This is a genomic window from Hymenobacter fodinae (genome assembly GCF_004745825.1).
In the GTDB taxonomy this organism is placed as follows: domain Bacteria; phylum Bacteroidota; class Bacteroidia; order Cytophagales; family Hymenobacteraceae; genus Hymenobacter; species Hymenobacter fodinae.
In genome coordinates this window covers 1,437,494-1,495,164 of the sequence record NZ_SRLA01000002.1, presented here as the reverse complement: position 1 = coordinate 1,495,164, position 57,671 = coordinate 1,437,494, and the positions used below count along the sequence as shown (strand labels likewise).

The 57,671-nt window shown below is 57.7% G+C and carries 45 protein-coding genes and 1 riboswitch (2 of these 46 running past the window's edge); of the genes, 35 read left to right on the top strand and 10 right to left on the bottom strand.

Translation table 11 applies throughout. The features are described 5' to 3' along the window. The 5 genes from EU556_RS13580 to EU556_RS13560 all read left to right on the top strand — a co-directional run. Positions 1 to 532 carry the 3' end of a sensor histidine kinase gene (locus tag EU556_RS13580; protein ID WP_135434627.1) on the top strand. The gene continues 1,079 nt to the left of window position 1, outside the view, so the window shows 532 of its 1,611 coding nt (coding positions 1,080-1,611); its start codon lies off the left edge, out of view; its stop codon occupies positions 530 to 532. Further along, entirely contained in the window at positions 510 to 1,565 is a 1,056-nt protein-coding gene (locus EU556_RS13575) for a response regulator (protein WP_135434626.1), read from the top strand. Before EU556_RS13580 ends, EU556_RS13575 begins: the two co-directional genes overlap by 23 nt. 181 nt (positions 1,566 to 1,746) lie before the next feature. Continuing rightward, positions 1,747 to 4,035 carry a TonB-dependent receptor gene (locus EU556_RS13570; RefSeq protein ID WP_394346111.1) on the top strand — a complete coding sequence of 763 codons (2,289 nt, stop codon included), beginning with the start codon at positions 1,747 to 1,749 and terminating at the stop codon, positions 4,033 to 4,035. A gap of 286 nt (positions 4,036 to 4,321) precedes the next feature. Then, on the top strand, positions 4,322 to 4,657 hold the full coding sequence (locus tag EU556_RS13565; RefSeq protein WP_135434625.1) for a YbaB/EbfC family nucleoid-associated protein: 336 nt from the start codon (positions 4,322 to 4,324) through the stop codon (positions 4,655 to 4,657). After that, complete coding sequence (locus tag EU556_RS13560) at positions 4,647 to 5,726, top strand: glycosyltransferase family 2 protein (protein ID WP_245327634.1); 1,080 nt, start codon at positions 4,647 to 4,649, stop codon at positions 5,724 to 5,726. The genes EU556_RS13565 and EU556_RS13560 overlap by 11 nt, the downstream gene beginning before the upstream one ends. 86 nt (positions 5,727 to 5,812) lie before the next feature. On the opposite strand, the gene EU556_RS13555 is transcribed toward EU556_RS13560, so the two are convergent. Continuing rightward, positions 5,813 to 6,031, bottom strand: coding sequence for a PspC domain-containing protein (locus tag EU556_RS13555; protein ID WP_135434624.1), 219 nt, complete (start codon positions 6,029 to 6,031; stop codon positions 5,813 to 5,815). 166 nt (positions 6,032 to 6,197) lie between these two features. Between EU556_RS13555 and EU556_RS13550 the strand changes: the two genes are divergently transcribed. The 4 genes from EU556_RS13550 (at position 6,198) to EU556_RS13535 (ending at position 11,303) form a co-directional block, all read left to right on the top strand. Continuing rightward, positions 6,198 to 8,012 carry a tetratricopeptide repeat protein gene (locus EU556_RS13550; protein WP_135434623.1) on the top strand — a complete coding sequence of 605 codons (1,815 nt, stop codon included), beginning with the start codon at positions 6,198 to 6,200 and terminating at the stop codon, positions 8,010 to 8,012. Between the two features lie 375 nt (positions 8,013 to 8,387). Further along, complete coding sequence (locus tag EU556_RS13545) at positions 8,388 to 9,428, top strand: RtcB family protein (protein ID WP_135434622.1); 1,041 nt, start codon at positions 8,388 to 8,390, stop codon at positions 9,426 to 9,428. Positions 9,429 to 9,578: 150 nt separating this feature from the next. After that, a complete protein-coding gene (locus EU556_RS13540) occupies positions 9,579 to 10,562 on the top strand; it encodes a pyruvate dehydrogenase complex E1 component subunit beta (RefSeq protein WP_135434621.1) in 984 nt (327 codons plus the stop codon). A gap of 204 nt (positions 10,563 to 10,766) precedes the next feature. Then, positions 10,767 to 11,303, top strand: a complete 537-nt coding sequence (locus EU556_RS13535; protein WP_135434620.1) for a DinB family protein — start codon at positions 10,767 to 10,769, stop codon at positions 11,301 to 11,303. A gap of 93 nt (positions 11,304 to 11,396) precedes the next feature. Here EU556_RS13535 and EU556_RS13530 read toward each other — a convergent pair whose 3' ends face one another. Then, the gene (locus tag EU556_RS13530; RefSeq protein ID WP_135434619.1) at positions 11,397 to 11,852 is read right to left on the bottom strand and encodes an acyl-CoA thioesterase; all 456 of its coding nucleotides are present in this window, start codon (positions 11,850 to 11,852) and stop codon (positions 11,397 to 11,399) included. Positions 11,853 to 11,968: 116 nt separating this feature from the next. Then, a complete protein-coding gene (locus EU556_RS13525) occupies positions 11,969 to 12,703 on the bottom strand; it encodes a class I SAM-dependent methyltransferase (protein ID WP_135434618.1) in 735 nt (244 codons plus the stop codon). A gap of 110 nt (positions 12,704 to 12,813) precedes the next feature. Between EU556_RS13525 and EU556_RS13520 the strand changes: the two genes are divergently transcribed. Then, complete coding sequence (locus EU556_RS13520; protein ID WP_210116278.1) at positions 12,814 to 12,996, top strand: DUF2256 domain-containing protein; 183 nt, start codon at positions 12,814 to 12,816, stop codon at positions 12,994 to 12,996. Positions 12,997 to 13,112: 116 nt separating this feature from the next. Continuing rightward, positions 13,113 to 13,559, top strand: a complete 447-nt coding sequence (locus EU556_RS13515) for a hypothetical protein (RefSeq protein WP_135434617.1) — start codon at positions 13,113 to 13,115, stop codon at positions 13,557 to 13,559. A gap of 162 nt (positions 13,560 to 13,721) precedes the next feature. Here EU556_RS13515 and EU556_RS13510 read toward each other — a convergent pair whose 3' ends face one another. Next, positions 13,722 to 14,930, bottom strand: a complete 1,209-nt coding sequence (locus EU556_RS13510; RefSeq protein WP_135434616.1) for an acetate/propionate family kinase — start codon at positions 14,928 to 14,930, stop codon at positions 13,722 to 13,724. A gap of 269 nt (positions 14,931 to 15,199) precedes the next feature. Between EU556_RS13510 and EU556_RS13505 the strand changes: the two genes are divergently transcribed. Beyond that, positions 15,200 to 15,547 (top strand): nuclear transport factor 2 family protein, encoded by a 348-nt coding sequence (locus EU556_RS13505; RefSeq protein WP_135434615.1) that lies wholly within the window; start codon positions 15,200 to 15,202, stop codon positions 15,545 to 15,547. A 111-nt stretch (positions 15,548 to 15,658) separates the two neighbouring features. Here EU556_RS13505 and EU556_RS13500 read toward each other — a convergent pair whose 3' ends face one another. From EU556_RS13500 to EU556_RS13490, 3 genes are all read right to left on the bottom strand, one after another. Continuing rightward, positions 15,659 to 16,600, bottom strand: a complete 942-nt coding sequence (locus EU556_RS13500) for a DUF808 domain-containing protein (protein WP_135434614.1) — start codon at positions 16,598 to 16,600, stop codon at positions 15,659 to 15,661. 137 nt (positions 16,601 to 16,737) lie between these two features. After that, positions 16,738 to 18,831 (bottom strand): phosphate acetyltransferase, encoded by a 2,094-nt coding sequence (gene pta / locus EU556_RS13495; protein ID WP_135434613.1) that lies wholly within the window; start codon positions 18,829 to 18,831, stop codon positions 16,738 to 16,740. 144 nt (positions 18,832 to 18,975) lie between these two features. Beyond that, entirely contained in the window at positions 18,976 to 19,176 is a 201-nt protein-coding gene (locus EU556_RS13490; RefSeq protein WP_135434612.1) for a hypothetical protein, read from the bottom strand. Between the two features lie 674 nt (positions 19,177 to 19,850). On the opposite strand from EU556_RS13490, the gene EU556_RS13485 reads away from it, so the two are divergent. From EU556_RS13485 to EU556_RS13475, 3 genes are read left to right on the top strand one after another with little or no spacing between them, the layout of a single operon-like run. Continuing rightward, positions 19,851 to 20,897 (top strand): hypothetical protein, encoded by a 1,047-nt coding sequence (locus EU556_RS13485; RefSeq protein WP_135434611.1) that lies wholly within the window; start codon positions 19,851 to 19,853, stop codon positions 20,895 to 20,897. A gap of 12 nt (positions 20,898 to 20,909) precedes the next feature. Beyond that, the gene (locus tag EU556_RS13480) at positions 20,910 to 21,356 is read left to right on the top strand and encodes a hypothetical protein (protein ID WP_135434610.1); all 447 of its coding nucleotides are present in this window, start codon (positions 20,910 to 20,912) and stop codon (positions 21,354 to 21,356) included. Positions 21,357 to 21,373: 17 nt separating this feature from the next. After that, positions 21,374 to 23,041 carry a sensor histidine kinase gene (locus EU556_RS13475; protein ID WP_135434609.1) on the top strand — a complete coding sequence of 556 codons (1,668 nt, stop codon included), beginning with the start codon at positions 21,374 to 21,376 and terminating at the stop codon, positions 23,039 to 23,041. A gap of 120 nt (positions 23,042 to 23,161) precedes the next feature. On the opposite strand, the gene EU556_RS13470 is transcribed toward EU556_RS13475, so the two are convergent. After that, a complete protein-coding gene (locus tag EU556_RS13470; RefSeq protein ID WP_135434608.1) occupies positions 23,162 to 23,878 on the bottom strand; it encodes a DUF92 domain-containing protein in 717 nt (238 codons plus the stop codon). Between the two features lie 776 nt (positions 23,879 to 24,654). Between EU556_RS13470 and EU556_RS13465 the strand changes: the two genes are divergently transcribed. Continuing rightward, a complete protein-coding gene (locus tag EU556_RS13465) occupies positions 24,655 to 25,131 on the top strand; it encodes a nucleoside deaminase (protein WP_135434607.1) in 477 nt (158 codons plus the stop codon). Between the two features lie 318 nt (positions 25,132 to 25,449). Next, positions 25,450 to 28,281 (top strand): heparinase II/III domain-containing protein, encoded by a 2,832-nt coding sequence (locus tag EU556_RS13460; RefSeq protein WP_135434606.1) that lies wholly within the window; start codon positions 25,450 to 25,452, stop codon positions 28,279 to 28,281. 116 nt (positions 28,282 to 28,397) lie between these two features. Here EU556_RS13460 and ffh read toward each other — a convergent pair whose 3' ends face one another. Further along, positions 28,398 to 29,747: a signal recognition particle protein gene (gene ffh, locus EU556_RS13455; protein ID WP_135434605.1), complete on the bottom strand. Its 1,350-nt coding sequence runs from the start codon at positions 29,745 to 29,747 to the stop codon at positions 28,398 to 28,400. 196 nt (positions 29,748 to 29,943) lie between these two features. On the opposite strand from ffh, the gene EU556_RS13450 reads away from it, so the two are divergent. After that, positions 29,944 to 31,257 carry a glycosyltransferase family 4 protein gene (locus tag EU556_RS13450; protein WP_245327633.1) on the top strand — a complete coding sequence of 438 codons (1,314 nt, stop codon included), beginning with the start codon at positions 29,944 to 29,946 and terminating at the stop codon, positions 31,255 to 31,257. A 111-nt stretch (positions 31,258 to 31,368) separates the two neighbouring features. Here EU556_RS13450 and EU556_RS13445 read toward each other — a convergent pair whose 3' ends face one another. After that, the gene (locus EU556_RS13445) at positions 31,369 to 33,219 is read right to left on the bottom strand and encodes a hypothetical protein (RefSeq protein WP_135434604.1); all 1,851 of its coding nucleotides are present in this window, start codon (positions 33,217 to 33,219) and stop codon (positions 31,369 to 31,371) included. Between the two features lie 268 nt (positions 33,220 to 33,487). Here EU556_RS13445 and pseB point away from each other — a divergent pair, with 268 nt between their 5' ends. The 17 genes from pseB to EU556_RS26755 form a co-directional block, all read left to right on the top strand. Further along, positions 33,488 to 34,507, top strand: a complete 1,020-nt coding sequence (gene pseB, locus EU556_RS13440; RefSeq protein ID WP_135434603.1) for a UDP-N-acetylglucosamine 4,6-dehydratase (inverting) — start codon at positions 33,488 to 33,490, stop codon at positions 34,505 to 34,507. A 78-nt stretch (positions 34,508 to 34,585) separates the two neighbouring features. Beyond that, positions 34,586 to 35,764, top strand: coding sequence for a UDP-4-amino-4,6-dideoxy-N-acetyl-beta-L-altrosamine transaminase (gene pseC / locus EU556_RS13435; RefSeq protein WP_135434602.1), 1,179 nt, complete (start codon positions 34,586 to 34,588; stop codon positions 35,762 to 35,764). Between the two features lie 8 nt (positions 35,765 to 35,772). Beyond that, positions 35,773 to 36,498, top strand: a complete 726-nt coding sequence (locus EU556_RS13430) for a cytidylyltransferase domain-containing protein (RefSeq protein WP_135434601.1) — start codon at positions 35,773 to 35,775, stop codon at positions 36,496 to 36,498. Between the two features lie 42 nt (positions 36,499 to 36,540). Next, positions 36,541 to 38,091 (top strand): UDP-2,4-diacetamido-2,4,6-trideoxy-beta-L-altropyranose hydrolase, encoded by a 1,551-nt coding sequence (pseG, locus tag EU556_RS13425; RefSeq protein WP_135434600.1) that lies wholly within the window; start codon positions 36,541 to 36,543, stop codon positions 38,089 to 38,091. A gap of 269 nt (positions 38,092 to 38,360) precedes the next feature. Continuing rightward, positions 38,361 to 39,401: a pseudaminic acid synthase gene (gene pseI, locus EU556_RS13420; RefSeq protein WP_135434599.1), complete on the top strand. Its 1,041-nt coding sequence runs from the start codon at positions 38,361 to 38,363 to the stop codon at positions 39,399 to 39,401. A 329-nt stretch (positions 39,402 to 39,730) separates the two neighbouring features. Next, positions 39,731 to 41,029: a glycosyltransferase family protein gene (locus EU556_RS13415; RefSeq protein ID WP_245327632.1), complete on the top strand. Its 1,299-nt coding sequence runs from the start codon at positions 39,731 to 39,733 to the stop codon at positions 41,027 to 41,029. Positions 41,030 to 41,099: 70 nt separating this feature from the next. Beyond that, positions 41,100 to 42,506 (top strand): DUF7033 domain-containing protein, encoded by a 1,407-nt coding sequence (locus EU556_RS13410; protein ID WP_135434598.1) that lies wholly within the window; start codon positions 41,100 to 41,102, stop codon positions 42,504 to 42,506. A 145-nt stretch (positions 42,507 to 42,651) separates the two neighbouring features. After that, entirely contained in the window at positions 42,652 to 44,133 is a 1,482-nt protein-coding gene (locus EU556_RS13405; protein ID WP_135434597.1) for a lipopolysaccharide biosynthesis protein, read from the top strand. 344 nt (positions 44,134 to 44,477) lie between these two features. Next, positions 44,478 to 44,569, top strand: a riboswitch (SAM riboswitch). A 328-nt stretch (positions 44,570 to 44,897) separates the two neighbouring features. Then, the gene (locus tag EU556_RS13400) at positions 44,898 to 45,674 is read left to right on the top strand and encodes a phosphoadenylyl-sulfate reductase (protein WP_135434596.1); all 777 of its coding nucleotides are present in this window, start codon (positions 44,898 to 44,900) and stop codon (positions 45,672 to 45,674) included. A 101-nt stretch (positions 45,675 to 45,775) separates the two neighbouring features. Beyond that, positions 45,776 to 46,687, top strand: coding sequence for a sulfate adenylyltransferase subunit CysD (gene cysD / locus EU556_RS13395; protein ID WP_135434595.1), 912 nt, complete (start codon positions 45,776 to 45,778; stop codon positions 46,685 to 46,687). A gap of 122 nt (positions 46,688 to 46,809) precedes the next feature. After that, positions 46,810 to 48,096, top strand: coding sequence for a sulfate adenylyltransferase subunit 1 (locus tag EU556_RS13390; protein WP_135434594.1), 1,287 nt, complete (start codon positions 46,810 to 46,812; stop codon positions 48,094 to 48,096). A 157-nt stretch (positions 48,097 to 48,253) separates the two neighbouring features. Further along, complete coding sequence (gene cobA / locus EU556_RS13385) at positions 48,254 to 49,045, top strand: uroporphyrinogen-III C-methyltransferase (protein WP_317128715.1); 792 nt, start codon at positions 48,254 to 48,256, stop codon at positions 49,043 to 49,045. A 31-nt stretch (positions 49,046 to 49,076) separates the two neighbouring features. Continuing rightward, positions 49,077 to 50,930, top strand: a complete 1,854-nt coding sequence (locus EU556_RS13380) for an assimilatory sulfite reductase (NADPH) flavoprotein subunit (RefSeq protein WP_135434593.1) — start codon at positions 49,077 to 49,079, stop codon at positions 50,928 to 50,930. A gap of 333 nt (positions 50,931 to 51,263) precedes the next feature. Next, positions 51,264 to 54,170, top strand: coding sequence for a TonB-dependent receptor (locus EU556_RS13375; protein WP_135434592.1), 2,907 nt, complete (start codon positions 51,264 to 51,266; stop codon positions 54,168 to 54,170). Between the two features lie 11 nt (positions 54,171 to 54,181). Then, positions 54,182 to 54,949: a DUF2490 domain-containing protein gene (locus tag EU556_RS13370; RefSeq protein ID WP_210116277.1), complete on the top strand. Its 768-nt coding sequence runs from the start codon at positions 54,182 to 54,184 to the stop codon at positions 54,947 to 54,949. 4 nt (positions 54,950 to 54,953) lie between these two features. Further along, positions 54,954 to 56,666 (top strand): NADPH-dependent assimilatory sulfite reductase hemoprotein subunit, encoded by a 1,713-nt coding sequence (locus tag EU556_RS13365; RefSeq protein WP_135434590.1) that lies wholly within the window; start codon positions 54,954 to 54,956, stop codon positions 56,664 to 56,666. A gap of 78 nt (positions 56,667 to 56,744) precedes the next feature. After that, a protein-coding gene (locus tag EU556_RS26755; RefSeq protein WP_135434589.1) for a TSUP family transporter crosses the window boundary here: on the top strand, positions 56,745 to 57,671 show its 5' portion. It continues 585 nt past the right edge of the window; the window shows 927 of its 1,512 coding nt (coding positions 1-927); the start codon lies at positions 56,745 to 56,747; its stop codon lies off the right edge, out of view.

Here is a 57,671-nt window from a genome sequence, read left to right as displayed (position 1 = left end):
CCACCTCAACGACATCCTAGAGGAGTTTCTGTCGGTGGGCCGCATTGAGGAAGGCAAGATTGAAGCCCGCCCCCTGGAGTTTGACGTGGCCGAGCTGCTCAACGAAACTATTTCTGATGTGCAGGGCCTACTCAAAGCCGGCCAGCGCATTGAGCAGCATGTGGCATGTAGCGCCCCGGTGTACCTCGACCCTTCCCTGCTGCGCAAGATCTTGGTTAACCTACTATCGAATGGCATTAAGTACTCCGGCGAAAACTCCGTGGTAGCGGTTTGGGTCACTTGCGAGAATAACCAGCTGCTGCTGCGCGTGCAAGACCAAGGCGTGGGCATTTCTGCCGAAGACCAGGAACACTTATTTGAACGCTTTTTCCGCGCCCGCAACGTCACCAATGTGCCCGGCACTGGCCTAGGCCTCTACATCATCGGCAAATACCTAGAGCTGATGGGCGGCACCATTGCATTACGGAGCGAGCTTAACGTGGGCACGACCGTCACCCTTACCATCCCCTATGAAAACCATTCTGCTGATTGAAGACAACGAGCTGATTCGGGAAAATACTGCCGAGATTCTGGAGCTTTCGGGCTACTCCGTTCTGACGGCTGAAAATGGTAAGGCTGGAGTAGAAAAGGCCCTGCACACCAAGCCCGACTTGGTGGTATGCGACATCATGATGCCGGTGCTGGATGGCTACGGCGTGCTGCAGATCTTCAACCAGAATGAGCAACTGGCGGGCGTACCCTTCATTTTCCTGACGGCCAAAACCGAGCGCACCGACATGCGTCGCGGTATGGAGCTGGGCGCCGACGACTACCTGACCAAGCCGTTTGATGAGGCCGAGTTGCTGAGCGCCATCCGGGGCCGCCTCAACCGGTTCCGCCACCTCAAGCCCGACTACGACCTGCAGCACCCTGGTGGCCTAAGCGAGTTTCTGGAAGACGCCTCCGCCGTGGGCAACCTCACCGACCTCACCCATGACCGGCGGCCCCACTTGTTGCGCAAAAAGCAGGAGGTGTATGTGGAAGGCGACGAGCCCACGCGCCTGTATTTTGTGCAGGCGGGCCGCGTGAAAACGGTGCGCCGCACGGCCGCGGGCAAGGAGCTGATTACGGGCGTATACGGCCCCGGCGAGTTCCTGGGCTACCTGCCCCTGCTTCAGCAAACCACTCACGACGACACAGCCGTGGTACTCGACGATGCCACCGTGCTCTACATCCCGCGCGAGGATTTCACTCAACTCCTGCACCGCAACCCGGCCGTAGGCCAGCAGTTTATCCGGCTGCTGGCGGGCAAGGTCAGCGAACGGGAGCAGCAGCTCTTGGGCATGGCCTACAACTCGTTGCGGCGGCGCGTGGCCGATACGCTCTTGCGCATGCACGAGGAGGCCGGCGCCACCCCCAACACCTGGATTCAGCTCTCCCGCGACGATATGGCCTCCGTAGTGGGTACCGCCCCGGAGTCGCTCATCCGTACGCTCAGCGAGTTTAAGCAGGACGGCCTAGTGGAGCTAACGAGCAAAGGCATCCGAATTTTGCAGCCTGCCAAGCTTCGTCAGCCCAACTGGTAATGCCCCACTGCAGTAGGCCCCCTGCGAGAGGTACGCTAGGCCACTACGCTGCTTCCTCATTCGTTGACGCCTACAGCAAGTAATCAGTCAGGTACTCCGGGTAGGCTAGGCCAGTATCAGCCTCAGGAGACGAAAGTGGTCTGGCCGCCCGATATAGCATTTTCTCATACCCCTGTTGTCAGTGCCTTCTTTATCCTTACCGAACTCGAAAAGTCTACTCTTGTTCTTCTTCTGGCTGCTGACCGCAGCGAAAGTTTACGCCCACAACAGCGGCACCATAAGCGGCACCGTTTCGGATGCCGCCGGCCGGCAAGCCCTGCGCGGAGCGGCGGTGAGGCTGTTGGAAACCGGCTCAACGGCTCTTACCAACGAGCTAGGCCACTACCGCTTCTCTAATTTACCCGCCGGCACGTACCACCTGAGCTTGTCGCACATGGGCTACCAAGCGGTGCAAATAACGGTGGTGCTGGCGGAAGACCAAACCACCTCGGTGCGCACTTTCCTGCTCGCCACGCAGATTGAACTTGGGGAAGTGGCCGTGTCGTCGGAGCGGCCCCAGGAGCAGCAACTCATCACGGCCCTTGATATTCGGCTGCGGCCCATCACCAACTCCCAGGAAATTCTGCGGCTGGTGCCGGGCCTGTTCATCGGTCAGCACGCGGGCGGCGGCAAGGCCGAGCAGCTGTTTCTGCGCGGCTTCGACCTCGACCACGGTACTGATATCCGCCTTTCAGTAGATGGCATGCCGGTGAACATGGTGAGCCACGCCCATGGCCAAGGCTACGCCGATTTGCACTTCGTGATTCCCGAGCTGGTACAGGGTGTGGACTTTGGTAAGGGACCTTACAACCCGGAGCAGGGCAACCTAGCCACCGCCGGCTGGGTCAACTTTCGCACCCGCACGGCTCTGGATTCTTCATTTGCCAAGCTAGAGCTAGGTCAGTACGACACGTACCGGGCCGTGGCGGGCGTTGATGTGCTAGGTGCCAAGGGCCGGGCTCAAGAGCAATCGGCGTACGTAGCTGCTGAGTATTCCTTCTCCAATGGCTACTTCTATAACCCTCAGAACTTCAATCGCCTAAACCTGGTGGGCAAGTATCACGGCCACCTTACACCTGCCTCCCGCCTCACCCTTACTGGCTCTACCTTCTATAGCAAGTGGAACCACTCGGGTCAAATTCCGGACCGGGCCGTGGCGCAGGGCCTGATTGGCTGGTTTGGCTCCGTAGACCCCAGTGAGGGAGGCGAAACCAGCCGCCACAACCTCAACGCCGAGCTAGTGACCATGACGCCGGCCGGCAACGTGCTGCGCAATCAGGTGTTCTGCTCTCGCTACGGTTTCGAGCTGTACTCCAATTTTACCTTCTTCCTTAACGACAGCCTTAACGGCGACCAAATTCGGCAGAAGGAGCGGCGCCACCTGTTCGGGTACAACGGCAGCTACAGCCACGCCCATCAGCTCGGTTCCCTGCCGCTGACCTCCACCTTAGGCCTGCAATACCGCCAGGATATCACTGACGACACGGAACTCTCGCACACCCTTGACCGCCGCCAAACGCTTGAACAACGCCAGCTAGGCGACATCAATGAGCTGAACGCGGGCGTATACCTCGATGAGCAGCTACAACTCAGCTCCCGCCTGAACCTGACCACTGGTGTGCGGTTCGATGTGTTTCGGGACCAATACCGCAATTTACTGCTCACGCCCAGGCGCAGGCAGCAAGCTACGGCTAGCATCGTGTCGCCCAAGCTGAACCTTTACTACACGGCTTCGCCCGCCCTGCAGCTTTATCTAAAGTCGGGCAAGGGTTTTCATTCCAACGACACCCGCGTGGTAGTACCCCAAAACGGCCGCGACATTCTGCCCGCCGCTTACGGCACCGACCTGGGAATTGTGGTGAAGCCCGCCCCTCGCCTGCTCGTGCAAGCGGCAGCCTGGTACCTGTGGCTGGCGCAGGAGTTTGTGTACGTGGGCGATGAAGGCGTGGTAGAGCCCAGCGGCAAAAGCCGGCGGCAGGGCCTCGACCTGTCAGCCCGCTACCAGCTTGGACGCTTCCTTTACCTCGACGCCGACTTCACGGCTGCCAAGCCCCGGGCTATTGGCGCCGAGGCCGGGGAGGCCTACTTGCCCCTTGCCCCAACCTTCACCTCGGCTGGTGGGTTGAGCGTGCAGGGTTGGCACCGTTTCAGCGGCTCGCTGCGCTACCGTTACCTGGCCAACCGCCCCGCCAACGAGTACAACTCCATTGTGGCCCGGGGCTACTTCGTGACCGATGCGCAGGTGAACTACACCCACGCCCGTTATCAGCTAGGCCTATCGGTGCAGAATCTGCTGAACACACGCTGGAAGGAAACCCAGTTTGCCACCGAAAGCCGCCTGCGAGGCGAAGCACTGCCCATTGAGGAAATTCACTTTACCCCGGGCACGCCCTTCTTCACCCGCCTCAGTGGTACCGTGTTCTTCCGCTAGCCTGCTCTACTGACGCACTTCAGCCTGGGTGCAGAATAGTAACCGACACCAGATCTTTACTTGATGCTGTTGGTTGCTTCGATGCGAGGTAGATGGGTGGGCAGCCCCTTGGGCAGGTTTACCGTAAATTGCACCGTCGTGGCTACTCTTCTATGTTTAGGCATGAAGACAAGAGGCCCTGGGCCATTCTTGCTGAAACGGTGCAACAACTCTGTTTCAATAGCAAAGCCACCTTTTTCACACTTTTTCAACTTCTCCAGTTCACTGGAATCAACTAGCAGAGCATATGTTTGATGTAATGGGCATGATGGGCAAAATGAAAGAACTTCAGGACAAGATGAAGCAAGCCCAAGACGAATTGCAATACGTTACCGCCACGGCCGAGTCGGGGGGTGGCCTAGTGAAGGCAACGGCCAATGGGCAGCGCCGCCTGCTGAAGCTCGAAATCGACGAAACGCTACTTCAGCCTCAAGACCGCGACATGCTGGCCGACCTGGTGGTAGCGGCCGTAAATAAGGTGATGGAAGAAGCTGGCGAGAAAGCCAAGCAGGAAATGAAGAACAAGACGGCGGGCCTTATCCCCAACATCCCTGGCCTCGACCTCGGCGGCTTTGGCCTCTAAGAGTGGCCTAGCTTCTGGCCCTTGCGCCGATGTAGCGGTGGTGATACTGAACTGGAACGGCCAGGATTTCCTGCGCCGCTTCCTGCCTTCGGTATTGTACCACTCTGATGGCGCCGCCGTGTTTGTCATTGATAATGCCTCTACCGACAACTCTGTAGGCCTATTGCAGCAGGAATTTCCGGCGGTGCAGCTCATTCAGCATCCTCAGAACCTAGGCTTTTGCGAGGGCTACAATGCCGGCTTGCGGCAACTCAGCGCCGAGTTTCGATACTACGTACTGCTGAACTCCGATGTAGAGGTTACGCCTGGCTGGCTGCTACCTCAACGCGAGCTACTGGAGCAGCACCCGCAAATCGCAGCCTGCCAACCCAAAATCCGGCAATACAGCGAAGACGCCACCCAACGCCAGCTCTTGGAGTATGCTGGGGCGGGCGGGGGCTACCTTGACCGGCTCGGCTACCCTTTCTGCCGCGGCCGCCTCTTCGATACGCTGGAAACCGACCATGACCAGTACAACGACCCTAGGCCAGTAGCCTGGGCCACCGGCGCCTGCATGCTCGTGCGGGCCACTGCCTGGCATCAGTTGGGTGGCCTAGAGCCGCGTTTTTTCGCGCACATGGAGGAAATTGACCTCTGCTGGCGCCTGCAAAATGCCGGCTATGAAGTGTGGTACCACGGCGGCAGCGTAGTCTACCACGTGGGCGGGGGCACACTGCACAAATCAAACCCGCGGAAAACCTACCTCAACTTTCACAATGGGCTGGCGCTGGTGTACATGAATACCCACGGCAGTGAGCTGGCTGGCACTTTAACCTTGCGCCTGTTGCTAGACTGGGTGGCCGCCCTTCGCCTGCTCAGCCAAGGCAACACCGCCGACTTCCGGGCCGTACTTCGGGCCCACTGGCAGTTCTGGCGGCAACTGGCCTACTGGCGCCAGCGCCGGCAGAAGTTTCCGCCGGTACGCACTACCGGCGAGCGGGCAGGTCTGTACCGTGGCAGCTTGGTGTGGGCTTATTTCGGCAAAGGCATAAAGCGGTTTTCAGAACTAGAGCCTGAACTGCTTTCCTAGGCCACTCCGCGTCGTCCATAAAAAAGCCCGCGTTGCCAGGTGCAGCGCGGGCTTTTCAAAAAGTTCGTAACTCGAAGCCGAAACGACTACAGGTCCCAGACGGTGCTGCGCTGCTGGCGCATAGCCCGCCGGACGTTCATCCAGAAAGCTAAGGCAAAGTACAGCACAATGGGCGAGCCGAAGGTGAAGAAGGAGGCATACACGAAGGACAGCCGCACGCTGCTGGAAGAGAAGCCCAACCGGTTGCCCACGGCATTGCAGACGCCGAAGCTCTGCTTTTCGATAAAGTCGGTTAGTCGTTTCATATCTGCTGAAGTAGAAGCTGCCTCCGGTGGCTAACCTATGACCAAAATATACTAATTCGTAGCGTGTGTCAAGCACTTACGGTAAAATGGCCTGGCAAGATACGTCTGTGACGAAGAGTTTTACGTTTGTTGTCTGAATTTCCGCCCCACCCCGCTCCTGTTGCTTATGCAAAATGCGTTGCCCCGTCTGTTTTCGTTGGTTGTTGTAGCTGGCTCAGCGAGCTTGTTACCGGCTTGTTCTCCGCTCTCGAAGGTGATGAAATCGGCTCAGGCTGGCCAGCAGCTAGCCGTAGAGCCGGCCGTACTGGAAAGCAACGGCGAAAATGTGCTGTTTGAGGTAACGGCCCGCGTACCAGCCAAGCACTTGAAGAAAGGAGTGGCCTACAACCTGGGCCTCAGCTACCGCTATGAAAACGGCCTGCGCGAAGACACGGTGGGCCGCATCACGTTTATGTCGGGCGAGTACGTGTACGATGAGCAGCAGAAGGACAAGCTCTACATCCGGAAGCAGTTTGCTTTCCCCTACTCCTCCCGCAAAAGCCCTGGTGAGCTAGTGGCACTGCCCGACGTGCACGAGTTGAAGACCAATGGCAAGCGCCTGAAGGGCAAAGAAATCAAATTGGCCCGCGGCATTGTGACCACCAGCCGCTTGGTAGTGCGCCAGGATACGGCCCTGAACCTGCTGCCCGAATCGGTGAGCAACAACATGAGCGGTACTCGGGTGTTGCCATTCTTTTTCGACGCCGGCAAAGCTGAAATCCGCAACTATTTGGGTACCAATGTGGCGGCGCTGGAAGATTTCATTGAGGCCAACCAGCGCACCGAGAAGGTGATGATTGTGGCCGGCCACTCCCCCGACTCGCTCGACCGCCACGACCCTCGCCTAGCCGACAAGCGGGTGCAGGTGCTGCTCAAGTATTACAAGAAGCAGGTAGACACCGACTCTTACCTCAACAAAGTCAGCCAGATCGACTTCGAAACCGAGGCCTACCACCGCCGCTGGGACTTGTTCCTGAATAAAGTGCAGGAGTCGGCCCTGCGGCCAGCCCAGGTTGATTCGGTGCTGTTGCTCATCAACGACACGCCCGGCAGCTACGCCACCAAGGAAAAGAGCCTGCACGCACTGTCATTCTATGACTACCTGGAGCAGTACATCTACCCCGTCATGCGCTTTGGCACCGTGGCCGTGCGCTACACCGCACCCAAGCGCTACGATTCGGAGATTTATGTTCTCTCGAAAAAGATTGTAGAGAAGCAGACCGAAGCCGACGCCCTCACGCCTGAAGAGCTGCGCTACTCCGCCACGCTCACGCCCCTGCTGGCAGAAAAGCAGCGCATCTACGAAACCTCGGTGGCTACTACTGGCCTCTGGCAGGCCTACCATAATCTGGCCGTGGTGCTCTTGCAGCGCTCCGAGAAGGAAGTAAACCCAAAGGTGCAGAAAGCGTACCTGCGCCGGGCAGCCGTCAACTTTACCCTGGCGGCCCACCGCAACCCCACCGCCGAGTCGTTCTACCACGTGGCCACCGCCTACCACCGCGCCGGCGACAAGCTGGAGGCCCTGCAGAACTACGATTACGCCATTAAGCTGGGCGGTTCTAGGCCTATGCTGAACAAGATTTTCTCGGATAAAGCCGCCCTGGAAATTGAAATTGGTCAGCTCGATGATGCGCTGCGCAGCCTTAGCTACAGCGGCAAGAGCTACCAGAACATCATGAACCGCGCCCTGATTTATGTGCTGAAAGGCAATTACCAGGGTGCCGCCAACATCTACCAGGAGGCCATTGCCCTCCGCCCCGATGACCCCTTACTAGCCTATTGCTTGGCCGTAGTAGCCGCCCGCCAGCAAAACGAGCCCGCTATGGCCATGCACCTGCGCCGCGCCGTATCCCTGGACCGCACCTACGCCAACCGCGCCGTAGAGGACCTCGAGTTCCGCGACTTCGCAAAGGGCAAAGCATTTCTAGAGGCGTTACGGTAGCCGTAATAGATAAGCTCAAGCACCGTATATGCTCACTCTCCTATTAAATGAAACCGCCTCTCTTGATTATATGATGAGAGGCATAGGCCTATGCGCTTTCCTAATTGCGGGGATTAGCATCTGGCCTGCGTTTACTACTCCTAAAGACGCTAACCCTCCGCGTAGTATTGGGAAGTTTAGAATGGTCTATGCTCTTCTTTTCTTTCTTTTTGGGCTGTTTTGCTTTAATACTTAGAGCATTGTTTAAGGTAGCCCTCGGGCTTTCATGCATAAACTTTTATATTTGCGCCACCTCTTGCTGAGGTTATAACAATGCGCGCACTTTTGCGGCTGCTCCCCGGCGCGCCCTAGTATTTATCTCGTAAAAAAGACGAAGTGAAGACAGTCTATTTTACGGATCGTAGCGGCGTGGAGCAGAGCGCGCTACAGTCCCTCCTCGCATTCGAGGAAAAAGAGAATATCAGTCGGATTGCTGTATTCCCCGATATTCATTACTGCTCCGAGCGTTCCATTCCGGTTGGAGTTGCCTTTCACACAACCAGTGTCTTTTATCCGTTAGTCACTGGCAAGGACATGGGCTGTGGAGTGGCCTACTTGCGAATTCCTCGACAAGATCTGCTGCTACCCTTCGATAAAGCCAAGCACTACCGCGCTTTTGAGCGGGAAGTTCATGGTATGACCAACGAAGGGCTTGGTGGAGGAAATCATTTTCTTTCGCTAGAGATGTCGCCCGATTACCTATACGTCATCGTGCACACTGGGAGCCGCAACCTGGGTATCTATATGTACCAGGAAAATTGTCGCCTGTTATCGGAACATAACCCAGGTAATGATTGGCTACCTATAGAACTGGCAACGCCTAATTACATTCATGAGTACCAACGGGTACTAGATTATGCAGCTAGCCGTCGAAAGGAATTTGTTTACAAGACCTACGACTTCCTACAACGGAATCGGTATGTGGCGGCAGGCACTCCCGTTTTCGCTGACAGTTGCCATAATCTATTAGAGTTCAAGGCTAATGGTGTAATCCATCGTAAAGGCAGCACACAGCTTTTACCGGACCGCGAGGTGGTCATCCCGCTCTCTATGAGTCGTGGTTCCCTCATTGTCAAGCCTAACCGATGGGATACTCAAATCGAGCAGGCTCTCTGGAGCTGCGCGCACGGTGCTGGTCGTAAGTACAGCCGTACCGATACACTTAAGTTCTGGCATTCCCTCAAGAAAGCAGATAAGGATGCTTATCGGAACCGCTTCTCAGAGTTGCTTAACCGCCAAGGTGACTTTGACAGTAGTATTCTGCAAGAGTTTGACTTCGCTTACAAAGATACTGCGGCGTTACTGGCCACTCATCCCTATCTGATTCACTGCGACGAGACCCAGCCAATTGTTACGGTGAAGTTTACAGGCATCTAATCAGAGGTTGGCAGTTAGTCAACTCGCTAGGCCTATGGCTGCGGTGCTGCAATTCCTATTTGCCCTTCCCGGCTAGTCGTTGTAGCTTTACGCGCCGGACTCGTGCCGGCTTTTTGATTCTGAACAGTTCTTTCGTCTTTCCTTACGATTATGCGGACCATCCAATTCCGGGAAGCCCTGCGTGAAGCCATGTCTGAAGAAATGCGCCGCGACCCGCGCGTGTTTCTGATGGGTGAAGAAGTAGCCGAGTATAACGGCGCCTACAAAGTGAGCCAGGGTATGCTCGACGAATTCGGCCCGGAGCGTGTGATTGACACGCCGATTGCCGAGTTGGGTTTCGCTGGCATCGGGGTGGGCGCGGCGGCCAACGGCCTGCTCCCCATCATCGAGTTCATGACCTTCAACTTCTCGTTGGTGGCCATCGACCAGGTGATTAACTCTGCTGCCAAAATCTATTCTATGTCGGGTGGGCAGTACTCCTGCCCCATCGTGTTCCGCGGCCCCACCGGCAACGCCGGTATGCTATCGTCGCAGCACTCCCAGAACTTCGAGAACTGGTACGCTAACACGCCCGGCCTGAAAGTAGTAGTTCCTTCTACTCCTTACGACGCCAAAGGCCTGCTGAAAAGCGCCATTCGTGATGCTGACCCAGTTATCTTCATGGAGTCGGAGCTGATGTATGGCGACAAGGGCGAAGTGCCCGAGGAGGAGTACCTCATTCCGATTGGCAAAGCCAACGTAGTGCGTCAGGGTGAGAACGTGACCATCGTGAGCTTCGGCAAAATGATGAAAGTGGCCCTAGGTGCTGCCGACGAGCTGGCCAAAGAAGGCATCAGCGCCGAGGTTATTGACCTGCGCTCGGTTCGCCCCATCGACTACGACACCCTCATCGAGTCGGTGAAGAAAACCAACCGCATGGTGGTGGTAGAAGAGGCTTGGCCGCTGGCCAGCATCAGCTCAGAACTGTCGTACATGGTGCAGCGTCGCGCCTTCGACTACCTCGATGCTCCCGTGCTGCGCATCACCAACATGGACGTGCCGCTGCCCTACGCCCCTACCCTCATTGATGCCGCTCTGCCGAACGTAGAGCGCACCGTGAAGGCCGTGAAAGAAGTACTGTACGTAAACAAGTAAGCTGCTCTATTCGGCAACTGCTTGCTGCTCAACGCACACTACCGACCAGTTACCTCCGGGTGGCTGGTCGGTTTGTTTTTGGCCTAGTTATAGCTGCAACTTCAGTGGCCTAGCTCAGCGCCGGAACTACCTCTCTAAGCTCCACAGCAGCCTGACTTTTACGTACCTTTTAACCAGCGCCCTTTTCACTTCCTGCTTCTCCCCATGAACCACCGGCTCCACCTTCGTTTTGAGCAGCTTGAACAGGCTACTACCCGTTTGTTGAACTCTGTAGCGGAGTTAGGCGAAAAAGCGTATCAGTCGCCGGGGGAAAAGCAGTGGTCGGCGGCGCAAGTGGTGCAGCATCTAGTGATTTCAGAAACGGGCATTGGGCAGTATCTGGAGAAAAAGCTACTGCAGGAAGAAGGGCACCAGAAGGCCGGTGTGGGCGCATTCCTGAAGTCGCGGTTGCTGCGGGTAATGCTGCGGCTGCCCTTCACCCGCTTCAAAGCCCCGGCCTTTCTGGCCAAGATGATGCCCGAAACTACCCCGCCTTTGCCCGAGCTGCGCGCCGAGTGGGAAGCCGTTCGCCGACGCATGGAGCGGCTACTCAATGAGTTTCCGGGTAAGCTAGTGGGTCACGCCATCTTCAAACACCCGCGCTCCGGTATGCTCACCATCAACCAAACGCTGGACTTCATGCTCGACCACATCCTGCACCACCAGCAGCAGATTGAGCGCATCAAGAAAGCAGTGCGCTAGGCCACTTAAACATACCCAGGAGCCCATATCAAATAAAAAGGGCGGTCATGCCGACCGCCCTTTTTATTTGTTGGTAGTTATACTGGCCTAGCGCTACTGTTTGGGCCCCCGCACAATGTCGGCGTAGCTCTCGTGGCGGGGCAGGTTGCGCATAATCTCCGTGATTTCAGCGGGCGGTACCATGAGCTTACGGGCGCGTAAATCAAGCCAAGCACCATCAACGGTTACGGTAGCAGAGGGGCGGCCGTCGGCCTTGAACAGGGTGTGCACAATACGCCAGCGGGAGCCATCTTCACTCAGGCCAGCCAGCTCGCCGTTCACGCGCAGCTGCTCGCTAATGTGCATTTCCTTCAGGAAGCGGGTGTCTTCGCGAAACAGAATTGGGCCGATTCCCAACTGCGCAAAGCGCTGCAATGTGAAGCCTTGCGCTGCCAGATACTCAATGCGGAGTTGAGCGGCGTAGTCGGTGTAGGCGGAGTGGCGCATGTGCCCATTAGGGTCCATATCAGCCCACCGAACGGTGTAGGTTTTTTCGTAGGGAGTGGTCATGCGAAAAAAATAAGATCAGGATGAGGGGAACTGCGAACGAGCTAGCGGCCACTGTGCATAGGCCAGTGCCGGCCCGCGCAATTATGTACGCAGCATGGTTACTGGCCTGGAGGCTATTACCCTTTGAGGGTGAGCCGCACGAGGTACTGCTGCTGGTCGTCCTCATCAAGGAACTCAACCTGATAGCCGGCCGCCTCGGCGCAGTCCTGGAGCAGGCTGGGGTCAGCGAAGATCCAGTGAAAGGTAGCGCCGGCCTCTTCTTCGTATTGCATGGTGTACTCTACTTCGCCGTAGTAGGGCCCATTGAGGTCAAACACTAGGGCGCCGTCCTCGTCTTCATACAGGTAGCTGATGTCGGAGGAGGTTGCCAGAATCTGGCCGCCGGGCGCCAGCAGTTGGTGGGCATGCTGCAGGAAACGCTCCAGCCCTTCCAGCGTGCCGGCCAGCCCGATGCCGTTCATCAGCATCAGCACGGTATCGTATTTCTCCTTAGTCAGGGCAGGGTCATAGATGTCGTGGCAGGCTACTTGGCCTACGCCGCGCTCCTGCATGACCTGCACAGCACCCGGCGAAATATCCACTGCTTTTACCTCGAAGCCCCGGCTTTGCAGCTCAAGGGAGTGGCAGCCCGCGCCTGCTCCTAAATCAAGCACCCGGCCCCGGCACTCGGTGAGGGCCGTGCGCTCCAGCTCAGGCATTTCCCAGAGCGAGCGGAAGAAGTACGCCGCCGGCAGCGGTTCCTCCTCGGCCACATTGCTGTGCACCGTAATGGTAGCGTTTTGCTTTCCGCGCTGGTAGGCCAGTAGGGCGTGGCCGAGCGGATCTTGAGAAGTAGGAGAAGATGACGACATGAGGCAAAGATACGGCCACCAGCTTTGCGAGGATGCCCAAAACCCCAGTTGGCCGTATACGGTTCAGTTCACGTACGCTCTAGGCCACCCCTGCATCTGTAGTTTCCGCTATGACTTCCTCCGCCTCCAAGCTGCCGGCTCGCCTCACCAAGGGCAACCTGCCTACCAAGGTATGCCTAACCTGCGGCCGCCCCTTTGAGTACCGCAAAAAGTGGCGCAACTGCTGGGATGAGGTGAAGTATTGCGGCGAGAAGTGCCAGCGTAACAAGCCCAAAGCCCTGACAACCACTTGAGCCCGCCCTCAGCTAACCTAGGCCAGTGCTAGCCCTTAGGGCGTGTTTGCATCCTTCTACGCTTGGGTTTCGTTCTGTGAAGACGTACTTCCTTATTTCTCCCAACCGACCCTAGCATGGCCAGCAACCTCAACTACCTCGACCCCTCCCTCAAGCCCCTCGAAGAGAAAATTCAGGCCTACCTCGATGCGGAGAAAGAATTGCAACGGGCCGTAGCCGAGCAGGCCTCCCTGTCGCACCCAGCCCCGCAGCACGATGCAACTACCGGCCCGGCTGCTGCTGCCGCGGCCCATTCTGGCACCGCTCCCAGCTCCGATGGCATTTTTGAGCAGCGCCCCCCCACCGGCAGCTACGACCAAGCAAGCGAAGAAAATCAGCAACAGCTCCAGAATCTCCACGACGATATTCAACTGTTGCGCCAGGAAATCATCAATATGCTGCCCGTGCGTGACGAATGGATCAAAGTAAACCTGGGCTACGGTCCTAGCCGCGTCGGAGCTTTTCAGGAAACCACCGCGGAGGCAGGCGCCGAGCCTAGCTACCAGCTGCGCGTGGTGTTCTAGGCTCCTTTACTGCCACGGACTGTCTTTTATCACACATCATCCTGAACTGAGGCGAAGATTCTCCTTACGTCACAACGACTGGCCTAGCGCCTCGTGCTGACGTGAGAAGAATCTTCGCTTCAGTTCAGGATGACGTGTTAAGAGGTAAGTTGAACGCGGAAATTAGTCTTTAGTACTAAGTAGCTCCTCGCACTGCCGGGCAATTTCCAGCTCCTCATTCGTTGGGATTACCAGAACTTTCACACGCGACTCTTTCTGATTGATTTCCCGAATGCCAGGGCTTCGCGTGGCATTTTTCGCTTCATCTAGCTCAATGCCCAAGAAGTCTAACTCTTGGCAGACCAGGCGCCGTACCAAGGCATCATTCTCGCCTACTCCTGCTGTAAATACTACCGCATCCAGGCCATTTAGCACGGCGGCATAAGCCCCAATGTATTTCTTGATGCGGTAAGCGTACAGCTCGTAGGCCAGCGTAGCCCGTTCGTCGCCGGCTTCCAGGGCACGGCTGATATCGCGCATATCACTGTTGCCGGCTAGGCCTAGCATACCGCTGCGTTTGTTCAACAAGTTGCTGACCTGCTCTGCATCGTAGCCCAGTTGCCCGATCAGGTGGAAGATAACGGAAGGGTCGATGTCGCCGGAACGGGTACCCATTACCAGCCCTGCCAGCGGCCCAAAGCCCATGCTGGTGTCCACAGACACGCCTCCGCGCACGGCGGCCATGCTGCAGCCGTTGCCCAGGTGCACAGTAATCAGGCGGGCTTGGGGGTTGCTCAGGTAAGCGGCAGCTTGGGCGGCCACGTACTTGTGGCTGGTGCCATGGAAGCCGTACACCCGAATGCCCTGCTCGCGGTACAGCTCCTCGGGCAAGGCGTAACGATAGGCATACTCAGGCAAGGTCTGGTGGAAGGCCGTATCAAACACCGCTACCTGCTGGGCCTGCGGAAAAATCTGCTCGGCTACTTCAATACCCACGTAGTTGGCGGGGTTGTGCAGGGGAGCCAGCGGAAACAGGCGCTTGATTTCACGCTTTACTTCGGGGGTGATAATGGTGGTTGCGGCAAAGCTCTCGCCGCCGTGCACCACTCGGTGCCCCACTGCTTCCACTTCGTTCGGATCCTGTAGAATCCCGATTTCAGCATCCGTCAGGAGTTGCAGCACCTCCCGTAGCCCAGCGCGGTGGTCGGGCAAGTCGAGGGTGCGGCGCACTACCTGTTCCTCCCCAACCGCCGGAAACACTTTGTGAGTAATAACGGAATTATCGAGCCCGATACGCTCGACTAGGCCACTACACAGGGGCTGCTCAGCGGGCAGACGGAAGAGTTGGTATTTCAGCGAGCTACTGCCAGAGTTGATGACGAAAATGTTCATAGGCGGCCTTACCCCCCAGCTTCCTCTCTAACTTAGGAGAGCAGCCACGGTAGGGCGAAAGTTGGGTTTGCAGGATGCTGTACGGAAGATGCGTCGGTAAAGTACAAGGCAATTTCTCGCAAGCGTCTTAGTACTCATAAAAGCACTCGGGCTTTCATAGGTTCGTATATACTGCAACATCTACCACGCTAGCTACGCCACCTAATGCGCTAAGGCTTTTTGCACTGATTCTGTTTAGGTTACCCTACAGTATTTATCAAACAACACAGATGGGAAATAACAACAAGGAAATTTTGGAACAGGCCAACGCCGCCATTTCAGGCGGCGACTACGAAGGCTTTCTAGCTCATTGCACCGAGGATACTGAATGGGTATTTGTGGGTGACATAACCCTGCAAGGCAAGGAAGCCGTGCGACAGTGGATGGCCACGGCCTACCTTGAGCCACCAAAATTCATGGTGGAAAACCTGATTGCCGAAGGCGACTATGTAACGGTCCTTGGCAAAATCACGCTTAAAGATGCACATGGAGAAGCGGCCCTCCACTCCTACTGCGACGTGTGGCGGTTCCGGGAAGGTAAAATGGCTGGACTGCAGGCCTTCGTTATTAAGGAGTAACCAGCCTCGCATCAGGAATAGATAAACGACAGACTAAATGTCGGCAGGTCACAAAGCGGCCCAGCACAGTCAGAAGATGGACTGGGCTGGGCCGCTTTGTGTTGTCGTGGGCTATGCCGGTTGAGTTTGCTTTTTACCAGGCCACACCTTCTTTACCAAGCCTACAATCTTATCGATAAAGAAGCCCAGGATTAATCCGCCAATTCCGCAGGCAAGCGCCTTGGCCAGCCAGGCCACTGCGGGTACATTGGCCAAAGACTCCTCTAACTCGTGCAGCAAGTGGGCAAAGAACGGAATGCCGTGGGCAATGATTTCGGCGCCCACCCACAGCATGGCGGCAGTGCCTACGTAACTCAGAATGAGCAGGAAATGCGGCATAAATTTCACGATGCCACGGCCGAAGCGTTGGACAGCGGGACTATAGTCGCCCTTGGCAAAGTGTACGCCTATATCATCCATCTTCACAATCAGCCCCACAAAGCCATACACGCCCACGGTAATAAATACGGCCACGGCCAGCATCACCAATATCTGGTTTATGATGGGCTGCCCGGTTACCTGGCTGTAAGCAATGGCCATGATTTCGGCCGACAGAATAATATCCGTACGAACGGCGCTGGCTACCCGCTGTTGCTCTAACTGTTCGGGGGTTATTGTCTCTACATTCTCATCCTCGGCGTGCACCTCATGGTGATGTTTGCTGAACATGGAGTGCACTTTCTCATACCCTTCAAAGCACAAATAGGCCCCGCCCATCATCAGAATGGGCGTGATGGCCCAGGGCGCAAAGTAGCCCAGCACCAAAGCCGCCGGGCTCAGAATCAACAACTTGTTGAGTAACGACTTTTTGGCAATCTGGAAGATGATGGACAGCTCCCGGGAGGGGTCGAGGCCTACGACATACTTAGGCGTCACTGCCGTATCGTCGATAACGATGCCCGATACTTTGCTTGTTGTTTTGGCTACCTGGGCGGGCACATCGTCAAGGCTGGCAGCGCTGACTTTCACCAGCGCTGAAATATCGTCTAACAGAGCAAAAAATCCTGAAGGCATAGTAGGGAGGTGGCGGGTCTGCTTCCGGTGCGGGAAGGGAAACCTGTTGTGGTGTGAATATGGGGTTGCAAGCTAGTGAAGGAATTTACACGGGCCACAGCCCACTGGCTACGTCCTTCCGGCCTAGGCCTGCTCTGTTACCCTTGCTGACTTTGGATGGCCGTGATGACCACTGTGTTGAATACGTCGTCTACGGTGCATCCCCGGCTGAGGTCATTCACGGGTTTGTTGAGGCCCTGCAGCACCGGCCCGATGGCTAGGGCGCCGGTTTCGCGCTGCACGGCTTTGTAGGTGTTATTTCCCGTGTTCAGGTCGGGGAAAATCAGCACGCTGGCCTGACCCGCTACTTCTGATTCGGGCAGCTTCTGGCGGCCCACAATGGGGTCGACGGCAGCATCGTACTGGATGGGGCCTTCCACCTTCAGGTCTGGGCGCTTCTGGCGTACAAACTCGGTGGCCTGGCGCACTTTCTCGACATCGGCCCCCGCCCCCGAGGTGCCTGAGGAGTACGAGAGCATAGCAATGCGCGGCTCGATGCCAAATGCCTGGCTGCTCTCAGCCGAAGAAATAGCAATTTCGGCTAGTTGCTCGGCCGTAGGGTTAGGGTTTACGGCGCAGTCACCGAACACAGCCACCCGATCCGGCAGGCACATAAAGAACACCGACGACACCACCGACACGCCCGGCTTGGTTTTGATGAACTGCAGGGCCGGCCGAATGGTGTGCTGAGTGGTATGCACCGCCCCCGACACCATGCCATCGGCGTGGCCCTGGTGCACCATCATGCTCCCGAAGTACGACACATCGCGCATCAGGTCGCGGGCCATGTCCTCGTTCACGCCCTTGGTTTTGCGCAGCTCATAGAAGGTCTGCACGTACGCCGGGTAGTATTCCGACTGCACAGGGTCGATGACGCGCAGATGATCAGGCGGCAGTTGAATGCCCAACCGCTTAGCCGAGGCCGCCACTTCCTGGGGGTTGCCCAGAATGGTGAGGTCCACCACGTTTTGCTGCAGCAAGAGCGCCGCGGCGCGCAGAATGCGGTCGTCGTTGCCTTCGGGCAACACAATGTGCTGGCGCTTCCGCTTAGCCCACTGCAGCAGGCGGTATTGGAACATGTGGGGTGTAATGCCCTCCGACTGGTAGCTTACCAGCTTCTCCTCCAGGGCCCGCACATCTACGTAGCGCTCAAACGTGCTGATGGCCAGCTGAATTTTCTTGGGGTTATCGGGGCCAATGCGCGACTTAATAGCACCCACTCGCGTGCTGGTTTCAAAGGTGCCCGTGGTTACGGCCAGAATAGGAACCACCGTTGGCAGGCCCTCAATCAGGCGCACGATGGGCGCCTCGGGCTCCGAGCCGGCCGTGAGCACAATACCGGCCACCCGCGGGTAGCTGGCCGAGGAGTTGGCCTGCAAGGCGCAAATAATGATGTCGCCCCGGTCGCCGGGCGTTACAATCAGAACGTTTTCCTTCAGGTAGTTCAGGAAGTTGGGTACCTGCATGGCCCCAATCACGTAGTTGTCGACCTGATTGGCCAACTGCTGCTCCCCAAACAACAGCTTCCCGCCCAGCGCCGCCTGAATCTCACGCATGGTGGGGTGCAGCAGGTTCGTGTCTTCAGGGATGACGGCCAGAATCACACCCGATGGCAACTGGCCTAGGAGCAACTCGCGCACATCATCTACCTGCTCGGGCTTGATCTTATTAGCCACCACCAATAGTACCGATACTTCCCGCGCCTCAAAGCTGCGCAAAGTGGTCAGGACGGTACTGATAATCTGGGCGGTGGTTTTGCCCTCACCCGATGTCACTAGGATAACCGGCACACCTAGGTTTTTGGCAATGGAAACGTTGGCGTCAAACTCAAACGCAGTGCCGGGCCCCACGTAGTCGCTACCCTCTACTACCGTGAAGTCGTAGTTCTCCTCAAACTGCTTGTACTTATGAATGATGGTGTCAATGAGCTCCCCTTGAGCGTCGGCCTCCATCAGGCGCAGAGCCTCGGGCCGGGTGTAGGCGTAGGTATCTTCGTAGGCTACGGGCAGCTTAAAATAGCTGACGATGGTTTCAATGTGGGCGTCCTGCTTTTCGCGGGGGTCAGTGTCGATGATGGGCTTGAAGTAGCCAATCTTGCGGGCCTGGCCTAGCAGCATATTCACGAGCCCCAGCGCAACAACTGATTTGCCGGTGTAAGGCTCGGCGGAAGCAATAAAGACGGTTTTGGTCATGGTGAGAGCAGCCGGTTGCGGAGGCCAGCGCCAAATGCGCTTCGGCAACAACTGCCGCCTGGCCCCAGGTAGGTACGCTATGCTTACGCACCAACTCCCGGACTGTTCTGAACTTCGGGCCCCACACCCGTCTGCCGAGGTGTCCTAGGGCCGCGCCGAAGACTCGCGCAGGCGGCATACATCCTCCCAGCTTAACTCGCCTGCTACGTAGCGCCGATACAGCTGGGCCACGTAAGCCGTTGCCTTTTTGTACAGACTGGGGTGTGCTTTTTGCATCTGGGCCAGCACATATGCCCGCTGCTCAGGCGTTTGCGCTGCCGGGCCATAGTTCGGGTTGTTTTCCATGAGCAAGACGGTCTAGATCAGCAAGGTGCACGGCTTTGCGCTAAGTAGCGAGGAAGAATGTGCTGCATTTGTGACATGGGTTTCCACCTCCCCTGAAGTACCAGGGCTGAGGTGCTAGGCCTGTCAGTGGCTACTAAGCGCCCTTTGTGAAGGCCGCTACTTCACCCGCATTTGTGACAATCGGCGCATCGGCATTTCCGCCCCTAGGCCACACCCGAGTAAACTAAGCAAAGCTCAACTGTTTCCTCTTACTCATGCCTCAGTTCCTGCCACTTCCCGGCTGGTGCCCTTCCCTATTTCTGACTGACTACGGTTTTTGCCAGTAGCAGTAAAAACAGTTCAGCCTACTGCTTTAATAGGAGTAATTAAAGTATATTTGGAAGCATTACAAGATTATTCTTACCCATTCAGTTCTCGTCCGCTGTCTTCCATCTTTTTTCAGAGGTGGTATACTTCCCATTATTTCGTCGGCTGCAGAGCCGATGACTTCCACTGCTTACTGTCCTAAGTGGCCTACCGACCTGCCCGGAGTGGTACGCCAATGGTAGCTCTACACCTGCCTACTCGGCGGCTACACCCACTGCTGGAGCTACTGAATTCCTTGTGTTGATTCCCTGCCCCGGCGCTCCAGTGGGTGGTTGTTTTTTCCGCTTCTATTACCGGCTTGTGAATGAATGAAAGCTACTAAATATGCCCTACCGCTTCTGTGCCTTGTGGGGCTGCTGTGGGGGTCGATGCAGCGGGCGGAGGCCCAACGCACTCAAATCAGGGGGTTCGTAGATGCCTACAGCTCCTATCAGAAGGGCAAACTCAATTTTGGGCTGGGCGAGCAAGATCTGTTCATCACCTCCGAGATAACCGAACGGCTGTCGTTTTTGGGCGAGACGGTGTTTAAGTATTCGTTTGACTCGCCCACTGACTTTGACATCAGCATTGAGCGCGTTATTCTGAAGTATAACTACGCCGGCAACCACAGCGTGCTGCTGGGCAAGCACCACACCCCGCTCAACTACTGGAACGACACCTACCACCACGGACGGGTGTTCTTCCCCACCGTGGAGCGGCCCTTGGTATTTTCTGAGGGCTTTATTCCGCTCCATACCACGGGCGTCAGTCTGCAAGGCCAGAACCTGGGGCGGCTGCGGTTTGGCTACGATCTAATGCTGGGCAATGGCCTAGGCTCCGGCGACATCGCCGACAACAACCCCTTCAAGTCGGTAACTGCGGCCGTGCACATCAAGCCCAAAGACGGGGTACGCTTCGGGGCCTCTCTTTACCACGATGTCATCTCGAAGGGTAGCCTGGTGCACAATCATTCTACGGGCGCCAGCACCCTGGCCCGGGCCCGCATCCGGCAGAGCATCATGACGGCTTCCGTGGCCTACTCCGACTCCGTTTTCTCCAAGAAATATGAGCTACTGGCCGAAAGCAGCATGGCCATGAACAAAGCCGACAGCCTGGGCACTCAGAATGCCGTAGCCACTTACGCCTACGCCGGCCTCCGCCTCACCGATAAAATCATTCCCTACGTTCGATTCGACGACATCCGGTACCACAAACAGGAAGTGTATTTCCACGACCACCGGGTGCAGTCCTTCGTGGGAGGAGTGCGCTATGAGCTAAGCTACCTGGCTGTTTTCAAGCTGGAGTACCAGCACACCAACCATCATCGGATGACCGATGCCGACCGTGTGGTTTTTCAGGTAGCCGTTGGCTTCTAACGTATTATGGGAATGACTTGGGTTTACCGGTTACTGTTTAACGCGCTCCTCCTAGGCCTATGGTGTCATTCGCCGGCCCGGGCTCAGGAGACAAGCCTGGTGGTGATTGGCAACGGCAAGGGCGTGCCCACCGAGATGAATATGGCCCAGCTGAAGGCCACGCTGCGCGGCGAAAAATTGCGCTGGCCCGATGGCAGCAAAGTGACCATTGCCCTGCTCAAGAGCAACACGCCCATCGGCACGACCACCAGCCGTAAGATTTATAACATGAGCGCCAACGAGCTGAATAAGTATTGGCTAGCCTTGGTATTTCAGGGCAAAGCCGATGCCCCGAACTTCTTTACGTCGGAGGCGGAACTGGAAGAATTTGTGGCCCAAACCAATGGGGCAATTGGGGTTGTCAGCCGCCCGCCCACCAGCGGCCGGACCATCCTGATTGATGGCAAGAAAACCCTCTAACTTCCAGAGTTCTGCCCATGTCTTCTTCCACTAGCTTCAACCCAACTCGGTCGTCGTCGCTGCTCCGCCGTTTGCGGCGGGTGCGCCTCACGGTCAAGACCAAGATCTGGATGGCCGTAACCAGCATCGTGCTGCTGTTCTCCTTCTTCGTGCTGTTCTATCTACCTGCTATTCAGGAGCGTTACTTGCTTAGCAACTTCAACAAGGAAGTACAGAACCACGCTAATACCGTAGCGCTGGGTGTAAAGATTGCCATGACGGAGCAGAATTTTCAGGGAGTGCAAACGGCTATGGACTTCGTGAAGAAAGACCCTCTGCTGGAATTCGTGAGCCTGCTGCAGACCGATACCGTGTGGAATGCTTCGCACACAAGCTACCAAGTTACGCGTACCGTGTTCAAGACGTACCCAGAGCGGCGTAAAATAGATATTAATGCCGTTTCCAACGACTCAACGGTGGTAAAGCGCTCGGCGTTTAGTACGCCCACCATGACGGGCGAAATCTTGCTGGCCTCCTCCACCCGCGAAATTGTGCAGGGCAAACGGCAGATTCGCATTACCTCTCTGTTTTTCAGCTTTGTGGTGTTCAGCATTGGCATTGTTATCGGCTTTGGGCTGGCCCGCAGCATATCCGTGCCCGTGCTCAAGCTGCGGGATGCGGCCACCAAAGTTGGCCGGGGCGACCTTACCCAGCGCGTAGTCAGTGAATCTCGGGACGAAATTGGAGAGTTGGGGCTGGCCTTCAACAAAATGGTTACCGACCTTTCCACGGCCCGGCAGCAGCTCGAAGACCGAACGAATGAGTTGATTCTGGAAAAGAAGAAGTCGGATGATCTGCTGGATGGCCTCAAGAAAACGCTGTTTGATCTGAAGGAAACCCAGGAGCAGCTGATCCGACAAGAGAAACTGGCTTCCATTGGGCAGCTAACCAAGGGGTTGGTAGACCGTCTACTCAACCCCTTGAGCTACGTCAGCAACTTTGCAGCCGTATCTAATGAGCTACTGGAGGAAAGCAAAGAACTGCTAGCGGCGGAGCCGTACACGGCCGATGCCCACGTGCAAACTGAGTTGCTCCCGCTGCTCACGATGATCGAAAACAACACGGAGAAGATCAAAGAGCACAGCTTCAGCCTGACCCGCATTGTTCGCAGCATGGACAAGCTGCTGCAGGTGAAGTCGGATCAGTTTGTGGAAACGGATATCAACGTCTTTATTGAGAATCAGCTCTTGCTCTATAAGAATGAGATTGACCCCAGTTATGGCTACGTGCCGGTAGAGTTGATTAAAGGAGACGCGCAGCGCACCCCATCCGTAAAACTGCTCCCGACGGAAATGAGCACGGTGCTGTTCAGCCTGCTCAATAACGCTTTGTACTCCTTACACGAGCGAGCTTTGGCTGATAGTGACCTCAAGCCCCACCTCCTGGTCGAGACTTCCTTTTGTCAGGAGTTTGTGGAAATCAAAATTCAAGACAACGGTAAGGGAATGTCGGAGGTAGAAAGGCAGCAGCTGTTTTCGCCGTTCTTCACCACCAAACCTACCTCCAAAGGCACGGGGCTAGGCCTGTTCATCAGTCAGGATATCGTCAGAACCCACAAAGGTTCTATCTCCGTTGAAACCCAGCAAAACGCTCTTACCACCTTTACTATTAGGCTTCCTTTGACTGGCGAATTGGTAGCCGGCTAAACAGGGCTAACCACTCGGGTGTAACGGCGCGCACTTGCTGCTTATTCTACCTGGCCTAGCGTTGTTGCAAGGGCAAGGCTAGGCTAGGTAGCACGGTGTTGCTCGGCTTAACCTGGGCATTTACTGGCCTAGGCCACATGCCAATGCTGTTAGGGCACCGGCCAAGGTGTTCAAAAGGTTCACCCGGTTATTAGATAGTACGCCCCGGCGCTCTAGCGTAGCGCCCAGCACTGAGTCAATAAGGTTACCTACCGTGCCAGCTAGCACCAGTTGCCACCCCCAAGGCCCCCAACCCTGGCTTACGCAATACGCAACGGCAATTACCGCACTGCCCGCCGTGCCTAGTAAAGTACCCTCTAGGCTTACCACCCCGTTTTCCCCGCGTTTGTCGGGGCGCCACGTCAGAATATTCACGTAGCGTCGCCCGTAAACGTTTCCTAGTTCTGAGGAAAGTGTGTCGGCAGTAGCCGTGGCAAAGCTGCCTGCTAACATGGACTGGCCTAGGGGTGCCCAAGCAGGTACCAGCCAGCTTACCAATCCCAGTACTCCCGCAACGCCTGCATTGGCTACCACTTGCCCGGCCGTGCGCTGGCCCTTGTTTTCCTCAGCTAGGCCTAGTTTCCGCTTCTCAGCCACCCGCCACGAAGACGCCCCCGTTCCCAGCAGAAAAAATAGTGCTAGCAAGCTCAGGCCTAAGTAGCCAGTTCCGAGGTAAATGCACACCCCCACTATTCCACCCGTCCAGGCCGCAGAGGTGGTGAGTTTGCGAGCCCGCACGCTATAAACCATACCCGCCCCCAGCAACAACATGGGCAAGAGCTGGAAAAATATTTTCATGGGCACAAGATACCAGCTTGTTCTCCTGCAAGCGCTAGCAAGTAATGGCTAAGCTACCTGGGTCAATAGGCCAGTTAATGTACTGATAGGTACTAGCGAGAATAAGAATTAAGCATTTACGACCGTTGTCGGTATACCTTCAATCTATATATCAAAGCGTCTTCAAAAGATACTGGCATACAACAATTTACTATGAATACTATGCTTAAAAGCCACCATAACGCATAAAAAAAGGCGGCCCTTTGGACCGCCCCTTTTCCACAACCAAAACACCTAAAAAACTATTCTTTCGTTTTGTCTTCATCAACTATCAGGCCAATTATGGTAACTGATCCTCAGAAAACTAACTACTTGAACAGTTTCAAGTGTCTACATGAATAAGAGGCGCTTTTGGTGGTGAAGGTTGCATACGGCCGAAAAGATTTTTCGCGCATGCCCCGTCGCCAAGAGCATCTTTTACTCGATCAATTATACATAGAAATGCCGCTATAGTTTTCGAGCCAGCTCGTTATTTCTACCAACACGGATAGATTCTGGGTGAATGGTCAGCATTTCGCCGTGTATTATTTCCGCTGCTTAAGAAGTACATCACACAGCCTTTGAGGACTAGTTCATTTGCTGCGTTTGACCAGAACTAGCTGTCTTGCGCCTTCTACTTGCAGTTCAGCCTGGTTGCTAGTAGTAGAACTTGTCTCCTTCACCAGACAACCGCGTAAGGTTGTATTTTGCGCAGTTTTTTGCCTAAACGGCCGTACTATTCACGCAAACCCACTCATATGGAAACTCCCAACCCAGAATTTATGCGCGAAGCAATTCGCCTTTCAATAGAAAAGATGCAAGCCGGCTTTGGCGGTCCATTTGGCGCGGTAATCGTGAAGAATGGGGAAATCATTGCTCGTGGCTTCAACCAGGTTACCAGCACTAACGACCCTACCTGCCACGCCGAGGTAGATGCTATTCGGAAAGCCTGTGCCACACTCGGGACGTTTCAACTCGACGACTGCGACCTGTACACTTCCTGTGAGCCGTGCCCCATGTGCCTGGGAGCTATTTACTGGGCCCGGCCCCGGCGAGTATTCTACGGCAACAATAAGCAAGACGCTGCCGCTATTGGCTTCGATGACCAGTTTATCTACGAAGAATTAGAAAAGCCCCTCTCCGACCGGCGCATTCCCATGACGGAACTACTGCGCGACGAAGCGGCTGCAGGTTTCCTGGCCTGGGAGCAGCACGAAAGCAAGACTGAATATTAGATTTTACCGTAAACGCTACCTGTAAGTAAAGCTGCACATATACGAGGCTGTTCTATTCTAAGAATAGGACAGCCTCGTCTCATTATTGCCCCTTATTAATTCAAAACTTTATTTCCTCGAATAGAACTCTTTTGCTAAGCAGAATATTAACAGGTCCTACAAAGTGATTTCCTCCCTTCGTATAATAGGACTATTTAAATTTTTGCTTTGCACCGAACATCTTTACTGCTGCTACTAGTACTGCTTAGTCGTTTCACTTTTGCTCAAACGGGAAGTTGGGCTCCGTTGGGAGCGAATCAAATTTACCCCCGGACGCTGTTGACTGCAGCCGCCGTTCCTAGCGTGAGGCAGTCGTTGGCGGAGCCCCTGCGCTACGCCATATATAGTGGCCTATACGGTAGTACAGCCGGTGAAGCACCCCTGGATAATTCGTCGGCCGATGGTCGGCGCGCCCGGGCCACTTATGCGAAGAATGCGGCCTTCGTGGTATTGCTAAACGCCCGTATTACCGCCGGACAACTCACCGAACTCTCTTCAACTGAGCGCACGGCGCTGGTGCTTCGGGTTCGGACCGTTTTGGAAGCGTGCAACCCCGCAGTAGAGCCGTTTGCTAGCTTTTCCGGCACTAGTTACACGGAGTGGCAATGGCGCTCTAAAGAACTCATTGACTACTTAGTGGCCTACGACCTGCTGCGGGGTGCCGGCGAATCATCGGCCTCGCTGCAAGCGGCTCACGCAAAGCTCCAACAGTTCGCTGGCAACCTGTATCTGCAGTCGAACAAGCCCTTTCTAGGCCTCTCCTTTTATCGGCAGGTAAAGAACAACCACACCCTCATGACGGCGGCGGCGTTGGGAATGGCCGCCGTGGTACTAAATGACGCCAGTAGTGCCGACTCGAATCAGCAGCCCGCCAACTGGATAAACGTGGCTATGCACACCATTGACAATGTGCTATGGCAAGACGCAGAACGGCAGTCGGACCCAAAAACGGTGGCGGGTTATGCCGAAGGCCCTTATTATTTCAAGTACGCCTTTCTCAACTGCTTACCCTTCTTCCGGGCCATGGGCCACTTTCTGCCCGACGGCGAACTGGCATACTCGTTCGGGGGTACCACCCGCGCCATTCGCAACCCCTACTTCGACCCGCGCTACGACCGGCTTTATGACTGGGTAACAGCTATTCTCATGCCCGATGGTCGCTTTCCGGCGCTGGAGGATTCCTATGTTGACATGGGCATGCCGGAATTGGCCCTGACTGGTAAGGCTCGCTACGTGCGCCCGCTCTCCCTCAGCAAGCTTGATACCCGCCAGATGAACTCGCTCGGCGCCCAACTGCGCGACATTCCGGTGGATATGCGGGCCGCTTACCTTGCGGCGCAACTTTCGCCTGCCGTCAGTGAGCAGCCCACGATGGTAGCCCTGCCCCAGAGTGGCAACCTGGTGTTCCGCTCAGGCTCCGACTCGGTGGCCAGCTATCTGCACCTGTACGGTAAAAACGGCCTGGCGCAAACTAACTCGGGCGGCCATAGCCACGCCGATGCGGGCAGCTTTGTATTGCATGCCAATGGCCAGTTGCTAGCCCTCGACCCTGGTTATCTTAGCTACAACCGGCGAGCCGAGGTTGGCAATGCTACCAACCACAACATGCTGCTGGTTGATGGCGCCGGCCCCGCCATTGGTACGGCCGGTGCCGCCAACGACGCTGCCGCTACCATTCAGCACACTTTTTCTACACCGCAACTGGGCTACGGAGAGGTTGAAACCGCGTATAAAGGTGCCACGATTACCCGGAAGGCGCTCTTCATTCGGAACTCGTACTACCTGCTGGCCGATGTGGTGCAGGCCACCGCTGCGCACACTTACACCTGGCAGCTGCACGGGTATGGCCTAGAAGGTGGCACGTCCATTACCGGTACTTTCCTAGACAATCTGGAAAATCAGGAGGGTATCTGGCAGAAGAATGGGGCGAGTTTGCTCGCGCACGTAACTGCGGCGGGTGGGGCTACTTACGCCAAAGCCACCAATGTGCATGAGGTCACCTACAATACCCCCGAAAACCACACTACCCTGCTGGCGCGCCGCACGGGCACTCAAGCGCAGTTTCTGGCGGCCCTATATCCTTACACGACCACCAAACCCACCATTGCTACCACCAGTACCACTTCCACGGCTGGCCTGACGCACACGGATGCCCAATTCACGGACGTCGTCTTTACCCAGTCTGATACTACTCTGGCCGCCCGAAGTGGCCTAGCCCCCGCCCCTATTTCCTCCGACGCGTTGCTCACGTTTTACTCACGAGATGCCAAGGGAGGCTTTGCACAAGCCTTTTTGGAGGAGGGCAAACTATTGCAAGATGGGGCTACTACTGTCTTGTCCTCCTCCAAGCGGGCTACTATTAGCTGGCAGAAAATAGCCCCTGGGCAGTACGCCGGCTATGTGAGCCGCCCCACGACGCTCACCATAGGCCTAGCCGACGCCCCGCTGACCCTTACCGGCGCGGAAGGCAGTCAGTTTACGTACGATGCGGCCACTCATCAGCTGCAGGTTCAGCTCACCGCTGCCACCAATTTTCAGGTACAGCTGCAGCCCAATCGGCCCTTGCCAGTGGAGTTGGTTCGTTTTACCGGCACGCGCCAAGCCGCTGGGGTGCAGTTGGCGTGGCAAACAGCCACAGAACTCCAGAACCGCGGTTTTGCCGTGGAGCGTCGCACGGCCACTGAGTCTACTTTTCAGCCGATTGGGTTTGTAGTGGGCCAGGGCACTACCACTTCGGCTACTGCCTATAGCTTCCGTGACCTCGGGGCGCCAGCCACAACCACCTACTATCGGCTGCGTCAGATCAATCAGGATGGCACAGCCACTTACTCGGCAGTAGTAGTACTGGCTCCGGCAGAGCAGCCTGTGGGGCTTACCGCCGTGCCGGTGCCGGCCCGCACTTTTCTAACTGTTAGCTTTCCGGACGCAGACCAAATTGTGCACCTGAAACTGCTGGACCAACAAGGCCGCACCGTTTCTCAACAACAGTTTCAGGGCCAGACGCAAGTACCCGTAGGCCACCTGCCCGCCGGTGCCTATTACCTCCAAGCCCTCGATGCGGTAACCGGCCAACCGCTGGCTAAGCCCAAGCGGGTGTTGGTTGCGCCCTAGGCCTGTCTACTGCTTAGTACTGCTAAAAATAAACCCGGCCCGAATGCTTGTCGCATTCGGGCCGGGTTTGTCTAGGCCACTTCAAGACTCGGGAAGCAGCTGTTGTATACAGAATATTAGCGAAGCGGGCCTTTCATACCCATCATGCGAGCCATTTGCTGCATGCCGCCTTTCGTCTGGCTCATTTTGTTCATGGTGCGCATCACTTTGCGCATATCCTCAAACTGCTTCATGAGGTTGTTTACCTGCTGAATATCCGTGCCAGAGCCTTTGGCTAGGCGGCGGCGGCGTGAGCCATTCAATAACTCGGGCTGAGCACGCTCTTTGGGCGTCATGCTCTTGATGATGGCTTCGATTGGCTTGAAGGCGTCATCATCAATTTCGATATCCTTCATGGCTTTGCCCATGCCGGGAATCATGCCCACTAGATCCTTCAGGTTGCCCATCTTCTTGATCTGCTCCAGCTGAGAAAGGAAGTCGTCGAAGTTGAACTGGTTTTTACGGATCTTCTGGTTGATGCGCTTAGCTTCCTCCTCGTCGAACTGCTGCTGCGCGCGTTCTACCAGCGAGATAACGTCGCCCATGCCCAGAATCCGCTGGGCCATGCGGTCCGGATAGAACATATCCAGCGCCTCCATCTTTTCACCCGTCGAGATGAACTTGATGGGTTTCTCCACCACCGCCCGGATCGAGAGGGCCGCACCACCGCGCGAGTCACCGTCGAGTTTGGTGAGCACCACGCCGTCGAAGTTGAGGCGGTCGTTGAAGGTTTTGGCGGTGTTTACGGCGTCCTGACCCGTCATGGAGTCTACCACGAACAGGGTTTCCGAGGGGTTGATGGCGCGCTTTACGGCCTCAATCTCGCTCATCATCTGCTCGTCCACGGCCAAACGGCCAGCGGTGTCAATGATGACTACGCGCTTGCTGTTTTTGCGGGCGTACTCAATGGCGTTCTGCGAAATCTGAACCGGATTCTTGTTCTCCGGCTCCGAGTACACTTCCACACCTACTTGCTCGCCCAGCACCTTCAACTGGTCGATAGCGGCGGGGCGGTACACGTCGCAAGCCACTAGCAGCACCGAGCGGTTCTGCTTTTTGAGGTAGTTGGCCAGCTTGCCAGCAAAGGTGGTTTTACCCGAACCCTGCAGACCCGACAGCAACACCACAGCTGGCTCACCTTTGATAACGATGTCCTGCTTTTCGCCGCCCATGAGCTCGGTGAGCTCATCGTACACGATTTTCGTCATGAGCTGGCCCGGCGACACGCTAATGAGCACGTCGCGGCCCATGGCCTCGTCTTTGATCTTATCGGTTACCTCCTTGGCTACCTTGTAGTTTACGTCGGCATCGACCAGCGCCCGGCGAATTTCCTTTACGGTAGAGGCAACGTTGATTTCGGTGATGCTGCCTTGGCCTTTGAGGGTTTTAAAGGCCCGGTCAAGTTTGGTACTGAGGTTATCGAACATGGAGTCGCAGATTTGCGCTGATTTTTCTCTTACTATCTCTTGTCTCTTACTTACGCGAAAAGCTAATCAGTAGCTGCGCAGTACGAGATGCTAGGGCAGTTGCCAAGGCAACCACTCGGTTTAGCCTCCAAAAGTAACCAGAAAACCCCGGAATGGCTATAGCTGCGTACCTTCGCCGCCCATACCTCTCGCCCTAGTGTCCGTGCCCGACCGTCCGCTTCGCCTTCTTGTTATTACCTATTACTGGCCGCCCTCTGGTGGGGCAGGCGTGCAGCGCAGTCTCAAGTTTGTAAAACACCTGCCGCAGTGCGGCGTGGAACCCACCGTAATTACCGTGGACCCCGAGCAGGGAGCTTACCCCGTGCTCGACCACTCCTTGGCCGCCGACATTCCGGCCGGCGTGCGCGTCATCCGGACCCGGACATTTGAGCCCTTCGACAGTTATAAGAAGCTGACGGGCAAGCAAGTTCCCTTCGGTGGCTTCGTAGGCGAGAGCAAAACTAGCCTGGTACAGCGCCTATTCAAATTCGTGCGCGGCAACGTGTTTATTCCCGATGCGCGGCGGGGCTGGAACGCCTATGCCCTGCGAGCCGTGGCCGATTTGCTGACCCAGGGCGAGCAGTTTGATGCCGTGCTGACCAGCTCTCCGCCCCACTCCTCGCAGTTGATAGGCCTAGAACTGAAGCGCCGCTACGGCCTGCGCTGGCTGGCCGACATGCGCGACCCGTGGACTGATATTTATTATTACAAAGAACTCAACCACACTCCACCGGCGCGTTGGCTCGATGCGCGCTACGAACGCCAGGTGCTGGAGCAGGCCGATGCGGTATTGGTCACGAGCCCCAACACCAAGCGGCTGTTTCTGGGGAAGTCGCCCAACATTACGGCCGAGAAGATTCAGGTGATTCCCAACGGCTACGACGAGGCCGACTTTCAGGTGCCCAGCCAGCCACCAAACGATGCGCTGCTGATTACTCACACCGGCACCATTTCGGAAACGTACCACATTGAGCAGTTGCTGGCCGCCTGCGCCGAGTGCGGCCGCCGTCACCCCGACGTGCCCATCCGGCTGCGGTTTGTGGGGAAGGTTTCGGGTGGCCTACAGCAGCAGATTGAGCAAGCGGGCCTGCAGAGCCAGACGGAGTTTGTGCCCTTCGTGCCCCACGATGAGTCGGTGCGCTACCTATTACGCTCTACGGTACTGCTGATGGCTATTCCGGATGTAGCCAACAACTTCGGCATCCTGCCCGGCAAGGTATTCGAGTATCTGGCAGCCAACAAACCCATTCTGTGCGTGGGCCCCATCGGCTCCGACGCCGACACACTGCTGAATGAATGCGGGGCCGGCCGCGCCCTCCCCTACGACGGCTACGTCACCATGCTAGAGCGACTAGAGAACCTCGTAGGCCAGTGGCGCCTTAATCCGAACCTCGACTTGCCCACCAACCGCGCCACCGCCTACTCCCGCCGCGCTCTTACGGCCCGGTTAGCGGAGCTGGTGAAAAAGTGAAGAGGTGATGGGGTAATGAGGTTAAAAGTGATGAGGTGAGGAGGTGCCCTAGCCTGTTAGCCCCTTTTACTTCGTCACCAAGTCACTTCCTCACCTCATTACTCTATCACTTTACTTAAACAACCCACGCAGCTTGCTGGGCACCAGGCTGGCGGCGCGGGCTTTCAGATCAACCCAACCGGAGCGCTCTAGCTGACGGCCGTGCCATTGGCCAATTGCCTCAGCCAAGCGCTGGGCCAGGGTGCGGTAGTGCTGGCGATGATAGTGGCGCAGATTGTTCGTGACGTCGGCGGGAGTGTTGACAAAGCTGCGGACATCGATGATGAAGCAATTTTTGGACTCTGCCACAAATTCCTCCAGTGCCTTGTTCATCAGAGCATGCCGGGCGCGGGCGCCAGTTTCGCCGGAACTGGGCACTTCTACTTCCGCGCCATTGAGCAAGAAAATAGGCACCTGAGCAGGCACCTGAGCGCGGAGCCACTGCAGGTTTTCTTTAAACGCAGTGGGAGAAATCTGGCCGAGGAATTCAAACTCCTGCTGAAAGCGGCGCAGAAAGTCTACGTCCATCCCTTGAAACCGGCGTTGCGCGTACTTCGCGGCCTGCACGGCGGGGTCAACCCTCGTTAGGTCTTGGTAGGCACCGAAGGGTACGGCTAGGCCAGTAGCCTTTTCGCGGTAAAGCTCCTGGGTGTAGTCCATAAGAGGACTATACACTAGCACGTCGTACTGCGCATTCCAAAGCTTTGTGGCAAAAGCCTCCTGGCCCAGAAACGGTAAGGCCGTAGCCAGGCGCTGCTGCTCGGCGCTAGGCCACTCGCGGCTTGCCCGCAGCAGGGCCGTGTGCTCTAGGTGGACGGGAATCTGATGTTCGTTGTTGAAGTTGAACTCCTCCTCCACTTCCAGCTGAAACGCTTGCAGAAACGGCGTGAGTTGGCCTAGGTCGCACCCGCCTTTCAGCAACACCCGCAACGTGGCGCCAGCCGGGCTGCTGGCCGGAGCTGTAGGCCTGTTCGTCGGCTCCGTAGCGGTTTCAACTGTAATCCAATCGGGCTGCTCGGTGGTGTTGAGGGTAGTGGCTACGTCGCCCTGCACCTCCAGAGTCGGAAAACCCAAATGTGCGTACGTGAACTGCTCGATGCCCAAGTGCAGAATGCGACAGGAAAAGACGAGCTGCTCCAAGCGGCTTTCAGGCAGGTTCAGGCAGTAAATTCCCACCAAGCCATAGTCGCCGAACCGGTCACGGACGCGCACGGTACCCCAACGTCGAATTGGGTCTGCGAAGCTAGCGGCCAGCTCGTCTTTCGTAACGCGGCGCTTGGTGAAATTGAGCTGATTGGAGCGATTAATCAGTTCCTCCACACGGGCCAGATCGGGTACTACGGCGGCGCCTTCCCGAAACTCGATCCGTACCTGGGCGTCGCGCAGGAAAGCCAGGTTGTCGTCGTAAGTGGCGCGGGCCTGCTGTTGGCGCTCCAGCAGTTTGTACTGCTCCAGGCGGGAAAACTCGGGGTCGGGCTTACCGCTGGCGCGCAGCAGTGGCGCCAGCTCGGGGAGGTCGGCGGGGTCGGCTACTTGCAGCTGGGGGTTATAGAACTGCGCCTCAGCCCGGTTGATGGGGTTATCATCCAGAAACAGCGCATTGGGCGCCCGCAGTTGCATCTGCTCCAGCAGCTGTTTGATAATCGGGCCTTTGGGCTGCCAGCTGATCTGAGGGAAAACAAACAGGTCGCGAATGCCTAGCTCCACCAGTTTGGCTTCGGCGGGCGCGAAGTCGTTTTTGCTGACGATGGTATGCACAATGCCCCGGGCAGCCGTGTCGCGCACCAGTTGCAGGTTGTCTTCTAGCGCCTCCACGGCCCCTTCTGAAAGCGTGCCGCGCCAGAACGTGTCGTCCAAGTCCCAGATAATAACTTTGATGGGGTTATCAGTTGCCCGTTGCGAGTTGCCGGTTGCCAGTGTCATGTGCAGTACATTGCTGATTGCGCGGAGCCCGCTGGGTTGTCTAACCCAGAAGCATTAGGCTCAATTCCGCTGCAATCAATACTCAAAGCTACGGAGGAAGAACTAACTGCTTAACCCAACTGGTTTCTGGAGTGCGGCAACAGCTTCGCTCAACCAACGGCCGGCAACTGGTAACTGATTACAGAATCCCTACTTTTGCTGCCCTTACCCTTGGAGGTCCGATTATGGTGACGTTTCACCCCTTTTCCTCCTCTGCTCATTACTCCTCATGGCTCTCGACCTCAATCATAAATCTATTCTGGTAACCGGTGGCACCGGTTCATTCGGCAAGCAGTTCGTGCAGACTGTTTTCGAGAAATTCCCGCAGGTGAAGCGCCTGGTGGTATACTCCCGCGACGAGCTTAAGCAGTACGAAATGTCGCAGGTGTTTCCCCACGAGAAATACCCCGCCATCCGCTACTTCATCGGCGACGTGCGCGACGCCGAGCGTATGAAGCGCGCCTGCGAAGGAATTGACATCATTGTGCACGCCGCAGCCCTCAAGCAGGTGCCCGCCGCCGAGTACAACCCGATGGAGTGCATCAAGACCAACATATTCGGAGCTGAAAATGTGATTAACGCGGCCCTCGACTGCGGCGTGACCGACGTAGTGGCCCTGAGCACCGACAAAGCCGCCGCGCCCATCAACCTATACGGCGCCACCAAGCTCTGCTCCGATAAGCTGTTTGTGGCCGCTAACAACATGAAAGGTGCCCGCGACCTACGCTTCTCGGTGGTGCGCTACGGCAACGTAATTGGCTCGCGCGGCTCAGTGGTGCCGTTCTTCTTGAACCGCCGTTCCTCCGGCGTGCTGCCCATCACCCACCCCGACATGACGCGCTTCAACATCTCTTTGGAGGAAGGCGTGGACCTGGTGTTGTATGCGCTGGAGCACAGCTGGGGCGGCGAAATTTTCGTGCCTAAAATTCCGAGCTACAAAATCACGGAAGTTGCCAAAGCCATTGGTCCCGACTGCCGCCAGGAAATTGTGGGCATCCGGCCCGGCGAGAAGCTGCACGAGGCCATGATTACCGAAACCGACGCGCTGAGCACTGTAGAGCTAGCCAAATACTACGTGATTCTGCCCTTCACCCCGCGCTGGGACGTGGATGCGTTTATCAAGCACTTCAACGGGCGCCGTGTAGAGTTAGGCTTCCAATACGACTCCTCCAACAACACCGAGTGGCTGGATGCCGAGCAGATCCGCGAGGAAATCCGCCTGCACGTCGACCCGAACTTCGCGGTGTAGCCACTTGTCTATATTGTGCCTTATGAACAGAAGCCGCTTTCTTCCGGGAAGCGGCTTCTGCGTTACCTTTGATCTGTTATGACCCAGCCTGCTTTCTACCCCTCGCATCCCATTGCCTATGGCCGCCAGCACATTACGCCCGAAGATGTGCAAGCCGTAACCGATACACTCTACTCTGATTACCTGACCCAAGGCCCCAAAGTGGCCGAGTTTGAGCAGAAGTTTACCGAGTACCTTGGCGCCAAATACGCCGTAGCCGTAGCCAACGGTACCGCGGCCCTACACCTGTGCGCAATGGCGCTGGGCGTGCAGCCGGGCCAGCGAGTTATTACCACACCCATAACATTCTCGGCATCAGCCAACTGCGTGCGGTACTGCGGCGGCGAGGTGCACTTCGTGGATATTGATCCTGCTACCGCCCTCATCGACCTAAAGGCCGTACGCCGGCTATTGGAAAGCCACCCAGTAGGCCACTTTCAGGGATTGATTTCGGTGGATTTTGCGGGACTGGCGGTGAATTTGGAGGAAGCACGCAAGTTGGCCGATGAGTTTGGCCTCTGGATTATTGAGGATTCCTGCCACGCCCCCGGTGGGTTCTTTACCGACTCGCTAGGCCAGGAGCAGCGTTGCGGCAACGGGCAGTTTGCCGACCTGGCCATCTTCAGCTTCCACCCCGTGAAGCATATTGCCACCGGCGAGGGCGGCATGATTACCACCAACAACCCAGCCCTTTACGAGCACCTGCTGCGCCTACGTACTCACGGCATCACCAAAGACCCCGCCCAGTTGGAGCGCCCCTCCGACGGCGGCTGGTACATGGAAATGCAAGAGCTGGGCTACAACTACCGCATGCCCGACATGCTCTGCGCCCTCGGTATCAGCCAGCTGCGCCGCGCCGAGAGTGGCCTAGCGCGCCGCCGCGAGCTGGCCGCCCGCTATGATGCGGCCTTTGCCCAGATACCTAATGTGCGGCCCCTGGCCGGAGCTCCGGGCCACGCCTACCACTTGTATGTTATTCAGGTAGAAGACCGCAGAGGGCTGTATGATTTCCTGCGGGAGCGGCAGGTTTTTGCCCAGGTGCACTACATTCCGGTGCACACCATGCCATACTACCAGCGGCTCGGCTGGCAGCCCGGCGACTTCCCCCTGGCCGAAGCTTACTACGCCCACTGCCTCAGCATTCCGTTGTTCCCGAGCCTCACCGATGAGGAGCAGCAGTACGTCATTGACTGCATTCGGGAGTTCGTGCAAGCTTAACCTCAGCTGTGAAAAAAGTTGGTATCATCTCCCAGGCCCGCATGACCAGCACCCGCCTGCCGGGCAAAGTACTCATGCCTATAGCGGGCCAGCCGCTGCTGCACTATCACGTAGAGCGCCTGCAGACCAGTGGTTTTTCGCTGTATCTGGCTATTACCTTTAACGACACCGACGACCCACTGGCAGCCTTTGCGGAGGCTCACCAACTGGCCTACGTGCGCGGTGATGAGCACGATTTATTGTCGAGGTACACGCTGTGCGCCCGGGAGCATGAGCTGGATGTAATCGTGCGGGTGACTTCCGACTGCCCCCTGCTGGACGGGGAGTTGCTAGGCCAGGCGGTGCAAGAGTATGTGCGGGCGGATGACGCGCGCCTCTACCTGTCCAACGTATTAGAGCGCACGTTTCCGCGGGGTTTCGACTTCGAGATTTTCTCCCGGGAACTATTAGAGGAGGCAGCCGAGCACGCCACCCTGGCGAGCGACCGGGAGCACGTGACGCCCTACATCCACCAAAACCGTTCGGGCCGCGTGCGGTTCCGGCACGTGCGGCGCCCCCACGACGCTAGTGCCTACCGCCTGACCGTAGACACGGCCGAGGATTTTGAGCTGATTCGGCAGCTCATTGAGGAGCACGGCGCGGCCACTTTATCCGCTGATCAACTCATTGCTCTTCTCGACCAACACCCGGAATTGGTGGCCTTGAACGCCCACGTGGAGCAGAAGAAAATCTAGGCCACTACCGGCGGTTACGGGCGGGCTCCCTACTTTCGGGGCATGGAAACTTCTGTTTCGACCGCTGAGGCGGCTTCGGCGGTCCGGATACCCCGCCTTGTATTTCGGGCCGATGGTAACTCCCGCATAGGCCTAGGCCACGTGATGCGCCTGCTGGCCCTGGCGGAGATGCTGGCTCCGCTGGCCGCTGAACGGCTTTTTCTGATTCGGCAACCCGATCCGGAGCTAGTGCAGCAGCTCACTGCCGGGGGCCTTGAAGTGCAGCAACTGCCGCTCCGGCCGCTGCCCGAAGAAGCCGCCGAGCTGGTACGGCAGGTGCTACGTCCTACTGATGTGCTAGTACTCGATGGGTATGACTTCCGCTACGAGTACCAAAACACGGTGCGCGGGGCAATATCCCGCCTGGTGTACCTTGACGACCTGCACAGCTACCCCCTGGCCGCCGACCTCATCCTGAACCCGGCCGGGGGCATCACCCTGAAACAATATGAGTTGCGCCAGCCCGGCGCGCGTTTGCTCAGTGGGCCAGCGTATGCCCCGCTGCGAGCAGCTTTCCGCCAGCCCCGGGAAACCACCGAGGCTCCCGACCCGAACCAGATTCTGGTGTGCCTAGGCGGCGCCGACCCCACCTACCAAACCCAACGTGTAGCGGCAGCTTTGCTAGACTTGCCCTCGGCCCCGCAGGTACATGCCGTAGTGGGCAGCGCCTACGCCAACTGGGATAGTTTGCAATCCTGGGCCCAGGATCAGCCCCGGCTGCTGTTGCACCGCAACCTTACCGGAGAGCAATTGGCTGAACTGATGCACCAGTGCGGGGCGGCCGTGTGCTCAGCCAGCACGGTGAGCTACGAGTATTGCGCGGCTGGCGGGGGCCTTTTGTTCATTTTACCGGTTGCCGACAACCAATACGATATAGCCCAGTATCTGCGGCAGGCAGGCCTAGCCCTACCCTACACCTCGGCTTCCAACGTGCTAACCTCGCCCGAAGCAGCTCGCATTGCCAGCCAACTCCAAGAGGCGCAGCGTAACGTGTTCGACGGGCTGACGGCCGAGCGGCTTCATCAGGAGTTTACCTCGTTGCTCCTGCCGCCCCCACCCTTCTACCTGCGCCCCGTTACGGCCGCCGACTCCGACCAGCTTCTGGCCTGGACCAACGAGCCGGCGGTACGACAGCACTCGTTCAACCCCAACCCCGTGGCACCCGCCGACCACCGGCAGTGGCTGGCTGCCCGCCTCGCCGACCCTCAAGCCCTGCTTTTGCTGGCCCAAGACGCTGCCACCGGCCTACCCGCCGGCCTGATCCGGTTTGCCGTGGAGGGCGAGGAAGCCACGCTAAGCTATTTGCTGGATGCCCGATTTAGGGGCCGGGGCCTGGCCGCTTTGTTGCTGCTGGCCGGCACTCGGCAGGTTACGGCGCAGTTTCCGCAAGTACGGCGGGTGCTAGGCCACGTGCAGCCAGCCAACGTGGCTTCTATTAGAGCATTTGAGCGGGCAGGTTATCAAAGGTTAGTGTCCACTTCATCGAAAGATAACCGGGTTGTTTTTGGCTGGCAGGCTGCGGTGGTAGATCAGCAGCCACGCATAATGGGCTGAGTGCGAAGGATCAGCTAGGCCAGAATGCTGTGGAGACGCACATATGCGTTTCTTCGTTGCCGAAGTTATAATCGTAACCATTCTAGGCTAATCGCCCTGGACCAACTGTTCTGTTATTAATCATTCTGCCACTGAAATATGAATACGCGTCTCTACAGCACATATCAGCGGCGCCTACTTTGCGCCTAGTAACACTCGCGTCCCACTGAACCCGACGCCTACTTTTAACCGATAGTCCCGCCTCCCGCGGGGCTTCGTATTTTTGCAGCATGCAGATTTCCATCGGCCCCCGCCCCATCGGCCCCGACCAGCCACCTTTCATCATTGCCGAGCTCAGCGGCAACCATAACCAGGACCTCAACCGGGGCCTAGCGATTGTAGATGCTATGGCGGCGGCCGGTGCCCACGCCATCAAACTCCAGACCTACACCGCCGATACCATGACGCTGCCCGGCGCCTACCGCATCGACGACCCCAGCTCCCTTTGGTACGGCCGCGAGCTGCACGAGCTTTACCAGGAAGCCCATACGCCTTGGGAGTGGCACAAGCCCTTGTTCGATCGGGCGCGGGAGCACGGTATGCTAGCTTTCAGCTCGCCTTTCGATGAAACCGCCGTGGATTTTCTAGAAACCCTCGACGTACCGGCCTACAAAATTGCCTCCTTCGAAAACACCGATTGGCCTTTGCTCCGCCGGGTTGCCGCTACGGGTAAGCCCGTTATCATGAGCACCGGAGCCAGTCAGCTTTCTGAGGTGGCAGAGGCCGTGCAGGTGCTACGCGCCGCGGGCTGTAAGGAGCTGATTTTGCTAAAGTGCACCAGCACATACCCCGCTACGCCGCAAAACACTAACCTGCGTACGCTACCCCACTTCCAACAGCTCTTCCCCGACTGCCTCGTAGGCCTCTCCGACCACACCATGGGCGTGGGCGCCGCCGTGGCTGCCGTGGCCCTGGGTGCCTGCGTAGTAGAAAAGCACGTGACCCTGCGCCGCGCCGACGGAGGCGTAGACTCGGCCTTCTCTCTGGAGCCCGAGGAAGTAGCCCAACTGGTAACGGAAACCGAGCGGGCCTGGCAAGCGCTAGGCCAGGTGCAGTACGGTGTGCAGCGAGCCGAAGAAAAAAGCCGCCTCTACAAACGCTCGTTGTACGTGGCCCAGGACATCAAAGCTGGTGAGGTATTTACCAAAGACAACCTGCGCGTAGTGCGCCCCGGCGACGGTTTGCCCCCCCGCTACTACGACCAGCTCCTGGGTAAGCCCGCCCGCCAACACTTGCAAGCCGGCACCCCCCTTACTTGGGACGCTCTGTAAGCTGTACCGGATTAATAAAGCTTCTTTCATAAGCACTGCCATGTCGAGCGGAGTCGAGACATCTCGCGGCCTGATGTTGCCATGCTAACTCAACACACTCGCACGTCATCCTGACACAGGAAAGATCTTGTCACGCTGGAACGACTGGCCTAGCGCCTCGTGCTGATGTGCAAGACTCTTCGTTCCACTCAGGATGACGTGCTGGTATAATGGCACCATTAGCACGCGAGATGTCTCGACTTCGCTCGACATGACGGTCATTCAGTGTTGTTCTAGGCCAGCTAGTCGCCTCTTCTACAACTTTACCTGCTCGACTTGCCGCTTACTTAATGCCCGACGTTCCTGCCACTCCCACCGCCCGCCTGCGCGACATTCTGCAACTGCGCTTTACTGACCTGTTTGCGGCCCTGCCGGCGCACATGCTGGAACCTATTTCGCCAGCTAGGCCACTGAAGCGGCTACTGAAGGTGGCGGGCTACGCGGCCGTGCGGCTGGTGGGCAACGTGTTTCGGCCGGTGCGCAACCCAGAGCAGTTGCGGGGCAAGGTGTGGCTCTACGTGGTGAGTCAGAACAACTACGACTCGTTACACTTTGTACGCGAAGCCCGGATGGATAGCGTGCTGGTAGCGGGGCAGAGCAAGCAGATAGGGCGCTACAACCGGCAAGTAAACCGATTGTCATTGCGGCGTAAGTTGCTGTATTACCGGCAATTGCCGAAGGTATTGTTAGGCCTCTGGCGCACGGAAGGCCGCAAGGCGTGGCGTTTTTTTGATCTGATTTTCAACGCCATTGGCTACTATGAGGTGTACTGTCGGGCCTTGCGGCACTACCGACCAAAGGCTATCGTCTTCGCCAACGACCATAATGATGATGCCCGCGCCCTGCTGCTGGCCGCCCGCGCCTGCGGCGTGCCCACGGCCTACGTGCAGCACGCCAGCGTGAGCACCAACTTTCCGCCGTTGGGGTTCGATCTGAGTTTGCTCGAAGGTCAGGACGCACTGGACAAATACCGCCAGTGCGGCCCCGTGCACGGTCATACGGAGTTGGTGGGCATGCCCAAAGCGGATGCCTTTCTAGCCTCGAAAAACCAAAACCCCACGGTACAGCGCGTAGGCCTGGCCTGCAACGCCCTCGATGACACCCAGGCCATTGCTGAGTCGCTAGGCCACTTGCTGCGAGAGTTTCCAACTCTCACCTTCACCTTCCGTCCCCACCCCGGCGATACGCGCGACTTCTCCTTCTTGCGCCAGCAGCACCCGCAGCTACAGTTCTCGGATGCCCGCCAGCACAACGTCTTCGAGTTTCTGCAGCAGCAAGACGCCCTCATTGCCGCCGATACCAGCACCCATCTGGAGGCGACGCTGCTAAATCTGGCTAGTATCTACTACCGCTTCGGCACCCACGGCATCACCGACGATTACTACGGCTACGTGGCCCACGGCTTGGTAGAACGCGCCAACACCCTGCCCGAATTATCGACACTGCTCCGCCGCTACCAGCAGCACAAACCCGCTGACCTCTACCGCCGCGCCGCCTACTACAATGCCACCCTCGGTACGCCCGATGAAGGCCGCAGCCAGCAACGCGCATTGCGTTTATTAGACGATTGGCTTACAAAGCAGGCCTAGAACAGCTCAGCGTCCTCTGCGAAAACCTCCGCGGGAACCGTCATCTGCAAAACTTGCTATACTTGCCGCCATGCCCGCTCCCGCCTTTGCAACACCCCCCCAGCCGGTTTCCACCGAAACCCGACTGGCCTACGTGCTCCGCCATTTCCGACTGGCCTACGAGAACGTGCCCGATATCTCCATCGGCTATGTGGATACTCAACCCCAACTGCAAGTAGCGGACGGCGCCGGCGGGTTTTTCAGCCAGACGAACCCATACCCCGCGGCGCCTAATATGCGGGAGTGGCTAGGCCAGTCGGTACCCTTTTTCTTCGACGCGGAGCCGCAGAGGCCGCTGCTGGAACTGCTTCCAAGTGGGCATCCTATCATCAATGCCGATATTATTTCGGGGGCGTTTTACCTGCTCAGCGGCTGGCAGGAATATTACTCCGAGGAGCGTGACCAGCACGGCCGGTTTCCGTACGCGGCCAGTGTGCAGCGGCAGTACGGTTTCGTGACGATGCCAGTAGTTAACTACTACTTCGATGTGCTCAAAACAGCAATACAGCATATGGTAGGCCACTCCCTGCAACCCCGTACGTGGCTGAACGGTGCGCAATGGGCGGCCTTCGTCACCCACGATATCGACAACCTCTACAGCGCCTGGAAGGCCCCCACCAAAGCGGCTATTCAGCGCCGCGACTGGCCTAGCCTGGCCCGGCACCTCTGGCAGCACTTCACCCAGAAAGATGCCTGGGATAATCTGGAAGAGGTGCAGCAAACGGTAGCCAGCTACGAAGCTAAGAGTACGTTCTTCTTCCTACCCGAGCACCGCAAAGCCGCCAATGGCACACCGAATGCGGATTATAAAGTGCAGCAGGCACTGCTTGTGACACAGATCCGTCACTTACACAGAAATACAGCTGAAGTAGCAGTTCATGGTAGCATAAATGCCGATAGCGTCAAGTTGGCGCTAGAAACTGCTGCTATGAGAGAAATAGTGGATTTACCATTTGATTCGGGCATCTACTTGGGCAACCGATTTCACTATTTGAAATGGGAACCTACTATTACCCCACTAATAGTTGAATCTATTCCTGCTTGCTACGACTCGACTTTAGGCTTTGCTGAACACTTCGGCTTCCGAAATTCCTACTGCTTGCCGTTTTTTCCATTCAATTTCCAATTAAGGCAAGAGTGTACTTTCCTCGAAATACCGCTCAACGTGATGGATGCCACCTTGCACCATCCACGTTACCTGCAGTTGGCACCCGAGGAGATACTGCCAGCCATAACGCCGATGCTGCAGGAAATAGAGCGGTTTGGTGGTGTCTGCACGCTGCTCTGGCACAACGAGAATTTTGACCCGGCCAACAAGAATACGGGTCCGCGTCAGTTCGCCGAAATCATGGAGTACCTTCGCAGCCGTGCTGTGGCCTTCGTCAACGGCCAGGATATCGTTGGTGAAATGAACAAGCCTACCAGCACGTCATCTTGAGGCCAAGAGAAGGACCTTACCACGTCAGCACGGACTGTTTTAGTCCAGTCGTTCTTACCTGAAAAGCTCCTTTGCTTAGATTCAGGATGACGTGCTCTTGGTCTCTTCGTCACTGCACAAATTAACCACTTCACCATTTCACCACTTGGGCATAGTTCTGCGGCAGGGGCTGCGCAATACGATTATCTCTTACATCGGGCTAGGGCTAGGGTTTATCAGCACAGCCCTAGTGCTACCGAATTTTCTCGCGCCCCAGCAGCTCGGCGTTACAGCTACGCTGTCCTCGGTGGCCACGCTGTATGCGCAGATTGCGGCCTTCGGGTTTGCCAGCGTGGGCATCCGGTTCTTTCCTTACTTCCGCCATCCGGAGTCGGGGCACCGGGGTTTTTTGCCCTTGCTGCTGGGCGTGCCGTTGCTGGGGTTTGCGGTGGTAACGGCGCTGTATTTCCTGGGTAGGCCAGTGCTGCTGCAATGGTACGGCACCGACGCGCCTTTGCTGGCGCCCTACTACGTCTGGGGCGCCATGCTGGCGTTGTTTACCATGCTGTACTCAGTGCAGGATGCCTACCTGAAGGCGCTGTACCACACGGCCTTTTCCTCTTTTGTGCAGGATGTGCTGCTGCGGGTTCTGGTTATTGGGGGCGCCTTACTGTTTGGGTTCGGGTTCCTGTCTTTTCCGGATTATGTGCTGTGGTTTGTGGGCGTAAACGGCGCCATCACCTTGCTGCTAACCGGTTACGTAGCCTTTATCGGGGAGCTGCATTGGCGGCCTACGCGGCAGGTATTCACGGTGCGCCCCCTGCGCGAGCTGCTGGGCATGGGCTCTTTTACTCTGCTGGGGAGCCTGTCGGGCAGCATTATCATGTTTATTGACACCCTTATGGTGGGCGCGCAGGTGAGTGTGGCGGCGGCCGGCATCTATGCAGTGGCCGGCTACATCAGTACGGCCCTGGCTATTCCGGCCCGCTCCCTCAACAAAATAGCCTTCCCCCTCCTCGCCGACTACTGGAAACAGCAGGACCTGCCCCGCATGGCCGACTTCTACCGTCGCGCCACTCGCCTCAACACGCTGCTGGGCTGCTATTTGGCTCTGGGCATCGGGCTGAACCTGGATTTTATCTACTCCCTGATGCGCAATGCCAGCTACGCCGAAGGCACGGTAGTCGTCCTGCTCTTGCTCGGCAGTAAGCTTTTCGATGGCATCACCGGCGTCAATGGCCTGATTGTCATTACCTCCCCCCGCTACCGTTACGATCTGGTTTTTAACGTGTCGTTGGCCCTGCTGACGGTGGTGCTGAACTGGCTCCTGATACCGCGCCTGGGCATGGTGGGAGCGGCAGTGGCCGCCTGCGTAGCCCAGGTGAGCATCAACCTGGCGCGCACCTGGTTTGTATGGTACAGCTACCGCATGCAGCCCTTTACCTGGCGCATTCCCCTCATCCTCGGCATTGCTGCCGTGGCGGGCGGAGTGGCCTGGCTGGTTCCGGCATTACCCTCCTTCTTCCTGACGATGGTGCTTCGCTCTGCGGTACTGACTGTTCTGTACGCCGGACTGATTCTACTAACTAATTCAGCCCCTGAAGCCACTGAGTTTCTACTGAAATTCGGCCGCCGATTTATTAGATAAGCACGGCGGGAGTACCAATTCCTTTACTATTTTCTTGCCTTTTCAAGTAACAGTATTGCTGTTACTGCCTGCGCTATTCATATAATTTCAGATACTCAAATTAAGTATAACACAATAATAATCAGTTAATTAAACCCAATTCAACCTATTAATTACACGTTTGTAAAAACATGTAGCACCCGATATAGTTAATACGCCCGAATGGCTGGTTCTCCCACCTTTGCATTTCCATTTTTTGCGTTCAGCAGCAGCGGTAAATCCACCTGCTGAAAAAATAAAATTTGGAAGTGTAAAATTTCGACCAGTACATTTGTAGTACCAATTCTTTACCCACAAAAGGATTGTTTTTATACAGAGGCGTGGAGAGACAGGCTCTACGAAGCGCCGGCAACCATCCGTAAGTGCGGAACGGTGCCAAGTCCTGACCATATAAAAACAACAACGCCGTGAACCGCTTCATCAACTCCGCCGCTTCTGCCACCTCCGCTGCTGTACAGCATGGGTGTTGTGGTATGGCTAGCCTCGTCTGTATGACTGGGGCGTGTTGTTGTTGCTAAGGGCCACACTCCTCCTTTTTCTTGGTTTGTAGGCTGATTGAGCTCCTCTGACGTGCGTAAGTTCGCGTCCGGCTGAATCGCCTGCACCCGCCTATTTCGCCCGGCGAAAATGTGTATTTGTCGCGCCGCGACAATGCCAACCTGCCCGGGCCATTTTCGGCCGGATTGCTGCCTTTACGGCAGCCTCCCCTCCTTCCCCTTCTTGTTATGTCTGCAGCATCAGCTGCGCCGGCCGTCTTGCCCGAGCTCGACGACCTGCGCCTTCGGCTCACTTCTGCCACTACCTTAGAGCGCCTGCGCCTAGTGGCAGAACGCTTCCCTGGCAAAGCCGTCTTCTCCACCTCCTTCGGACTGGAAGATCAGATTATTAGTCACTTAATCTTCACCAATGAGCTCCCTATCAAGGTATTTACACTGGATACGGGGCGCAATTTTCAGGAGACGTACTCCACCTGGAACAAGACCTTGCTGAAGTATGAGCAGCCCATTGAGGTGTACTTTCCGCGCCAAGAAAGCGTGCAGGAGCTGCTGCTCACAAAAGGACCAAACAGCTTCTACGAGAGCGTGGAAAACCGCAAGGAGTGCTGCTATATCCGCAAAGTAGAGCCCCTGAATCGGGCGCTGGCGGGGCAGCAAGCTTGGGTAACCGGCATCCGGGCTGAGCAGTCGCAGAACCGGCAAACTATGGACCCCGTGGAGTGGGATGCCGCTCATGGGCTGACCAAAGTTCACCCTCTCTTCGACTGGACCTGGGAGCAAGCGGTGGCCTACGCCCAGGAAAACGGCATTCCGGTGAACCCGCTGCACCAACAGGGCTTCGTAAGCATTGGGTGCGCCCCCTGCACCCGGGCCATTAAGCCGGGCGAGGACTTCCGGGCCGGCCGCTGGTGGTGGGAAGACCTCTCGGCCAAGGAATGTGGCCTACACGCCACCGCCCACCACAACGGCCCCGACCCCGTGGTAGAGCCAGTGCCCGCGGGTTAAGACCACAGGCCTACAACAGTCCTACACAACATCAGCACGCGGCAGACGCAAATACGCGTCTCTACCGCCGCCCACTGCAAAACGGTCATCTCGACAATACCATGAGTACCCCCCATTTCGATTACCTCGACCGGCTGGAAGCCGAAGCCATTCATATCCTGCGGGAAGTAGCGGGCCAGTTTGAGCGCCCCGCCCTGCTATTTTCGGGTGGTAAAGACTCTATCGTGCTCACGCGACTGGCCGAGAAAGCCTTCCGCCCCGGCCGCTTCCCCTTCCCGCTGGTGCACGTAGATACTGGCCATAACTTCCCCGAGGTACTGGCCTACCGCGATGAACTGGCCGCTCGCCTGGGCGAAAAGCTGATTGTGCGCAAAGTAGAAGACACCATCAAGCGCCAGCGCCTGCGGGAACCGGGCGGCAAGTATCCGAGCCGTAACCCCCTGCAAACCTACACGCTGCTGGAGGTAATCGAAGAGTTTGAGTTCGACGCCTGCATTGGCGGCGCCCGCCGCGACGAGGAGAAGGCCCGCGCCAAGGAGCGCATTTTCTCCGTGCGCGACGAGTTTGGCCAGTGGGACCCCAAGCGCCAGCGCCCCGAGCTCTGGAACGTGTACAACGGCCGCATCCAGAAAGGCGAAAACGTGCGCGTGTTCCCCATTTCCAACTGGACGGAGCTGGATGTATGGCGCTACATCCAGCGCGAAAACATTCAACTGCCCGACATCTACTTCGGCCACGAGCGTACCTGTGTGGTGCTGCCTACGGGCCAGCTTCTAGGCCTGTCGGAGCACCTACGCCTCGATGAGGACGACGAAATCGTGACGCGCCAGGTGCGCTTCCGCACCGTCGGCGACTCTACCTGCACCGCCGCCGTGGAAAGCGACGCCAGCACCGTGGAGGACATCATCCAGGACCTGCTGCTGGCCAAAGTAAGCGAGCGGGGCGCCACCCGCCTCGACGACAATATCTCCGAAGCCGGCATGGAAGACCGCAAGCGCAACGGCTATTTCTGATTGAGGTGATGAGGTGATGGAGCAATGAGGTGAAAAGAACCGGACCAAGATGGTCTCCTACCTCACCTACTCCATCCCTCAACAACATTATTCACCCCATCACTTTTCACCTCATCACCAAAATGGATTTACTTCGATTTATCACGTGCGGCAGCGTTGACGACGGCAAAAGCACCTTGATTGGCCGCTTGCTCTACGATTCCGAATCGGTATCGCTGGACGTGCTGGCGGCCCTGGAAAAGCGGCAGGCTTCTAACGGCACTGTGGATCTGGCTTTGCTGACGGATGGCCTACGGGCTGAGCGCGAGCAGGGTATTACTATCGACGTGGCCTACAAGTACTTCACCACGCCCCGCCGCAAATTCATCATTACCGACGCGCCCGGTCACGTGCAGTACACCCGCAACATGGTAACCGGTGCCAGCAACGCCGACCTCGCCATTGTGCTGGTAGATGCCCGCCAGGGCGTGATTGAGCAGACGCGCCGTCATACCCTGATTGCGGCGCTGCTAGGCATCCGCCACTTCGTGCTGGCCGTGAACAAAATGGACTTGGTTGGCTACGACGAAGCGGTTTTCGCTAAAATCGCCACCGATTACGCCGAACTCACCAACCACTTCAACCTGCCAGCGGCCGTAGCCATTCCGCTCAGCGCCTTGCAGGGCGACAACGTGGTTACGCGCTCCACGCACCTGCCCTGGTACACCGGCCCCAGCCTGCTGGAGCACCTGGAAAGTGTGCCCGGCACCCAGGAGCGCGCCGACGAGCCGCGCTTCCAGGTGCAGTATGTTATCCGGCCCCAAACTGCCGAGCTACCCGACTACCGGGGCTACGCTGGCCAAATCCAAAGCGGCGAATACCGCCGCGGCGACCGGGTGCTGGTGCTGCCTTCTGGCCTAGAATCAGAGATTGAAGCCTTAGAGGTAAGTCAGCAGGAAGTTGAATCTGCCGCCGCACCCCAGGCCGTGGTAATCCGGCTGCGTGATGACGTGGACGTGAGCCGCGGCGACTCTATCGTGCCCCTAGGCCAGCAGCCCACTATTACCCGGGAATTGGAGGCTACTCTGTGCTGGATGAGCGAGCAGCCCCTTTGGCCGGGCCGCAAGCTGTTGGTGCAGCATCATTCTACGCTAGTGAAAGCCGCCATTCCAGCCATCCTCTACAAGGTGAATGTGCAAACCTTCGCCAAAGGCGCGGCTGAATCGGCTCAGCTAAACGACATCGTGCGGGTGCGCATCAAAACCGCCCTCCCGCTAGCCGTCGATACCTATCAGGACAACCGGGTTTCCGGGTCCTTTATTCTGGTAGATGAGCTGAGCGGCGACACTGTAGCTGCCGGCCTGGTGGAAGCAGCCAACTCCGAGTACTTCACCGCGCCGGTAGCGCCGCCGGTGGCGTTTTCAATCTAAATAAGGTGGTGAAGTAATGGGGTGAGGAAGTGATGAGGGTAAGGGTAAAAGCACACTAGTTTGATCTACAGCGTCATCCTGCATTTCTCCTCATAACCTATCACCTCCTCCATCCATCACTTCTTCATCCCATTACCTCATCACCCCATCACTTCTCATGATGAAAACGCCCCGTCTTACAGTGCTCGGCGCCGGCCCTGGCGACCCGGAGCTGCTCACGCTCAAAGGGGCGCGGGTGCTCGGTGAGGCCGACGTAATTCTCTACGACGCACTAGCTAACAATGACTTGCTCCAGCACGCCCGCCCCGATGCCGTTACCGTGTTTGTGGGTAAGCGCCGGGGCCTGCGCAGCTATAGCCAGGACGAAATCAACGCCCTGATTGTGGAGCACGCTCACCAATACGGCCACGTAGTACGCCTGAAGGGCGGTGACCCGTTTGTGTTCGGCCGCGGCCGGGAAGAAATGCTTTACGCTGAGCAGCATGGCCTAGCCACTGATTATGTGCCCGGCATCAGTAGTGCCGTGGCCGCGGCGGGCAGCGTGGGCATTCCGGTGACGCACCGCGGCGCCAGTGAAGGCTTTCGGGTGATTACGGCTACCACCGCCACCGGCGAGCTATCCGGCAGCGTGGCCGAAGCCGCCCGCTCCCGCACCACTACCGTCATCCTGATGGGTCTGGGGGAGCTGGACCACATCGTAGCCCTCTATACGCAACACGGACAAGCCAATACACCCGCCGCCATTGTGCAAAACGGCACCCTGCCCACAGCGCGCTTCGTGGCGGGCTCAGTCGCCCAGTTGCCAACCCTAGCTAAAAAGGCCGGCATTGGGGCCCCAGCCATCATTCTGGTGGGCGAAGTAACCCGCTTAGCCACCGCCGAAAACCTGGCGGAGACACTGCCTACTGATGTTTTCGCTCTGCTACCGGCCTACGCCGAAGTGGCTTAACTCTTTTTCTCGCGCTGCTGCTCTCTTTTCCATGACCACTGCTCCTTCTCCTACTCTTCCCATTGGCTTCGATGAGGCCACGCTCCAGCAGTTGACGGCCGGGCTCACCGAGCAGCAGTTGCTTTGGCTGAGCGGCTACCTCTACGGTCGGGCCGCCGCGGGCCAGCCGACCCCAGCTACTCAGCCGGGCATGGCAGCTGCCGTTACGGCTCCGGCCGGCCCCGCCCAGCTTACTATTCTGTACGGCTCCCAAACCGGTAACAGTAAGAAGGCCGCCAACATTACAGCGGAGATTGCGCGCCAGAAAGGCCTCACTGCCACGGTGCGCGACATGAACGACTACCCCACCAAAGACCTCAAAACCGAGCAGCAACTGCTGGTGGTAGTGAGCACCCAAGGTGAGGGCGACCCACCTATTGCGGCAGAGGAGCTGCACCAATTTTTGCTGAGCGCCCGCGCGCCCAAGCTGCCGGAGCTGCAGTATGCCGTGCTAGCCCTCGGTGATAAAAGCTACCTGCAGTTCTGCCAAACTGGGTTTGAGTTCGACCAGCGTCTGGCCGAGCTGGGCGGCAAGCGCCTGCTGGAGCGCGTAGACTGCGACGTGGAGTTTGAGGATGAAACCCGTAAGTGGGCCGCCCAGGTGTTGGAAGTGCTGGCGAAGTCGGCCCCAGCAGCGGCTCCCGCGCCGGCTGCTTCGGTAGCAGTAGCAACAGCGCCAGCCGTGTTGCCATCGGTGCTGACGGGTGGCCTAGGCGCGCCGGTTGCAGTGGCCTACACAAGCCGCAACCCATTTCAGGCGCCGTTGCTGGAGAAAATCCAGCTCAATGGCCGCGGCTCTACGAAGGAGACGTACCACTTGGAGTTTTCGCTGGAAGGCTCGGGCATTCAGTACGAGGCCGGCGACGCCCTGATGGTGCAGCCCACGAACCGCCCCGCCCTGGTAGAGGAAGTTCTGCAAGCTGCTCACCTAAACGCCAACGCCCCCGTACGCCTGGAAAGCACCGAACTGGACCTGACCAGCGCCCTCACGGAGCATCTGGAACTGTCGGTAGTGACGCGCGACGTGCTGGAGCGCTACGCGGCCCTGGCCCCGCAGCACGGCCTGTTGCGTGAAATTTTGGCCGATAAAGCCCAGCTGCCCAACTACCTCTACGGCCGCGACGTGGCCGACCTGCTTACGGAGTTTCCGGTGGAGCTTTCGGGGCAGCAGTTGGCGGCGGTGCTGCGGCCCTTGCCCGCCCGCGCTTACTCCATTGCCAGCAGCCTGCTCGCGCACCCTGAGGAAGTGCACCTAACCGTGGGGGCCGTGCGCTACCAGGCCTACGGCCGCGACAAGCACGGCGCTTGCTCGGTGTACCAGGCCGACCACCTCAACCTGGGCGACACTGCCCGCGTGTGGGTCGACCGTAACGAGTACTTCAAGCTGCCCCAGGATGGCGCCACCGACATCATCATGGTAGGGGCTGGCACGGGCGTAGCTCCCTTCCGGGCCTTCGTGGAGGAACGGGCCGAAACCGGCGCGGCCGGCCGCAACTGGCTGGTATTTGGTAACCCCCACTTCACCACTGACTTTCTGTACCAAACCGAGTGGCAACAGCACCTGAAAAAGGGCACGCTAGACCGCCTCGACGTGGCTTTCTCCCGCGACCAGGAACAGAAAATCTACATCCAGCACCGGCTGCTGGAGCAGGGCCGCCGCCTCTACGATCAGCTTGAAACCGGCGCCTACTTCTACGTGTGCGGTGATAAAACTCGCATGGCCGCCGATGTGCAACGCGCCCTGCTCACCATCATCGGCCAAGAGAGTGGCCTAGGCGAAGAATACGCCGCTGAATACCTGAAAAAGCTGAAGAAGTCACGCCGCTTTTTAGAGGACGTGTACTAGAACTGCCTACTACTGCCCGTCATGCTGAGCGGAGTCGAAGCATCTCTACCTCTGGCTAATCAACTGGCCTAGAGACAACTCAACGAAGCGGTAGAGATGCTTCGACTTCGCTCAGCATGACGGTAACCACTGCAACGTACGTCAGCACGCGAGATGTCTCGACAAGCTCGACATGACGAACCTTCAACAACCTCTTTCAAACTAACTAGATGCGTGTCCTGATAAAGCGATGTTGTTGCTGCTAGAAGCCGCCAGTTGAGCGGCTCCTACTCCCTCATCGACTGGCCTACGGCCCTGCCAACTCCACATCCTTTACCTCGAAACACCTTCTATATGCTGAAGCAGTACTACGCTTCTTTCTGGTTGCTCCTGCTCTTATTGTTCGTGAGCATCCTCTCGGCCAGCGCCCAGGATCCGTTGATATCCATTAGCGGCACCGTGCGCGATAATGGCAACCAGCAGCCTTTGCCGGGCGTGAGCATCAGCGTGAAGGGCGGCTCCGTGGGCACGCTCAGCGACAACAACGGGCAGTTTGCGTTGAAGGCCAAGCTGCGCTTTCCGTTTACGCTGGTGTTCAACTTCATCGGCTACGAATCACGGGAATTGGAAATTGCCAGCGGCAGCCAACCTATTGCCGTGAAGCTGGAGTCGAAGGCGGTCCTAGTTAATGAGGTGGTGGTGTCAGCTTCCAGGGTGGAAGAAAGTCGGCTGAAGTCGCCGGTGGCTATTGAGAAGCTGGATATCCGGGCCATAAAGGAAACGCCGGCGCCCAGCTTTTACGATGCCCTGGAAAACGTGAAGGGCGTTCAGATGACGACCAGCTCGCTTACGTTTAAAGTGCCCAACACCCGCGGCTTCAACATTCCGAACAACTTCCGCTTCATGCAGCTCGTGGATGGAGTGGACATGCAGGCGGCGACCCTGGGCGTGCCCCTGGGCAACGCCATCGGGCCCACGGAGCTGGACATTGCCAGCGTGGAAATTACGCCCGGTGCAGCCTCGGCCTTGTATGGCATGAACGCCATCAACGGCATGGCCAACCTCACCACCAAAAGCCCCTTCAGCTACCAGGGCCTGAGCGTGTACCAGAAGGTGGGCGTGAACCACGTGGATGGCAAAGACCGCGACCCGAGCGCCCTCACCGAAACGGCCTTACGCTGGGCGCAGGTGGTCGGACCGTCGCAGCGACTGGCCTACAAGGTGAACCTGAGCTATCTGCGCGGCACCGACTGGCTGGCCAACACCCAAATCGACCAGAACCCCCAAACTGCCTCCTCGGCTAACCCCCGCTTCCCGGAGCTGAGCGGCGCCAACAACCCCGCCGCCGACCTGTGGAACCGCTACGGCGACGACAACGCCGGCAATGTGTCCATCACCATTCCCTACAACGGCCGCAACGAAACTTTTAACGTGCGTCGCACGGGTTACTACGAGCGTGACCTCACCAACCCCATCGTGCGCAACATCAAGGCCGATGCCAGCCTGCACTATAAGCTCACCGATAAGCTGGAGCTGAGCTATGGCTACCGGTTTGGCCTCATGGACGGGGTGTTTCAGCGTGGCAACAAGATTCAGCTGGATGGCGTGACGGTGCAGAACCACAAGATTGAGTTGAAAGGAGAAGACTTTACGGCTCGCGCCTACATGCTGGTAGAAAACACCGGCAACTCCTACAACCTCAACCCCCTGGCCCTTAACCTCGATCTGCAGAACGGCTCTAATACTGCGTGGGGCAATAAATTTCGGACGGAGTTGCAGAGCCAGCTCAGCGCGGGCACTGGCCTAGCGGCCGCCATGCAGCAGGCCCGGGTGGTGGCCGATGCCGGCCGCGCCGTGCCGGGTACAGCGGCGTTTGATGCGCTGAAAAACCAGATTGTGCACACCAACAACTGGGACAGTGGCGTGAACGTGCCAGGCGCACCCATCCCCGGCGGGGCCGCCCTCACCCAGCGCAGCCGCACCTACCACTCTGAGGCCATCTGGAACCTTGGCCAACGCATTAAGTTTGCCGATGTGGTGATTGGGGCCGATGCCCGCCTGTACGAGGTGATTCCAGATGGCAACAACTTCGTGGATTTCGGTAGGCCTCTGGCGGAGCGTACCACACCCGGCGGCGACAATCAGTATTATAAGAAAATTGGCGGCTTCGCCCAGGCCTCCCGCCTACTGCTCAATAACAAACTTAAGCTCACCGCCTCCCTGCGCGCCGACTACAACCCGGAGTTCGACCCCAAACTGAACCCGCGGGTGGCCGCCGTGTATACCCTCGCCGACAAGCACAACTTCCGGGCTTCCTACCAAAACGGCTGGCGCTTCCCCTCCCTGTTTGAGGCGCTGTCGTTCGTGAACAACGGCAACGTGCGCCGTGTGGGTGGCCTAGCCCGCGTGAATGAAGGCCTGAACTACCTCGACAACTCCTACACGCTGGCTTCAATTTCGACCTTCAACGCCGCGGTGAATGCCTACGTGGCGGCCAACTCCGGCACCACGGCCTCGCAGGCGGCGTTGCGCCCCGAAATCCGTAGCCTGCTGCAAGTGGGTAATCTGCCCACGGAGCAGCCCGAGCAGATTAACGCCTACGAGGTGGGCTACCGCAGCGTATTGTTCGACAACCGCGTGTCGATTGATGCCGATGCGTATTACAATGTGTACTCGGGTTTCCTAGGCCAGGTAGAAGTGAGCGTGCCCAAGAATGCGGCCGGCCAGCAGGTAACCGTGGGCTCTGATGATGCCGTGCTGGCAGCCCTTAACACCAACCGCGGTGCCCGCCAAGACCGCTACCGCGTGTACACCAACGCCCTCAACAACTACCGCAGCTACGGCTCTACGCTGGGCGTGACCTACAACTTCTATGAGAAGTTCACCTTCGGCGGCAACGTCAACTACAATGCGCTATCGACCAATAAGCAGTCGGATATTTTCGTGACGGGCTTCAACACGCCGCATTGGGCCACTAACCTGTCGTTTGGCAACCGCGAGGTGGTGCGCAACGTGGGCTTCAACGTGGTGTGGCGCCACCAGAGCACCTTCTACTGGGAGAGCCCCCTGGCTAACGGCCGCGTGCCCGCCTACCAGACCGTAGATGCCCAGGTGAACGTGCGCATCCCGGCCCTGAAATCGACCATTAAAGTGGGCGGCGCCAACCTACTCAACAACCGCTACATCCAGTACGCCGCCGGCCCAACCATTGGGGGCTTGTACTACGTGGCCCTCACTTTCGATAACACGGTGCTGCGCTAATGGCTACGGGTATGAAAGGGCTTCTTCCGCTTGGGTTGTTGGCGCTTCTAGGCCAGTCTTCGCTGGCGCAGAAGCAGTACGTGCGGGAGCAGCAGACCTGGCTGGGCGTGTTCAACCAAACCCGCTTCACGCAGCACTGGGGTACCTGGACCGACCTGCACGTGCGCCTCCACGACCGGTATGTGCAGGACATGTTCCAGACGGTGGCCCGCGTAGGCCTCACCTACTACCTCACCGACGATGTGCGCCTGACTGGCGGCTACGCCTACGTGCACCACTTTCCCGATGGGGCCCGCACCATTGGGCAGGCCGAGCACCGGCCCTGGCAGCAAGTGCAGTGGTTCAGCAAATTTCCGAAGGCACGCCTGATGCAGTGGGTGCGGCTGGAGGAGCGGTTCCGGCGCACCATCCGGAGCAACGAGCGCACCGACGACTTCGATTTCAACTATCGCACCCGCTATAACGCGGCTCTTTTCCTGCCCCTCAACAAGCAAGGCTTTGCGCCGGGTGGCCTACAGTTTCTGCTCAACAACGAAGTGATGATGAATTTCGGCAAGGAGATTCGCTACAACTACTTCGACCAGAACCGGCTGTTTGCTGGCCTGGTGTACCAGCTCAACCCGCACGCCCAGTTGCACGGCGGCTACATGCACCTGTTTCAGCAGCTGCCGGCCGGTAGCACTTACCGCAACCAGCACACGATTCGGGTTTTCTACTTCCACAACTTCGATCTGCGGCCCACTCCGCCGCCGGTCCCCGCTTCTCCTTCTGCTCAATAAACTCATGGCCGATACTCCCAAGCTTTCCGAAGTCGAACACGTCAAGGACGCCAGCAACTACCTGCGCGGCACCTTGGCCGAGAGCCTCATAAACCCCATCACGGGAGCCCTCTACCCCGACGACACCCACCTCATCAAGTTCCACGGCTCCTACCAGCAAACCGACCGCGACCTGGACAGCGAGCGGAAGCGCCAGAAGCTGGAGCCGCTCTACTCCCTCATGATTCGGGTGCGCGTGCCCGGCGGCGTGGCCTCCGCGACCCAGTGGGAACGGATGGATGAGCTAGCCGACCAGTACGGCAACGGCACCCTTAAGCTCACCACCCGCCAGGCATTCCAGCTGCACGGTGTGCTCAAGCGCAACCTCAAAAAAACCATTCAGGGCTTTAATGCCGTGATGCTGGATAGCATTTCGGGCTGCGGCGACGTGAACCGCAACGTGATGTTCAACCCTAATCCGCACCAAAGCCGGGTGCACGAGCAGGTGTATGAAATCACGAAAGCCATTGGCGCCCACCTTACGCCGCGCACCTCGGCGTATTGGGAGCTGTGGCTCGATGGCGAGTCGAAGTACAGCAGCGTACCGAACGAGGGTGAGGGCGACTTCGAGCCAATTTATGGTAAGACCTACCTGCCCCGCAAGTTTAAGATTGCGCTGGCCGTGCCGCCTCACAACGACACCGACATCTTCGCTAACGACCTGGGCTTGATTGCCATTGAGGAAAAAGGCCAGCTCCTGGGCTTCAACGTGACGGTGGGCGGTGGCATGGGCATGACCTTCGGGATGCCCGAAACCTACCCGCGCCTGGGCGATATCATTGGCTACGTGCCCGCCGATAAGGTAGTGGACGTGTGCGAGAAGGTGGTAACCATTCAGCGCGACTGGGGCAACCGCGAAAACCGCAAGTTCTCGCGCCTCAAGTACACCCTCGACCGGGTAGGCCTAGACACATTCAAGCAGGAGTTGAACCAGCGCCTGGGCTTCGACCTGGAGCCCGCCCGCGCCTACGAGTTCAAGAGCTCCGGTGATGCCTTTGGGTGGACTACTGGCCCCGATGGTGCCCAGCACCTGACCTTGTTCGTGGAAGGTGGCCGCGTAGCCGACCGCCCCGGCCAGCAGCTCAAAACGGCTCTGCGAGAAATTGCCCGCTTCCATACCGGCGACTTCCGCCTCACTGGCAACCAGAACCTGATTCTGGCCAACGTAGCGCCCGAGCACCGGCTTTTGGTAGAAGCCACCCTGGCTCAACACGGCATTCAGGTAGCCGCTACCCACTACTCAGGCCTACGCCGCGGCGCCCTGGCCTGCGTGGCCCTCAACACCTGCTCTTTGGCCTTCGCCGAGGCCGAGCGCTATATTCCGCAACTCATCGACCGCCTAGATGGAGTGCTGGCCGAGCTAGGGCTGTTGCAGGACGACATCATCATCCGGATGACCGGCTGCCCCAACGGTTGCGCCCGTCCTTACCTGGGTGAAATTGGGCTGGTGGGCCGGGCCGTGGGCCGCTACAACCTCTACCTGGGCGCCGCCTTCAACGGGGAGCGGATGAACAAGCTCTACAAGGAGATGCTCGACGAAGATGGCATTGTAGCCGCCCTCACGCCCCTGCTCCAGGAGTACGCCCAAAACCGCCAGCCGCAGGAGCGGTTCGGTGATTTCACCATTCGTCAGGGGTACGTGCAGCCGACCACGCACGGCCAGAACTTCCACGCCTAGGCCACCTAGCCTCTGGCTCAAAGACCATTAAATCAGGTCTTTTCCCTATTTTACCCTTCACAACCTGTCCACCGCGCTATGAACACAGCCGAAACCACCGCCCCGAGCGTGCCCGATCCAGTGCCCGCCAGCGGTTCCAACCGACTGTTTCCCATCTTCTTGAAGATGGAGCAACTGCACGTCTTGCTGGTAGGCGGCGGCAACGTAGGCCACGAGAAGCTCGCGGCCATGCTGGCTAACAGTCCGGCCACGGCCGTAACGGTGGTAGCCACCTACTTTTCTGATGCCCTGCTTGACTTGGCCGAGAAGCACCCGGCCGTGCAGCTGCGCGAGCAGGCCTACCAAACTACCGACCTCGTGGGCCACGATTTGGTGATTGTGGCCACCAACGACAAAGAGTTGAACCTGCGCATCAAGGCCGATGCCACCCGTCAGCGCCTGCTCTGCAACGTGGCCGACACCCCCGATGCCTGCGACTTTTACCTGGGCTCTATCGTGCAGAAAGGCGACCTAAAAATTGCCATTAGCACCAACGGCAAGTCGCCGACCATTGCCAAGCGCCTGCGCGAAATGCTCACCTCCACCCTCCCCGACGAGCTGCACGATGTGCTCCAGCGCATGTCCGTGATACGGGAGAAAGTAGGCGGCGACTTCGCCCACAAAGTAAAGTCGCTGAACGCCGTGACGGCCGAGCTGACCGGCGGCCCAGCCTATGAGTCGCCGGCGGCGGCGCAGTGGCGGCGCCGGGCCACGGGGGCGTTGCTGGCCTTCGCGGGCCTGCTCATCTTCAACATCCTCTCCTACTACATCACCTGGGACCAGGTGGTGCACACGGCCACCAACGCGAAGCTGTTTTACATTTTCGTGGCCATTGGCTTTGGGGCGCAGCTGGTAGACGGGCTGCTGGGCATGGGCTACGGCGTGGTCACGGCCATCAGCCTGATGAGCCTGAACATTGCCCCGGCGGCCGTGAGTGCTAGCATTCACACCGCCGAAATGTTTGCC

Excerpts from the sequence above, each read along its gene's own strand:
- EU556_RS13575 (WP_135434626.1), top strand. The coding sequence starts at position 510 with ATGAAAACCATTCTGCTGATTGAAGACAACGAGCTGATTCGGGAAAAT.
- EU556_RS13565 (WP_135434625.1), top strand. The coding sequence starts at position 4,322 with ATGTTTGATGTAATGGGCATGATGGGCAAAATGAAAGAACTTCAGGAC.
- EU556_RS13555 (WP_135434624.1), bottom strand. The coding sequence starts at position 6,031 with ATGAAACGACTAACCGACTTTATCGAAAAGCAGAGCTTCGGCGTCTGC.
- EU556_RS13550 (WP_135434623.1), top strand. The coding sequence starts at position 6,198 with ATGCAAAATGCGTTGCCCCGTCTGTTTTCGTTGGTTGTTGTAGCTGGC.
- EU556_RS13540 (WP_135434621.1), top strand. The coding sequence starts at position 9,579 with ATGCGGACCATCCAATTCCGGGAAGCCCTGCGTGAAGCCATGTCTGAA.
- EU556_RS13535 (WP_135434620.1), top strand. The coding sequence starts at position 10,767 with ATGAACCACCGGCTCCACCTTCGTTTTGAGCAGCTTGAACAGGCTACT.
- EU556_RS13530 (WP_135434619.1), bottom strand. The coding sequence starts at position 11,852 with ATGACCACTCCCTACGAAAAAACCTACACCGTTCGGTGGGCTGATATG.
- EU556_RS13525 (WP_135434618.1), bottom strand. The coding sequence starts at position 12,703 with ATGTCGTCATCTTCTCCTACTTCTCAAGATCCGCTCGGCCACGCCCTA.
- EU556_RS13520 (WP_210116278.1), top strand. The coding sequence starts at position 12,814 with ATGACTTCCTCCGCCTCCAAGCTGCCGGCTCGCCTCACCAAGGGCAAC.
- EU556_RS13515 (WP_135434617.1), top strand. The coding sequence starts at position 13,113 with ATGGCCAGCAACCTCAACTACCTCGACCCCTCCCTCAAGCCCCTCGAA.
- EU556_RS13510 (WP_135434616.1), bottom strand. The coding sequence starts at position 14,930 with ATGAACATTTTCGTCATCAACTCTGGCAGTAGCTCGCTGAAATACCAA.
- EU556_RS13505 (WP_135434615.1), top strand. The coding sequence starts at position 15,200 with ATGGGAAATAACAACAAGGAAATTTTGGAACAGGCCAACGCCGCCATT.
- EU556_RS13500 (WP_135434614.1), bottom strand. The coding sequence starts at position 16,600 with ATGCCTTCAGGATTTTTTGCTCTGTTAGACGATATTTCAGCGCTGGTG.
- pta (WP_135434613.1), bottom strand. The coding sequence starts at position 18,831 with ATGACCAAAACCGTCTTTATTGCTTCCGCCGAGCCTTACACCGGCAAA.
- EU556_RS13490 (WP_135434612.1), bottom strand. The coding sequence starts at position 19,176 with ATGGAAAACAACCCGAACTATGGCCCGGCAGCGCAAACGCCTGAGCAG.
- EU556_RS13485 (WP_135434611.1), top strand. The coding sequence starts at position 19,851 with ATGAAAGCTACTAAATATGCCCTACCGCTTCTGTGCCTTGTGGGGCTG.
- EU556_RS13480 (WP_135434610.1), top strand. The coding sequence starts at position 20,910 with ATGACTTGGGTTTACCGGTTACTGTTTAACGCGCTCCTCCTAGGCCTA.
- EU556_RS13475 (WP_135434609.1), top strand. The coding sequence starts at position 21,374 with ATGTCTTCTTCCACTAGCTTCAACCCAACTCGGTCGTCGTCGCTGCTC.
- EU556_RS13470 (WP_135434608.1), bottom strand. The coding sequence starts at position 23,878 with ATGAAAATATTTTTCCAGCTCTTGCCCATGTTGTTGCTGGGGGCGGGT.
- EU556_RS13465 (WP_135434607.1), top strand. The coding sequence starts at position 24,655 with ATGGAAACTCCCAACCCAGAATTTATGCGCGAAGCAATTCGCCTTTCA.
- ffh (WP_135434605.1), bottom strand. The coding sequence starts at position 29,747 with ATGTTCGATAACCTCAGTACCAAACTTGACCGGGCCTTTAAAACCCTC.
- EU556_RS13445 (WP_135434604.1), bottom strand. The coding sequence starts at position 33,219 with ATGACACTGGCAACCGGCAACTCGCAACGGGCAACTGATAACCCCATC.
- pseB (WP_135434603.1), top strand. The coding sequence starts at position 33,488 with ATGGCTCTCGACCTCAATCATAAATCTATTCTGGTAACCGGTGGCACC.
- pseC (WP_135434602.1), top strand. The coding sequence starts at position 34,586 with ATGACCCAGCCTGCTTTCTACCCCTCGCATCCCATTGCCTATGGCCGC.
- pseG (WP_135434600.1), top strand. The coding sequence starts at position 36,541 with ATGGAAACTTCTGTTTCGACCGCTGAGGCGGCTTCGGCGGTCCGGATA.
- pseI (WP_135434599.1), top strand. The coding sequence starts at position 38,361 with ATGCAGATTTCCATCGGCCCCCGCCCCATCGGCCCCGACCAGCCACCT.
- EU556_RS13415 (WP_245327632.1), top strand. The coding sequence starts at position 39,731 with ATGCCCGACGTTCCTGCCACTCCCACCGCCCGCCTGCGCGACATTCTG.
- EU556_RS13410 (WP_135434598.1), top strand. The coding sequence starts at position 41,100 with ATGCCCGCTCCCGCCTTTGCAACACCCCCCCAGCCGGTTTCCACCGAA.
- EU556_RS13400 (WP_135434596.1), top strand. The coding sequence starts at position 44,898 with ATGTCTGCAGCATCAGCTGCGCCGGCCGTCTTGCCCGAGCTCGACGAC.
- cysD (WP_135434595.1), top strand. The coding sequence starts at position 45,776 with ATGAGTACCCCCCATTTCGATTACCTCGACCGGCTGGAAGCCGAAGCC.
- EU556_RS13390 (WP_135434594.1), top strand. The coding sequence starts at position 46,810 with ATGGATTTACTTCGATTTATCACGTGCGGCAGCGTTGACGACGGCAAA.
- cobA (WP_317128715.1), top strand. The coding sequence starts at position 48,254 with ATGATGAAAACGCCCCGTCTTACAGTGCTCGGCGCCGGCCCTGGCGAC.
- EU556_RS13380 (WP_135434593.1), top strand. The coding sequence starts at position 49,077 with ATGACCACTGCTCCTTCTCCTACTCTTCCCATTGGCTTCGATGAGGCC.
- EU556_RS13375 (WP_135434592.1), top strand. The coding sequence starts at position 51,264 with ATGCTGAAGCAGTACTACGCTTCTTTCTGGTTGCTCCTGCTCTTATTG.
- EU556_RS13370 (WP_210116277.1), top strand. The coding sequence starts at position 54,182 with ATGAAAGGGCTTCTTCCGCTTGGGTTGTTGGCGCTTCTAGGCCAGTCT.
- EU556_RS13365 (WP_135434590.1), top strand. The coding sequence starts at position 54,954 with ATGGCCGATACTCCCAAGCTTTCCGAAGTCGAACACGTCAAGGACGCC.